General features: G+C 40.9%; 44 protein-coding genes (1 of these 44 running past the window's edge). 26 read left to right on the forward strand and 18 right to left on the reverse strand.

Annotated features, from left to right (window positions below; translation table 11 throughout):
- The 5 genes from AACW45_RS22990 to AACW45_RS23010 form a co-directional block, all read left to right on the forward strand.
- Window positions 1-228 (forward strand): phosphonate C-P lyase system protein PhnG (locus AACW45_RS22990; protein ID WP_190635119.1); only part of this gene is annotated, 228 nt, incomplete at its 5' end.
- Between the two features lie 18 nt (window positions 229-246).
- Window positions 247-1,020: a phosphonate C-P lyase system protein PhnK gene (gene phnK, locus AACW45_RS22995; RefSeq protein WP_190635121.1), complete on the forward strand. Its 774-nt coding sequence runs from the start codon at window positions 247-249 to the stop codon at window positions 1,018-1,020.
- Window positions 1,021-1,075: 55 nt separating this feature from the next.
- Window positions 1,076-1,828 carry a phosphonate C-P lyase system protein PhnL gene (gene phnL, locus AACW45_RS23000; protein ID WP_190635252.1) on the forward strand — a complete coding sequence of 251 codons (753 nt, stop codon included), beginning with the start codon at window positions 1,076-1,078 and terminating at the stop codon, window positions 1,826-1,828.
- Window positions 1,829-1,838: 10 nt separating this feature from the next.
- Window positions 1,839-3,065 carry a phosphonate metabolism protein PhnM gene (gene phnM / locus AACW45_RS23005; RefSeq protein WP_277880425.1) on the forward strand — a complete coding sequence of 409 codons (1,227 nt, stop codon included), beginning with the start codon at window positions 1,839-1,841 and terminating at the stop codon, window positions 3,063-3,065.
- A gap of 18 nt (window positions 3,066-3,083) precedes the next feature.
- Window positions 3,084-3,386, forward strand: coding sequence for a hypothetical protein (locus tag AACW45_RS23010; protein WP_199331219.1), 303 nt, complete (start codon window positions 3,084-3,086; stop codon window positions 3,384-3,386).
- Window positions 3,387-3,399: 13 nt separating this feature from the next.
- Here AACW45_RS23010 and AACW45_RS23015 read toward each other — a convergent pair whose 3' ends face one another.
- Both AACW45_RS23015 and AACW45_RS23020 read right to left on the reverse strand, forming a co-directional pair.
- Window positions 3,400-3,804 carry a TIGR02588 family protein gene (locus AACW45_RS23015; protein ID WP_190635125.1) on the reverse strand — a complete coding sequence of 135 codons (405 nt, stop codon included), beginning with the start codon at window positions 3,802-3,804 and terminating at the stop codon, window positions 3,400-3,402.
- Entirely contained in the window at window positions 3,801-4,673 is an 873-nt protein-coding gene (locus AACW45_RS23020; protein WP_190635254.1) for a TIGR02587 family membrane protein, read from the reverse strand. Before AACW45_RS23020 ends, AACW45_RS23015 begins: the two co-directional genes overlap by 4 nt.
- A 256-nt stretch (window positions 4,674-4,929) precedes the next feature.
- On the opposite strand from AACW45_RS23020, the gene AACW45_RS23025 reads away from it, so the two are divergent.
- Both AACW45_RS23025 and AACW45_RS23030 read left to right on the forward strand, forming a co-directional pair.
- Complete coding sequence (locus AACW45_RS23025) at window positions 4,930-5,112, forward strand: CsbD family protein (protein WP_190635127.1); 183 nt, start codon at window positions 4,930-4,932, stop codon at window positions 5,110-5,112.
- Between the two features lie 448 nt (window positions 5,113-5,560).
- Entirely contained in the window at window positions 5,561-6,805 is a 1,245-nt protein-coding gene (locus tag AACW45_RS23030; protein ID WP_190635129.1) for an RNA-guided endonuclease InsQ/TnpB family protein, read from the forward strand.
- Between the two features lie 42 nt (window positions 6,806-6,847).
- Here the strand turns inward: AACW45_RS23030 and AACW45_RS23035 are convergent, their stop codons facing one another.
- Together AACW45_RS23035 and AACW45_RS23040 are read right to left on the reverse strand one after the other, a co-directional pair.
- A complete protein-coding gene (locus AACW45_RS23035) occupies window positions 6,848-7,315 on the reverse strand; it encodes a DUF4870 domain-containing protein (protein ID WP_190635131.1) in 468 nt (155 codons plus the stop codon).
- Between the two features lie 73 nt (window positions 7,316-7,388).
- Window positions 7,389-8,552 carry a DUF1822 family protein gene (locus AACW45_RS23040; RefSeq protein ID WP_373462098.1) on the reverse strand — a complete coding sequence of 388 codons (1,164 nt, stop codon included), beginning with the start codon at window positions 8,550-8,552 and terminating at the stop codon, window positions 7,389-7,391.
- A gap of 39 nt (window positions 8,553-8,591) precedes the next feature.
- Between AACW45_RS23040 and AACW45_RS23045 the strand changes: the two genes are divergently transcribed.
- Entirely contained in the window at window positions 8,592-8,717 is a 126-nt protein-coding gene (locus tag AACW45_RS23045) for a hypothetical protein (protein ID WP_277880426.1), read from the forward strand.
- On the opposite strand, the gene AACW45_RS23050 is transcribed toward AACW45_RS23045, so the two are convergent.
- On the reverse strand, window positions 8,696-9,868 hold the full coding sequence (locus tag AACW45_RS23050) for a sigma-70 family RNA polymerase sigma factor (protein WP_190635133.1): 1,173 nt from the start codon (window positions 9,866-9,868) through the stop codon (window positions 8,696-8,698). The two genes, AACW45_RS23045 and AACW45_RS23050, sit on opposite strands and share 22 nt — an antisense overlap.
- A 46-nt stretch (window positions 9,869-9,914) precedes the next feature.
- Between AACW45_RS23050 and AACW45_RS23055 the strand changes: the two genes are divergently transcribed.
- The 3 genes from AACW45_RS23055 to AACW45_RS23065 all read left to right on the forward strand — a co-directional run bounded on the left by AACW45_RS23055 (window position 9,915) and on the right by AACW45_RS23065 (window position 12,721).
- The gene (locus AACW45_RS23055) at window positions 9,915-10,742 is read left to right on the forward strand and encodes a hypothetical protein (protein WP_339385086.1); all 828 of its coding nucleotides are present in this window, start codon (window positions 9,915-9,917) and stop codon (window positions 10,740-10,742) included.
- A 94-nt stretch (window positions 10,743-10,836) separates the two neighbouring features.
- Window positions 10,837-11,313 carry a hypothetical protein gene (locus tag AACW45_RS23060; protein WP_190635137.1) on the forward strand — a complete coding sequence of 159 codons (477 nt, stop codon included), beginning with the start codon at window positions 10,837-10,839 and terminating at the stop codon, window positions 11,311-11,313.
- 721 nt (window positions 11,314-12,034) lie between these two features.
- Window positions 12,035-12,721 carry a hypothetical protein gene (locus tag AACW45_RS23065; RefSeq protein ID WP_190635139.1) on the forward strand — a complete coding sequence of 229 codons (687 nt, stop codon included), beginning with the start codon at window positions 12,035-12,037 and terminating at the stop codon, window positions 12,719-12,721.
- Between the two features lie 281 nt (window positions 12,722-13,002).
- Here AACW45_RS23065 and AACW45_RS23070 read toward each other — a convergent pair whose 3' ends face one another.
- Window positions 13,003-13,524, reverse strand: a complete 522-nt coding sequence (locus AACW45_RS23070) for a beta-lactamase hydrolase domain-containing protein (protein ID WP_199331220.1) — start codon at window positions 13,522-13,524, stop codon at window positions 13,003-13,005.
- Window positions 13,525-14,383: 859 nt separating this feature from the next.
- Here AACW45_RS23070 and AACW45_RS23075 point away from each other — a divergent pair.
- Complete coding sequence (locus tag AACW45_RS23075; RefSeq protein WP_190635141.1) at window positions 14,384-16,393, forward strand: vWA domain-containing protein; 2,010 nt, start codon at window positions 14,384-14,386, stop codon at window positions 16,391-16,393.
- A gap of 660 nt (window positions 16,394-17,053) precedes the next feature.
- Here AACW45_RS23075 and AACW45_RS23080 read toward each other — a convergent pair.
- Together AACW45_RS23080 and modA are read right to left on the reverse strand one after the other, a co-directional pair.
- On the reverse strand, window positions 17,054-18,337 hold the full coding sequence (locus tag AACW45_RS23080; RefSeq protein WP_190635143.1) for an ATP-binding protein: 1,284 nt from the start codon (window positions 18,335-18,337) through the stop codon (window positions 17,054-17,056).
- Window positions 18,338-18,893: 556 nt separating this feature from the next.
- Window positions 18,894-19,688 carry a molybdate ABC transporter substrate-binding protein gene (gene modA, locus AACW45_RS23085; protein WP_190635145.1) on the reverse strand — a complete coding sequence of 265 codons (795 nt, stop codon included), beginning with the start codon at window positions 19,686-19,688 and terminating at the stop codon, window positions 18,894-18,896.
- 308 nt (window positions 19,689-19,996) lie between these two features.
- Here modA and AACW45_RS23090 point away from each other — a divergent pair, with 308 nt between their 5' ends.
- Window positions 19,997-21,769 carry an iron uptake porin gene (locus AACW45_RS23090; RefSeq protein ID WP_190635147.1) on the forward strand — a complete coding sequence of 591 codons (1,773 nt, stop codon included), beginning with the start codon at window positions 19,997-19,999 and terminating at the stop codon, window positions 21,767-21,769.
- A 664-nt stretch (window positions 21,770-22,433) separates the two neighbouring features.
- Here the strand turns inward: AACW45_RS23090 and bioF are convergent.
- From bioF to AACW45_RS23105, 3 genes are read right to left on the reverse strand one after another with little or no spacing between them, the layout of a single operon-like run.
- A complete protein-coding gene (gene bioF, locus AACW45_RS23095) occupies window positions 22,434-23,612 on the reverse strand; it encodes an 8-amino-7-oxononanoate synthase (protein WP_190635149.1) in 1,179 nt (392 codons plus the stop codon).
- 55 nt (window positions 23,613-23,667) lie between these two features.
- Window positions 23,668-24,306 (reverse strand): Holliday junction branch migration protein RuvA, encoded by a 639-nt coding sequence (gene ruvA / locus AACW45_RS23100; protein ID WP_190635151.1) that lies wholly within the window; start codon window positions 24,304-24,306, stop codon window positions 23,668-23,670.
- Window positions 24,303-25,064, reverse strand: coding sequence for a sucrose-phosphate phosphatase (locus AACW45_RS23105; protein ID WP_190635153.1), 762 nt, complete (start codon window positions 25,062-25,064; stop codon window positions 24,303-24,305). Before AACW45_RS23105 ends, ruvA begins: the two co-directional genes overlap by 4 nt.
- Window positions 25,065-25,270: 206 nt before the next feature.
- Here AACW45_RS23105 and AACW45_RS23110 point away from each other — a divergent pair, with 206 nt between their 5' ends.
- Entirely contained in the window at window positions 25,271-25,720 is a 450-nt protein-coding gene (locus AACW45_RS23110; protein WP_190635155.1) for a retroviral-like aspartic protease family protein, read from the forward strand.
- Between the two features lie 280 nt (window positions 25,721-26,000).
- Here AACW45_RS23110 and AACW45_RS23115 read toward each other — a convergent pair whose 3' ends face one another.
- The 3 genes from AACW45_RS23115 to AACW45_RS23125 form a co-directional block, all read right to left on the reverse strand.
- On the reverse strand, window positions 26,001-27,116 hold the full coding sequence (locus AACW45_RS23115) for a sensor histidine kinase (protein WP_190635156.1): 1,116 nt from the start codon (window positions 27,114-27,116) through the stop codon (window positions 26,001-26,003).
- 7 nt (window positions 27,117-27,123) lie between these two features.
- Window positions 27,124-28,281 (reverse strand): FIST N-terminal domain-containing protein, encoded by a 1,158-nt coding sequence (locus AACW45_RS23120; RefSeq protein WP_190635158.1) that lies wholly within the window; start codon window positions 28,279-28,281, stop codon window positions 27,124-27,126.
- 411 nt (window positions 28,282-28,692) lie between these two features.
- Complete coding sequence (locus tag AACW45_RS23125; RefSeq protein WP_190635160.1) at window positions 28,693-29,502, reverse strand: hypothetical protein; 810 nt, start codon at window positions 29,500-29,502, stop codon at window positions 28,693-28,695.
- 1,091 nt (window positions 29,503-30,593) lie between these two features.
- Between AACW45_RS23125 and nifJ the strand changes: the two genes are divergently transcribed.
- The 4 genes from nifJ (at window position 30,594) to AACW45_RS23145 (ending at window position 38,475) form a co-directional block, all read left to right on the forward strand.
- Complete coding sequence (gene nifJ, locus AACW45_RS23130; protein WP_190635162.1) at window positions 30,594-34,235, forward strand: pyruvate:ferredoxin (flavodoxin) oxidoreductase; 3,642 nt, start codon at window positions 30,594-30,596, stop codon at window positions 34,233-34,235.
- 628 nt (window positions 34,236-34,863) lie between these two features.
- Window positions 34,864-36,183, forward strand: a complete 1,320-nt coding sequence (locus tag AACW45_RS23135; protein ID WP_190635164.1) for a serine/threonine-protein kinase — start codon at window positions 34,864-34,866, stop codon at window positions 36,181-36,183.
- Window positions 36,184-36,431: 248 nt separating this feature from the next.
- Complete coding sequence (locus AACW45_RS23140; protein WP_242046848.1) at window positions 36,432-36,698, forward strand: type II toxin-antitoxin system MqsA family antitoxin; 267 nt, start codon at window positions 36,432-36,434, stop codon at window positions 36,696-36,698.
- A gap of 412 nt (window positions 36,699-37,110) precedes the next feature.
- Entirely contained in the window at window positions 37,111-38,475 is a 1,365-nt protein-coding gene (locus tag AACW45_RS23145; RefSeq protein WP_190635168.1) for a protein kinase domain-containing protein, read from the forward strand.
- Between the two features lie 191 nt (window positions 38,476-38,666).
- Here the strand turns inward: AACW45_RS23145 and AACW45_RS23150 are convergent, their stop codons facing one another.
- Window positions 38,667-39,023 carry a DUF6717 family protein gene (locus tag AACW45_RS23150; protein ID WP_339385087.1) on the reverse strand — a complete coding sequence of 119 codons (357 nt, stop codon included), beginning with the start codon at window positions 39,021-39,023 and terminating at the stop codon, window positions 38,667-38,669.
- A 638-nt stretch (window positions 39,024-39,661) separates the two neighbouring features.
- Window positions 39,662-41,086 carry a WGR domain-containing protein gene (locus tag AACW45_RS23155; RefSeq protein WP_190635172.1) on the reverse strand — a complete coding sequence of 475 codons (1,425 nt, stop codon included), beginning with the start codon at window positions 41,084-41,086 and terminating at the stop codon, window positions 39,662-39,664.
- Between the two features lie 625 nt (window positions 41,087-41,711).
- Here AACW45_RS23155 and AACW45_RS23160 point away from each other — a divergent pair.
- Window positions 41,712-43,817 (forward strand): calcium-binding protein, encoded by a 2,106-nt coding sequence (locus AACW45_RS23160; RefSeq protein ID WP_190635175.1) that lies wholly within the window; start codon window positions 41,712-41,714, stop codon window positions 43,815-43,817.
- 120 nt (window positions 43,818-43,937) lie between these two features.
- On the opposite strand, the gene glsA is transcribed toward AACW45_RS23160, so the two are convergent.
- A complete protein-coding gene (glsA, locus tag AACW45_RS23165; RefSeq protein WP_190635177.1) occupies window positions 43,938-44,903 on the reverse strand; it encodes a glutaminase A in 966 nt (321 codons plus the stop codon).
- Window positions 44,904-45,719: 816 nt separating this feature from the next.
- Between glsA and AACW45_RS23170 the strand changes: the two genes are divergently transcribed.
- From AACW45_RS23170 to AACW45_RS23180, 3 genes are all read left to right on the forward strand, one after another.
- A complete protein-coding gene (locus AACW45_RS23170; protein ID WP_190635180.1) occupies window positions 45,720-46,829 on the forward strand; it encodes a septal ring lytic transglycosylase RlpA family protein in 1,110 nt (369 codons plus the stop codon).
- 221 nt (window positions 46,830-47,050) lie between these two features.
- Window positions 47,051-48,664 (forward strand): bifunctional pantoate--beta-alanine ligase/(d)CMP kinase, encoded by a 1,614-nt coding sequence (locus AACW45_RS23175; RefSeq protein WP_190635182.1) that lies wholly within the window; start codon window positions 47,051-47,053, stop codon window positions 48,662-48,664.
- Window positions 48,665-49,552: 888 nt separating this feature from the next.
- Window positions 49,553-50,155 carry a superoxide dismutase gene (locus AACW45_RS23180; RefSeq protein WP_190635184.1) on the forward strand — a complete coding sequence of 201 codons (603 nt, stop codon included), beginning with the start codon at window positions 49,553-49,555 and terminating at the stop codon, window positions 50,153-50,155.
- A gap of 31 nt (window positions 50,156-50,186) precedes the next feature.
- On the opposite strand, the gene AACW45_RS23185 is transcribed toward AACW45_RS23180, so the two are convergent.
- The gene (locus AACW45_RS23185; RefSeq protein WP_277880427.1) at window positions 50,187-50,318 is read right to left on the reverse strand and encodes a hypothetical protein; all 132 of its coding nucleotides are present in this window, start codon (window positions 50,316-50,318) and stop codon (window positions 50,187-50,189) included.
- A 715-nt stretch (window positions 50,319-51,033) separates the two neighbouring features.
- On the opposite strand from AACW45_RS23185, the gene AACW45_RS23190 reads away from it, so the two are divergent.
- The 4 genes from AACW45_RS23190 to AACW45_RS23205 all read left to right on the forward strand — a co-directional run.
- A complete protein-coding gene (locus tag AACW45_RS23190) occupies window positions 51,034-51,933 on the forward strand; it encodes an alpha/beta hydrolase (protein WP_190635186.1) in 900 nt (299 codons plus the stop codon).
- Window positions 51,934-52,414: 481 nt separating this feature from the next.
- Window positions 52,415-54,565 (forward strand): AMP-dependent synthetase/ligase, encoded by a 2,151-nt coding sequence (locus AACW45_RS23195; protein WP_190635189.1) that lies wholly within the window; start codon window positions 52,415-52,417, stop codon window positions 54,563-54,565.
- Window positions 54,566-54,738: 173 nt separating this feature from the next.
- Window positions 54,739-57,108, forward strand: coding sequence for a 3-hydroxyacyl-CoA dehydrogenase/enoyl-CoA hydratase family protein (locus tag AACW45_RS23200; protein ID WP_190635192.1), 2,370 nt, complete (start codon window positions 54,739-54,741; stop codon window positions 57,106-57,108).
- A gap of 158 nt (window positions 57,109-57,266) precedes the next feature.
- Window positions 57,267-57,671 carry the 5' end (the start) of a thiolase family protein gene (locus AACW45_RS23205; RefSeq protein WP_190635195.1) on the forward strand. It continues 777 nt past the right edge of the window, so 405 of the gene's 1,182 nt are visible here — the first part of the coding sequence; its start codon is at window positions 57,267-57,269; its stop codon lies off the right edge, out of view.

A 57,671-nucleotide genomic window follows, 5' to 3' on the forward strand; every position in this document is an offset into this window, starting at 1 on the left:
GCTGAGTTAGAGCTATTAGAAAAACTGGTAAAAAACTTGGGTAATTTGCCCGAATATAGCTTTTTACGCTCTCCAGAGATTGGACTGGCGATGGTGCGGGGACGTGCTGGCGGTACAGGGGAGGCGTTTAATTTAGGCGAAATCACCATGACTCGCTGCGTTGTGCAATTAGAGAACCTAGAAGAAGCGATCGCCGGATTTGGATATGGAAATCAAGCAAACTATTGAAATTATTACAAATGACAAATGACAAAACCTCTTTTACAAGTTCATCATCTGAGTAAATCTTACGGTGCGATTAAGGCTTGCGATCGCATCTCGTTTAATCTTTATCCTGGCCAAGTTCTCGGTATTGTGGGTGAATCAGGTTCGGGTAAATCTACTTTGCTGAGTGCGATCGCCAATCACATCACTGTTGAACAAGGTAATGTTACTTATAACAACCGTAAAGATGAAGACATAGAAGTTTTTCAACTTGCGGAAGCTAAACGACGGTTATTAATGCGAACTGAATGGGGTTTTGTCCAGCAAAATCCTCGTGATGGGTTGCGAATGCGGGTGAGTGCGGGAGCAAATATCGGTGAACGCCTTCTAGATGTAGGAGTGCGACACTACGGTAATATTCGGGATGAAGCCGCACACTGGCTACAACAAGTAGAAATTGACCCAGTAAGGATAGATGATTTACCAGTGCAATTTTCTGGAGGGATGCAACAAAGATTACAACTAGCCCGTGTGTTAGTTACACGTCCTCGGTTGATTTTGATGGATGAACCGACAGGTGGGTTGGATGTTTCAGTACAAGCGAGGTTATTGGATTTATTGCGATCGCTTGTTCGCAATTTTCGCCTCAGCGTCATCATAGTAACTCACGATATCGGCGTAGTTAGGCTACTAGCGCACAGATTGCTAGTCATGCAACAAGGACAAGTAGTGGAATCAGGCTTAACCGATCAAGTACTTGACGATCCACAACATCCTTACACTCAACTATTAGTCAGCGCAGCTTTAATACCATAATTTGTTGACGGTTGACGGTTGACTGATGACTGTCTCTTATTGGCACTTTTTAACCATGCAATCATTAACTCTTAACCATCGATCAGTAGAATTTTCTAGCCAAGCACTTTTGCAAGTAGAAAACTTACGAAAAAGTTTTACTTTGCATCAGCAAGGAGGAATGCAACTTTCTGTTTTAGAAGGAGTTTCTTTGACAGTTAATGCGGGAGAATGTATCGCTCTTTCTGGAGCATCTGGTACTGGGAAATCTACATTTATGCGCTGCTTATATGCAAATTATCGCGTTGATAGTGGTTCAGTTTGGGTGAAACATGAAGAATCTTGGCTTGATTTATGCCAACTCGCACCCCACGAAATTTTAGCAGTTCGCCAGAAAACTATGGGATATGTCAGCCAATTTTTAAGAGTAATTCCTAGAGTACCAGCCCTAGATGTAGCTGCCGAACCACTATTAGAATTAGGCATAAATATAGATATTGCATATAACAAAGTTAAAGACTTATTTCGTCGCCTCAACCTTGCAGAAAGATTATGGCAGCTTTCTCCCACAACTTTTTCTGGTGGTGAAAAACAACGGGTAAATATTGCCAGAGCATTAGTAGTTAATTATCCAATATTACTACTAGATGAACCAACTTCAGCCTTAGATGCTAGTAATCGTCAGGTAGTGATTGAACTATTACAAGAACGCAAAAATCAAGGCTGTTCATTAATTGGAATTTTTCATGATGAAGAAGTGCGATGTCTAGCGACAAGCCGTTCCACGTCTACGCAACTCTGCAACCGCGAATTAATTTTTAATAGTTGATGGTTGACGGTTGACGGTTGATTTCTTAACCATCCCAACAAAGCATTTACAATTCCCAGTCACCAGTCATCAGTCACCAGTCACCAGTCAACAAATTATTATGAACGAGCAGATTTACACTAACTATCGTCTGCAACTACCAAATCAAGAAATACTAGGTACTTTAGTAGTCAGAAATGGATTGATTGCTGATATTCAACCAGGAGTTGTGAGTCAGGGACAAAATGGTGAGGGAGATTATCTTTTACCTGGATTGATTGAGTTACACACCGACAATCTAGAACGCTGTATGTCTCCTCGTCCTGGTATTCGCTGGCCATTAGAAGCCGCAGCAGTGTATCACGATCGCGATTTAGCCAGCGCTGGAGTTACAACAGTATGTGATGCGATCGCAATTGGTGATGTAGCGGCTGGTTCTCCGCGCTTAATTAACTATGCACCGATGATTGATGTTGTTTCCCAAGGACAAATAGCCGGACGCTTTTGTGTAGAACATCGCCTGCATTTACGCTGTGAATTAGCTTATGAACAGGTCTATGAAATTACAGCACAATATATCAATCATCCTCTGTTATCGATGATTTCATTGATGGATCACACCCCTGGACAACGTCAATTTATTCGGTTGGATAAATTTAAAGAATATTACATGGGTAAACATGGTGTGAGTGCCGCTCAAATGGATGAATTTATTTCAACTCGTCAGCAAAAACAAGAAATATATGCACAAAAACACCGGACAGCCTTAGTAGAACTCGCCAAAACTCAAGGTATTTCCTTAGCAAGTCATGATGATGCTACTGTAGAACACGTTAAGGAAGCGGTACAAGATGGTGCAGTATTAGCGGAATTTCCCACTACCTTAGAAGCAGCTAAAGCAGCGCACAATTTAGGATTACAAGTATTAATGGGTGCGCCTAATTTAGTGTTGGGTGGTTCTCATTCTGGTAATGTTTCTGCAATGGAATTGGTATTGCAAAATTTAGTGGATGTAATTTCTTCTGATTACGTTCCCCAAAGCTTATTACAATCCATTTTTATGATTGCACAGAAGACAGAAAAGCCGATTTACGAAGCGATGCAATTATTTACCAGTAATCCAGCAAAAGCCATTAATGTATTTAGCGATCGCGGTAGTCTAGAAATCGGCAAAAGAGCAGATTTTATCGCTGTACATGATGATGGGATCGTACCTCGTTTAACTGCAACTATCTGCCGAGGCGATCGCGTTGCTTAATTTGACATTTCTGGAGGTATGGCGCGGCGCGTGCTGGTTGCTACAGCAGCAATAGAGTGTGCTGAATTGTTAATTGCTGATGAACCTACTCCTGGGCTACATCCAGAGATTGTAGTAGAGACGCTGAATCATCTGCGGGAACTGGCTCATGAGGGAAAAGGTGTAATTTTAATTACTCATGACTTAGAAGCGGCGTTACAACTGTACGTTCGCGTGGCTGTGTTTTATGCAGGAACAACCCTAGTAGTGGCGAAGGCTGGTGATTTCACATCTGGAAATCTACGTCATCCTTATACTAAAGCTTTGTGGCGATCGCTATGATTACAAACCTTAACTAAGGTAGCTTGTAGCTAGCAACGCGAATAATTAATTTACCTTGGTTAGGATTTTGGCTAAAAATAAATGCGCCTTCTTCGGTTTCTCCACGCGATAAAAAGTCAATTTGTTGTTCTCCAGTTTCCTTAACTTCACCATCAACTTCTAATTCAGCGATTATTTGCACTGACTCAGCCGTGTCTCCACCTGTATTGATGACTTCAAAAGGAACATAAAATTTTCCATCACTCTCGCGGATTGTTTGTTTATTGGAAACAGAGACAATTGGTGGTTGATTTTTATCTGTTAACCAGGTATATCCTACTAAACCAACTATTACTGCCAAGATAAAGGAAGCTATACTAAATGTTACCCATTCAGCCAGAGAACGTTCTTGCTGGTAATTTTCTTCTGTATTATTCATATTGCTAACCTCCCTGCTGCACCGCCAATAGTTGCAGGTAAACCCAGCATTAATGTATGATCTAACCACATTGTCCAAGGGTCGCTTAATGTTAGCTTTTGAAAGAACCATAGCATCATTGCAGCCGCTAAAAGTGAAACTAAGTAAGACATAATAGTTTCACCAGATGGTCTTTGAAAAATGCCTTTTTGTTGCCTTCGTTTTTGCTGATCGGCAAAGCCAGCTTGAAAGACGATGCCATAGGAAACTATTAAGGATGTGGCGATAATTGCTAATTGCCAAGATGGTGAAACTGTGGCGGCTAGCATGGGAATTTCATCTGTAGGGGCGATATTAAATGCTATGACAGTAGCACCAATTACTGTTGCACCTAAATCAGCAAGAGTGGCAGATATTTCACTCTTGGGTTTTTTCTTTTCAGTTTCTCCTGCATTACTACCTTCAGCATCTCCTAAAAAGTGATTGGCTAATGCTACACCAAGGGTAAAAGGTACGCTTTCAAAAATAATTTTCCCTAAGCTTTCTTTTAGAGGTGTTTCAATGGTTAATTCTTGTAAGAGAAATAATATAAAGCTAGAACATGCTAACCCGATCGCGATCGCCTCTACAGTATCTACAACTGCTTCGTAAGGGCGCTTTCTGCGTTGGCGTTTGCGGAAGCCTTCGCTTTTATTGAGTAAAAAGACACCAATAAACATCAATGCGATCGCTGTCATCATTAGTTGAGGTTTTGCTAGCGATCCAATCCACCATACTTCCATTGTATACAGCAAGGGAATCCCAAATAAAAACCCGCCACAGGTACCGCGAATGATGTCATTAATCTCACTTCTCCAAACATTTTTCCGGCGTTTTGCGTTCACTCCTATACTTTCCTTAGATGAAAAATCATTTTTTTTATTCCCAAAAATCTTTTATGTGTAAAATTTGATTAATGTATCTGCTAGCTGAAATTATCAAAATCTACATATATTATTCTTTAATATAGAGTTTTTAATTTTGCATCTATCTTAAGTAGAGATAATCATAAATCGATAAGCTATCTGATGATAGATACATGACGTTAGTGGATAATGTAGATTATTTTTTGTCAATAAATACAGCTAATGGCTGAACAGAGAAACTATGAGTATTGAAAAAAGAGTAGAAGCTACTGCTAAAAATATTGAAGGTAAACTTCAAGAAATCGTCGGTGAAGTGACTGGTAATCCCGCAGATAAGGCTGAAGGTAAAGCCAAGCAAGCTGATGCCAAAATCACTCACACTGCAGAAAATATCAAAGATGAAATCAAAAAAACTATAAACTAGTTATTTCATCTATATATAGATATTTTTAGGGCACAACAATGTTGTGCCCCTAGTGCATTTAGTTAAAAAACACTGTAATTTTGGGAGCATCCCAAATGTGTAAAAACGCCCTCACCCTATAAGGGTGGGGCTAGAAATACGAAGCCTGCCTTTGCAGGCTATCAAACTTTTAGCCTACCTTTGCAGGCTTTGTTGCTATAGCAATACCCTTCTAGGGTATTGCGTCAAAATTGGGATGCTCCCGTAATTTTATCTCCTTTGCCGGGAAGACCCCATACGCAGTGAAACGGAGTGTGGGGATGAAAGGCAGTAGTTGTTGAGACACCCCTTGATTGATTTCTTGCGGAGCAAGAACAGAAAAAGGGGTAGTTGAGTATTTAACAATTTTAGGGATTGTATTACTCCCTAAAATACCCTAAAATACTTTCAGGTCGATAAGGTAGAAACAATGATTGTTTTTGAGTTCAAAGCTAAAGGCACTTTGCGACAATATCAACAGATAGATGAAGCTTTACGGATTACTAAATTTGTCCGTAACAAGTGCTTGCGGTTTTGGATGGACAATCGTGGTGTTAAGCCTTACGACTTGAATAAATATACTGCTGTTATAGCCAACGAGTTTGACTTTGCTGATAAATTAAATTCCTCAGCAAGACAAGCAGCAGCAGAAAGAACAGCATTTGCAATCAAGAGATTTTTTGATAATTGCAAAGCTAAAATTCCGGGTAAAAAAGGGTATCCAAGATTCCAAAGAAATAATCGCTCAGTTGAATATAAACTAAGCGGATGGAAGCTTTCAGATGACCGCAAGTACATTAAATTCACAGATAAATGTAATATTGGTCAACTGAAGTTAATTGGAACTTGGGACTTACACTTTTACCAAGTTAAACAAATCAAGCGAGTCAGAATAGTTAAGCGTTCAGATGGCTACTACGTCCAATTTTGCGTAGATGCAGAACGTAATATAGATACTCAACCAACAGGTAAAACGATAGGCTTAGATGTTGGTTTGAATCATTTCTATACTGACTCGCAGGGTAATACAGTAGAGAACTCTAGATATTTACGCAGGTCAGAGAAGGCGTTAAAGCGTCTTCAAAAACAGGTTAGTCGTAAAAAGAAAGGGTCTAATAATCGCAGGAAAGCTATTAACCGTCTTGGCAGAAAACACTTGAAAGTTTCGCGCCAGCGTAAAGATAACGCAGTTAAGCAAGCGTTATGCGTGGTAAGGTCTAACGACCTTGTGGCGTATGAAAAACTGCAAGTGAAAAATATGGTTAAAAATAGCAAGCTTGCGAAGTCTATTAGTGATGTTTCATGGTCGTTGTTCACCCAATGGATAGAATATTTTGGGAAAATATACGGTCGAGTTGTTGTACCTGTTGACCCGAAATTTACCAGTCAAAAATGCTCATCCTGTGGTGAAACTGTGAAGAAATCCCTATCTGTACGCACTCATATCTGTAAGTGTGGGTGCGTACTCGACAGGGATTTAAATGCCAGTATTAACATACTGAACAAAGCCTTGAAACAAACTAACTTAGACATAAGTACGGTGGGGCGCACCGAAACTTTTAAAGCCTCGACTTCGCTCGGCTTTAACACTGAGCGAAGCCGAAGTGTTAACGCTTGTGGAGAGATGACCCTCTACCCAGATTTGGTAACAAGTCTAGGCAAGGTTGCTCAGTGAAACAAGAATCCCCGTATGTAGCGAAGCGAAATGCGGGGAGCGTCAACTGAGAAATCTCACTGTCCAAGGATAGCGATAATGTTCGCCGTGATAAGCTTTTACAGCAGCAAAAGTTACTAAAAATATTTGTAGTAATATCATTAATGATGTAATTGCGAACCAGAGCAATAATAAAATATCTAAAAGTGCTTTGATTTCTTGTCCTGTACTATTAGTTGTTACTGCTATACCACAAATAGTGAGCAGCATCAGCAAAGACAAGAGAATTATAATCAAAATATAAACTGTGAGAGAAATTTGGAAATTTAATGATTCTTTACCCTGAAAATCTACCCAAGGGGATTTAGATTTATTTAAGCGCCAGATTATGAGGGGAAAGAAAATATTTAACGGGAGATATAAGGGAATACCGAGAAATACCAAAAAAAATAATAACATCCATGCGCATAAAGCCGAGAGATGGCAACACATCGCCCAGATACGCATTTGTTGTTTTGGTTTTTCTCTCATGGATTTTTAATTTGCAGTGAATTGAAGAAATAATCCTCCATCTTAGTATCTATAAAAAAAGCCCAGCCAAAATTTAAAATTTGAGTATTTCGCGGTCATAATTATCTGGAAGTGGTTCTATTTCCCAGACTATACCTTCACCTGGTTCTAGGGCAACTTCTACAAAAAGTTGTTCTACAGCAGTTGCGGCGATATCTTCATTATTAGGGAATGGTTGTAAATCTTCGGTGAGTAGTCGCAATTTAAAGCCACCAGGGATAGCTGCGCCTACTGTGGCGTTACGCAATTGAAAGCGCCAAATGGGTTCATCTGGTTCGCCTTGGAGAATAACTAAGAGTTCGTAGGTTTGCCCCGCGATCGCTAATTGGCGAGACAGGATAGAATCAGGTTGTGTTTCTTCTACACCTCTACTACCCAAAAAATTCAATTGCAGATTTAATCGTTCCCAGCCGATAGTTTCCGCCACTTGAGAAACGCCGCTTTGCAACCATTGTAAAATAGACCATTGTTCGGTAATCCCCAAACGCTGCTGATATAAGCTTTTTCGCCAACCCCCATGTTCAATTAACCCACCCCAAAGTGAAAAAGGAATGTCTAAACGCGGTGTCAAGATTTCGGACTTTCCCAGGCGGGCAATGAGGTTTTGAGCTTGTGCTTGTGGTAGGCTGGGCAAGGTTGCAATTTCACTGCGGGTGGCTATTTGCGGGCAAAGTTCTTGGGTAACAGCTAATACACTCATGTCATTAATCAGTTCAGTACTATCTAGAGAATAAGTGCGATCGCTTGGATCGTAATTTCCTTGTTCCTTCAGTTGTGCGTGAGTACAATAACCCCAAACCCTGACATAGCCTTCATCTGCTTCCACTTGCACAGCTAAATAATAATCACCAGCCCAGCTAAGTAAATCCACCCATTCTTGGGGTACGCGGATTTCACTTAAATCTATGGTTTCACTGGGAACTAAAATAAAGCGTTTGTCGTCTATTAAGACTGCGGTTCCATTTACCAGTTCCCAAAAACTAGGTAAAGCAGTGGTAGTTGGCCAGACCTTTGCCTGTGGTGCAAAATCTTCTTGCAACCAAGGCAAGACTGCACCTAGGCAAAGTTCATTAATATAGCCTTGATAGCGAGAAAGGGGGTTAGAGAAAGATGGACTCTGAATATCCGCCCGATTTTGCACGTTAACGGGAATTTCTAACAATAAATCTGTGGGATTAGCAAAAATCATTGCATTCATGGCGGTTCCTCCGGGAAATTGTTAATAGTCAGTTGTCAGTTGTCAGTTGTCAGTAGTAAGAAGGAACAGCCAACAGTCAACGGTCAACGGTCAACAGTCAACGGTCAACGGTCAACAGTCAACGGTCAACAGTCAACAGTTTCCTATGCCCCATGCCCTAAATAGCTTTGTAACCATTCTTCCATTACTGTACTCATACTTTTGAGTAGGTCGGGAGTGAGGGAAATATGCAGGGTGTCTCGACTCCAAGTCCCTAAAGATTTGAGTAAATTTTCCCTGGCTTTGGTCAATCGCCGTGATACAGTATACTGCTTGATTTCTAAGTGTTTGGCGATTTTATCCTGGTTGAGTCCTTGAGCGTAGTACAGTTGAAGAATCTGTTGCGCCTCTGGTTCTAATTGAGCGATCGCATCAGCTAAAATTTGGTTAATTTCCGTTTGCTGCGAAGTTCTGGTTGTTTCTTCTTCTTGGGTAATAAATTCCTCAATTAAGGATGGTTGTTGATTTCCGGGCAAATTATCGAGTAATTCCCAAGAATTATCGCCACCTTGAGTGATATTGAGAGATTCGGCGCTGGGATAAAGATATTTGCGGGTGATTTTAGCTGCATGAAGTAACCACTTTTCTATAGTAGAAATATTTTGCTGTTGGCTACTTTGGCTATTGTAAGCTTTGGCGATCGCATCCCAAAGGCGATCGTCTGGTCGAGAAAGTTGGCGCGAGGTTCCGGTACTGGTGGGAAGATACAAGGTTTTAAAACAGTTCCACGCTAGGATGTAGCTATGAACATCATCTTTAGTTAAACCCGCAGTTTGCAACGCTTCCTGTAAACGCTTTTGGGAAATTTTGCGTAACAAAGCCCAATCTGTACAGATATCGACTTCATGACGTTGGCGTAAAGTTTCGCGAATGGCGCTAGCAAAAATGGGGCTGGCGTAGTTTTTAAGAGTATAACCGTGATTGGGGTTAAAACCTTTGAGGACGCGATCGATTTGCGCGATCGCTATTTGAAAACAATCTGATAATTGATACTGGGTACTAGCAAAACTATTGACGGTTTTTTGCGATACCCAATAGCAAGACTCTTGCAAATAAGCCGCCAGATGTTGCTTTGCTAAAGATTGAGTTTCCGGAACTTGCCAAAACTTATACCAGTAAAGCGCCCAAAAATACTCCGAAGTTTCCTGCGGTGTGCGTTTGAGACAACTTTGCATACTGCTACGCAATTTTGATTCTGTCGCCCAATGACTAAAGCGATCGGCAACAAATTGCACAAAAGTTGAAAAATTTTCAATGATGCTTTGCCGAGGGTGCATAAAAAACGTAAAGCCTACCTAGAGAAGTAGTGAAGGCATTAATAAAGTGCCTCCACAAACTTTACTACACCGGATGAGAATCATGTTGCGACTTTCAATGAAATCTTTAGCACTTGCTAGTATGGTAGCCCTAACTACAGTAACTAGTGCTGTAGCCCAAATTCCTGTAATCAAAAATATACATTTGACTCAAGTACCCAGCTTTAATTGCGGCCCCCATCTGCGGACTTACATTGTTAAGCCTTTAGATAACCGTCAAGGTCAAGGTATCCGTTGCGTCAAACTCAGTGAAGGTAGACCAGGAACGAAAATCCCCAGACTAGCCTGGTACGGCGAAGGTAATTGGGGTGGCGCTACTTACCGTCACGTAGGACAGGCAATTTACCGAGGTGCTAACCTTATCGGCTTTGCATCGGATATTCACGGAAATGGCGAAGATATCAACAATAACTTTCCCGGAAATCTCAACGTCCAATTCATCAATTCTTCAACTATTCGTGTCACTGGTGCATGGAATGAAGAATGGCAATTAGTCTCAGCTACTAACTATCAACCTTTACCCAGACCAAAAACTTGTGGTGGCTATTTTGATGAATACAAAGTTTCTGATTTAAATGGAACTCGCAACGGTGAAGGATTGCGTTGTGTTCTCCGTGTCGGACTCAAGAATACCACTTGGTTTGGTAACGGTAATTGGGGCGGTTCTACTTATTCCCACATCGGTACTCGTTCATTTAATGGTTACGGTGCTGGCGATATTTGCGGTAATGGTTTCGGCCCTATTTGTAACACCTTTAATTGGGGTTCATTGCAGTTAACTCCTGTCGGTGGCGGTTTTAAAGTTACAGGTGCTTGGAGTGAAAAATGGCAGTAATAAATTAGGAAATTTATATTACTAATTTCTGCCAATATCTATCTCATATTTCTAGACAAATCCCAAAATAAATTACTAATAATGGAGTAATAAAATGTTGAAACGTTATTTGATGATTGCTGCTTCTAGTGTAAGTTTAGCTGCTTCTCTAATTAGTCCTACATTAGCAGCACCTGCTGATTTCATTGGTACTTGGGTGAATAAAGATAGCAATACTCGTGGTGTAACTCGCTTAGTTGTTACCTCAGCAGGTAGCAATAAATTAAATATTCAAGTGTTTGGTAAATGTCATCCCACAGATTGTGATTGGGGAACAACATCAGTTGTTACCTATGGTTTGAATGTGCAAGATACTAACCATACCTATGGAACAGCTAACTATAATCAAGGTTTTTCCAATACATTATTAACCTTAAATCATGCTGGTTCTCAAATCATGTTGCAAAGCTTCACCCAGTTTTTAGATAATAGCGGTCGGCAAAATTATTATAGCCGCGACTACTTCCAAAAATCTCTTAAGGTGAGAGTTCCTCTAGATGTACAAATATCTCCAATCAAGCCTAGCAGATGATTTAGATTTACAAATTGACAAATAGATAGTTATTTACCACAGATATCCGCATTCTTTGCTGTTTATCTGTGGTTTTTTAATACTTAATTAAAGCGATGTAATGAAAATACTGGTAAGCATTTCTAGTCTATTTATGTTGAATTATTTAATTATCTTCTGGAAAAGCAGTAGGGAAGATTGATAATTGCTTTATTTAGTTAATTACATTGATGTTTTCAACAGCCTCAAGCTAATATTTTTTGGTTGGTTTTAAGTTGTCTCTAGAGTCAATTTCTTCACTTAATTCTATCGACTCAACATAAATCTATCTGTTGATAGATGTTCTAAGTAATTATTCTGATATGGCAGTCATGCTTCATCAAAACTTTAAAAAAATCAAACACAATAATCTTGATATTTTCTTATACATGTGCAACTATACATAGTGATTAATTAACCTTAAATTAATTTTTAGATAAGCTTAAATTAAACTGACGCTTTATCGGAGTCCATTTTAAGATAGGTGCATAAGCCAGCATTTAGGGTTGCAAAAATCAAATAATATTTGCACTCAAAAAATAATTTTTGGGTTAATTATTTATGCTTGATGAAGCAGCGAATATTAACATTTTATCGGAAAAGTCTTAATCAATTTTTTCATAATTAAATTTCTGAGAGTAGCAATTATATTGATGTGTTGATATGTAGAAATACGAGTTTACAATAAGGATTGGTAAGATTTATGAAAGATTTAATTGATAAAAATTTAATCCATCCTAGTCAAACAAAGCCTAGTTATCAAATAAAAATTGTATTTTTCACATTTTTAGCAACAATCACACCAGTCACTTTAATTTTTCTCCTCTTGAATATAGGGCAGAAAACTGGGCTAGGTTATTTAACAAGAGATCCAGCAGCACTTACTAATACACCTTTTTACATTGGATTGTTCTCAAATATTGGTATATTGCTATGGTGTTCTTGTGCAACAATTTGTCTGTTTAGTTATGCAATTCTCAACCAAAATAATCGTTCTCAGGAATTAGCTGGGTTTTTATTATTTTCTGGACTGTTAACATCTTTCTTAACGCTTGACGATTTATTGATGTTGCACGAGGAAGTTTTTCCTCTATATTTAAAGTTTCCAGAAAAGTTATTTTATGTTCTATATTTAATGACAATATTATTTGGTTTTGGTAAAAACTTTAAAGCAATCAAGAAAACGGAGTTTATCATTCTATCTGCATCTGTAGTTTTTTTTATTTTATCAATATTGTCTGATAAAATTCATAATCACCATATTGTTGCTGTAATGGAAGATATATTCAAAATAATTGGTATTAGTACTTGGTTGACTTATTTAACAAGGTTATGTGGGCGAGAAATCAACAGTCTATTGCGGTTGTCTAAGATAAATAAAGATTTTTAAGCTAATTTAAATTAGTAAACAAACGATTATAACTCAACCTGCCAAAACAGAACTTTTTACACTCTATGCATTGGCAGGTGAGAATAATGCAGGTATGCTTAATAGGTCAAGTGTAAGAGGTTGTTTGAAAAGTGATTGGCTGTATCTTCATACTAATCGATCCCCCCTAACCCCCCTTGAACAAGGGGGGAAAAGAATCAAAGTCTCCCTTAACAAGGAGGATTTAGGGGGATTTAAAAGATTTTTCTACCAATGACTAACAGGCGATCGCAATTTTCATGTTATACAGTCAATGCATAAGGTACACTTACCTTTTGATGTTTATGCAAATAGTTGATGAATAATTGCTTCAGGCGTGGACTGACGCCAGCATGTTCAAAGAAGCCAAAGCCGAGATTCTTGGCTTTATTTAAGGTTTGTTCTGGTGTTAATCCTTCGTTAATTGCTACGCTTAACAATGCAATTGCTGTGGAACGCATCGCAGCAGCACAATGGATAACAGTTGGTTTGGGAAGTTGATCTAAGGTTGTGAGGATTTGCGTAATCAGCTCTTCACTTAAATTTTCTAGCTTGAGGGGCACATTTGCATAATCTAGTCCCAAAGCTTCCACTATCTGTTGCTCATTCTTCACAAATCCTAACTCATCTGGCGATCGCAAATTTAAAACTGAATTAAAACCTTCTTGTTTAGCTTGTTGTAGCTGTTGTTGTATAACTTGTCCTGTTGTTGTCAAATTTTCATTGATCCGAATAGTGTTGTTCACCAAAGTCCTCGCGCCGTGGAAGCCCCTGGCTTTAGACATGGGGGTAAGGCGCAGGCGATTTTAATCGCTGTCAAAAACCTTGTGTTTTATGAGATGATACATATATGTCGAAATGGGCAAAGGCACTGTGTAACCCCACAGAAACGGCTTCGCCAGTAGACGTAAAGGCTGTCGCGTAGCCTTGTTAGGGTAGAAACACACTGCTTGCTGAATGGCAAAACAATGTGTTTTTGGGGCGTGGGGATGAGTACATCCTCTGTTTAATCGTAACCGCGCCTAGAGGTTCGGGCAATAGTGTTTCGGAACCTGTACAGGAACCAAACCGCTATATCTCAGGGCTACTAAAAGCCCCCGCATTTATGCGTGGGGAATGCGTTACGTTCACTCCTTTGAACTGTAAATAGTACCTATGCAAGACAAAGAGTCAGGATTTAACAGAAAATCCCGATTCTCAATATTTCTCAGCAGCTGCGCAACTGCTGGTAAGTCGGTTTTGCAAAGCTATGCAAACAAGCACAACCAAATTTCGCAAACATCAAACACTCTCAATGGATGGTTTTGATATTTACTTTGTTTGATGATTGCGATCGCGACCGTTAACTACGGTTACTCGCTCGACTTTTAGTAGTTTATTTATTATACAGTTCTCCGATAGATTTAAGAGTGTTTAAAAAAATTTTTCTTTTGAGAAATGCTTTTTCCAGATATTTCGGTATAATCACTGATTAGTACTTGTTACAGTTACTAAAACTGTAACAGCCATGAAATCCCTGGTAGCTGAAGATTATTCTAGGTAATGAGAAACTTCAAATGTCAACAACCCTGTCTCAATAAATAGGGCTACCACACATCCTCTGAGGTTTTGAGCCGATTTAAGAATTAGTGTGAGAATTCAGCCATGTCTTACCCGATTCCATCCAAACTCTGGCAGCGAATCAGTATTGCAGCAATGTTGTTATTAATACCGTCAGTCGGAATGGCAATTTTACGTCAATCTGCAACGGTGGCGATTCCAGTCAATCAAAATCCTCAAAGTTCTACCGCAGCTAACCCCATTCCAGTCAATCACCCTGACTATCAGTCACTTCAAGCATTAGTACAAAAGTATAGTTGTGTTGTCTCAATCGCCAACTTTGGCACTTTGCCTATAACTAGAGCTGAGTTTGCCACCATCTTAAATGCCTGTGTGAATCGTAGCAATCAACTAATAGCGACAGATCCGAAAATTGTTACCCCAGCAGATATACAAACCTTGCAACGTTTGCAGTCTGAATTTGCGCCAGAGTTAGCAATCCTCAAAAAACAGACAGAAGAATTGGATGCTAGTACTGGTGTAACGGCTACTGAGAGTAATAGTAAAACTCAACCCCTACCATCAATTGCGCAAGAGCAAGCTGTTAACCGCCCAGCAAGCCCTAAACTACCAGCTATGAGGATCAGAGGAATCGTTAGCCCTGAACCTCAGCCAGATAGATTCAACACAGAAAACTATAACCGAATTGATGATAATGCCTTTCATCTTGTCAATAATGACCCACTTTCTACCTTTTCCATTGATGTAGATACAGCATCCTACAGCAACGTGCGACGGTTTATTACTCAAGGAGAATTACCGCCCAAGGATGCAGTGCGAATTGAAGAATTGATCAACTATTTTACATACAATTATCCCCAACCAACAGGCGATCGCCCTTTTTCTGTGACGACGGAAGTAACTGCTGCTCCTTGGAATCCCCAACATAAGCTGGTACAGATAGGTTTGCAAGGTAAACGTAGCGAGAGCGAAACTTTACCACCTAGTAACTTAGTATTTCTGATTGATGTCTCTGGTTCTATGGATGAACCCAATAAATTACCCTTGGTGCAACAGTCCCTGAAATTGCTAGTAAATAAACTGCGTCCTGAAGACCGAGTCAGTTTGGTAGTCTATGCGGGGAATGCGGGATTGGTATTACCTGCTACTCCTGGTAGTCAGAAAGCAAAAATTTTGGCAGCAATTGACCGCTTGCGGGCTGGAGGTTCTACTGCTGGCGGCGAAGGTATTGAACTCGCCTACAAGATAGCTAAACAAAACCTGATGAAATCTGGTAATAATAGAGTAATTTTAGCTACCGATGGAGATTTTAACGTCGGGGTTTCTAGCGATGGGGAACTGACGCGATTAATTGAGCAGAAGCGAGACCAAGGAATTTTTCTCACAGTATTAGGATTTGGTACTGGCAATTACAAAGACTCAAAAATGGAACAACTTGCCGATAAAGGTAACGGCAATTACGCTTATATTGATACCCTATTAGAAGCCAAAAAAGTTTTAGTCAACGATCTCCGGGGAACTTTATTTACCATTGCCAAGGATGTGAAAATTCAAGTGGAATTTAATCCGGCGAAAGTTCAGGCTTATCGCTTGATTGGCTACGAAAACCGTTTGTTGCAAAACCAAGATTTTAATGATGACAAGAAAGATGCAGGCGATATTGGATCTGGTCATTCTGTGACAGCGCTTTATGAAATCGTTCCTACTGGTATCAAGAGCGATGTGAAACTACCAACAGTAGACCCTTTGCGCTATCAGCGTTCTGGTGTAACTCAAGTGGATAATACCAGCAATGAGTTAATGCAAGTCAAATTGCGTTATAAATTGCCTCAAGACAGTAACAGTCAACTAATTAGCCAAACTATCCAAGATGATGATTCCCGCAACGAACGGATACCCTCAACCAACCTCAGATTTGCTGCGGCGGTGGCTACTTTTGGCATGGTACTACGTGATTCTGAGTATAAGGGGAATGCTAATTATGATTTAGCAATCAAATTGGCAACTCAAGCTAAAGGTGAGGATACAGAGGGCTATCGAGGTGAGTTTATTCGTCTGGTAGAGCAATCTCAAGCATTGAGCGGGAAGAAATAATATCTTCGTGAAGGTAGCAGGGGGGAAAATAAATGTTGGTTGGGCTTACCTTGTGTAAACCCAACAATACCGAAGTTTTCGGGTGTTGGGTTACCCTTCTCCTGCGGAGACACTACGCGAACGGGAAGCTGCTTGGCGTTTACCGAACTTATACCAATTCAAATAATCTAGAGGGCATGGCAGTGCCAGTGCCCCTACAATCTGTCGTATTCTTTTTTTCAAGGGACTTATACCAATTCAAATAATCTTTGCAACACATCAAAATAATCTAGAGGGCATGGCAGTGCCAGTGCCCCTACAATCTGTCGCATTCTTTTTTCCAATTGGTATTACAAAAAATAAATTACCCATATTCCGTAGTGCGAGCAGCGTTCGACTGAGCGCTCACGCCGAAGTCTTGCTCGCTGATCTTCCAAAGCGAGCGAGACGTTTGTCCTTCGGACACGCTACGCGTTAAGCGAAGCTATGCCGAAGGCTTTACGCACTACAAATTTATTCGGTATTTAAAAAATTGGATGTCCCCAATTGGTATTACACTACGAAATCGCAATTGATTAGGCGGATATGATATAATATTCAGACAATTTTGCATACTTTGGGAACTTGCTGGAAAAAATTAAACGCAAGGATCAGCAGTCCTAAAATATCTGTCTGCGTAAGCTAGCTATCTGGTAAAGATATATCGGGTAATATTTTATACGGTTTTAGCACATTCTCAATATCATTACTGAGATTGTCTAAATCATTAGGGACTTCCAAATAAAAAAATATACAACTATTTATTGTGCGGTGGGCGTCTCGCCCGCCCATAGTCAAAGGCGGGCAAGATGCCCACCCCACAAGATTGGATAATTTATTTCTTGGAAGTCCCTTAGTATCAATAATGCCTTTTTCCTTCAGCGCAGATATCAGTGTTTCCCAACTTTCCTCACCCGAATCTGGTAAAAACGGATGATGCACAATCCAACGAATTGTTTGCAGCAACCTTTGAAGCGATGCTAAATCAGAATATGGGTGAGGTGGTGATGGAGATATAGAGGGATGAACGACTGACAACTCTACTGGCGGGTTAACAGATATCTTCACTGATTCATGACTATCTTGTATAACTCCGCCCTGATTGACAACTAACAAATCACCAATGAAATCATTTTTTTGTAACCAATGTAAATCAGATGCGATCGCTTGAGCATCGGCGTAGATATTACCACACAATTTCCCCATACAGGCGGTGATTTCTTCTAGAGAACTGGCAAACTCTGGAAGCGTACCAAATATAGTTTCTAGCTGACTGGGTTGGGTGGCTTGCAGATTTCCTATTCCCGGATAGCGAATCGTCAGCGAAATCAGATGCATTAACCGTTCAAAATCTAGTAACTCGCTGTAGGGGTGTAAGGTAATTTGGCGATTTTGGTTAGCATAGTTGATGATGCTATTGGGAAGTTCTGCGATATGGGTGAATATTTCTTGAAAGTTGAAATTTGCTGAAGTGACATTAATTTGCTTGACTGCTGCAAAACCTTCTGCGGCTATGGGTGGAAAGTCTTGCAAAGATTTGTACATACTCTCAATTATGACCTGTGGCACTTGGCGATTGCGCTGTTGGTTGCGTAACTGACAAACGGCGATGGGGGTTTGCAAATACCAAGCCATCCACACAGCCGGAGTTAGCGCCTTAAGTTTCATTAAGAAAACCATCCGCCACATCCGCTTGGCATTAGTAGCATCATAAATTACCTCATAACCCTGAGCGATCGCATCTACAATTTCAGCGATAACTTTCTCCTCAATCGCCAACCAATCACCTTGAATACTTGCATCTCCATAGAGTTGTTGACGAATTACATCAGTAGAAACAATGCGATAATTCCCCAGCTTGGCAAATTCAGCTGCAAAAGTAGACTTCCCGCTACCAGGTACACCAATGAGAAAATGACAAATCATAACCAACTATCAGCTATCACTTTTTTTAAAAGCCACTATCAACTGCGCATATCAGGACGTTTCAAAACAGACTCAGAACTGATATAAGTATTTTTGATGAGTCTTTGATTGATGAGTTGATAGACAATGCTGGGGCAGAGGGTGATGATTTTACCACAAAAGCTTGACTATAACTACGGTGTTTTAAACCCAATCTTTATTTCGTTGTTTCAATCCCGCGAACGGGGTTGGGGGGAGTGCGTAAGTTCTGAATTTGTCAGTTTAACATCACCAAGAATTGAACAGACGCGAGTAAATTAAATTTCGCGTCTGTTCGTCAAGATACTTAGCCGAAAATTAGACAAGCCTTAAAAATAGGGGCTACTTTCGGGGTTTGAAAACACGCCCTGGGACAGAAATAAACACTGCTAGTTTGAACCTTAAGTTTTTCTGGAAAAAAGCCTAATACCAATTTAAATAATCTTTGCCACACATCAAAATATTCTTGAGGGCATGGCAGTGCCAATGCCCCTACAATCTGTCGCATTCTTGTTTCCCATTGCTATAATTAGGTAAATTAAGGCAAAATAAAGCCATATTTTTTGAGTACAGCTTTAGCTTGACTGCTAGTTAAAAATTTAGCAAATTCCTTGGCAGTTTCAGCGTTTTTACTGCTTTTGAGGACTGCAAATGGATAAATAATCGGAGAATGGTATTTTTCGTCAGCTGCTACGACAATTTTGACTTTATCTGAGATTTTGGCATCGGTGATGTACACTAAACCGGCATCAGCGTTACCACTTTCTACAGATGCAAGTACTTGGCGTACATTGTTAGCGTAAACCAACTTAGATTTAACTTGCGGCAAAATCTTTAATTTATCAAGGACTTGCTCTGCATATTGTCCTGCAGGTACACTTCTCGGTTCACCAATGGCGATTTTTTTGATTTTGCTATCTTTAAGCTTGTAAAAGCTGGTGATGCCTGTAATATTTTTAGGCACAATCAACACCAAACGGTTTTTTGCTAAAACAGAACGAGTTCCTTTGAGCAAAAGTCCTTTTTCTTCTAAAGCATCCACTTGTCTTTTAGCGGCGGAAATAAAGATATCTGCAGGCGCACCTTGTTCTATCTGTTGCTGCAAAGCACCAGAAGCGCCAAAATTAAAATTAATGTTGGTATTTGGCTGACTTTGTTGGTAAATAGGCTTGATCTCTTCCAACGCTTCTTTTAAACTAGCAGCCGCAGATACCAGCAGGGTGACCTGTGACTGTGCGAGTACAGGCGACGGTATAAGAGTCGGTAATCCAGTGGCTACAAGGAAGTTAGCAACTGCTGTAGCAATTAAAGTAAGAATTTGTCTTCTGTTCATAAAAAAACTATTTATAAAATTGACACTTGGTAGAATCGTACAATATCACCAACATTTTACCAAGCAAATTGGTAACTCTATGTCAAGAAAAGAACATGACAGGAAGAGTGGAAGATTTTATGATTGTAAATTTTTAGTATTTGGAAAATTTGTAACTAATGCTACATTTTAACCAACTTAATTGGTATAAATTTTACTTTTAATAGGGTAATTAGTTTTCAAAAGCCATAATTTTTGTGGGTTTACACCAACTATCTTGGTTGCTATACCAGTTATGTTGGTTTAATGATATTTGAGGTGTGAGGGTAATGTCCACTTTTGTCAAGTCTTCATTGTTACTACTATTAGCTAGTATGATGACAGCGAAAGCTGCATCAGCAAATCCAGTGGGAGGAAATAGTCAGCCACTTGCAGATGACAACATAGAACAGTCGAACTCTGCAATGGAGCAGGTGACATCAGTATCGCAACTGTCTGATGTGCAACCAACAGATTGGGCATTTCAAGCTTTACAGTCTTTGGTTGAGCGCTATGGCTGTATTGCTGGATATCCAGATAGCAGCTTTCGCGGAAATCGAGCGCTGACTCGCTATGAATTTGCAGCAGGTTTGAATGCTTGTTTGAATCGAGTCAAAGAACTGATTGCAACTGGTACCGCCGATTTAGTCACTAAGCAAGACTTGGAAACCTTACAAAAATTGCAACAAGAATTTGCTGATGGATTAACAGAACTTAGGGGAAGATTAGATGGTTTAGAAGGTCGTACAACTACCTTAGAAAGTCAACAATTTTCTACGACTACCAAGTTAAATGCAGAAGTGATTGTTAGTCTTGGTAGCGTGTTTGGTGGCGATCGCGCTTTAAACTCAGATGTATGGAATGAAATTAATGCTCGTCCCGCAGGCGCAACTAGAGAAGCTTTTGCCAATAGTCAGTATACAGCATCAGGTGGAAGGAGGCTGCAAGATAGAGCCACATTGAGCGATCGCATCCGCATCAACTTTGTGACAAGCTTTACTGGACAAGACCAATTATTTACCCGTTTAGAAGCTAATAATACCATTGCTTATAGTGGTGCTGTCACCGGCACAAACATGACTCGCAATTCTTGGGACACTACCAATAATCCTGATAATAGCGTTCAGATGGGTAAGTTATATTATCGCTTTCCTGTAGGCGATCGCCTGAATGTGATTGTTGACGCCATTGGTGGCGAATTTTACGACAATTTCAATACCTTTAACCCGTTTTTGTCTTCTACTCCCGTGGGTTCCTTATCTCGTTTTGGTCGTTTCTCGCCCATTTATCGCGCTAGTAACACCGGCTCTGGTAGCAATGTGGGTTCAGGTATCAGTGCAAATTTTAAGTTGAGTGACAGCATTACTCTATCAGGTGGTTATCTCGCTCGCAGAGCTAACGATCCGAGTAACGGTAAAGGTTTATTTGATGGGAGTTATGGCGCAATCGCACAATTGGCTTTTCAACCAAACAAAGACTTTACTCTAGGTTTGACTTATGCACATTCCTACCTCAGAGGCGCTAACAATGATGGTGATGTGGTAGTTTCGGGTTCCTATGGTAGTGCATTTGCGAATAATCCCTTTAACTCAAATGCTACTACTCCAGTCAACACAACCAGCAATCACTATGGGCTACAAGCCAACTATCGTTTCAGCCCGCAATTTACCCTCGCTGGCTGGGTAGGATATACACAAGCGATCGCGGAAAATAGTTCTGGTGCTAATGTGAATCGTGGCGATAAAGCAGACATTTGGAACTGGGCGGTGACTTTAGCCTTCCCTGACTTGGGTAAAAAGGGTAATCTTGGTGGTTTGATATTTGGACAACCACCCAAGGTAACTGGTAACGACTTTGGCAATAATAGCGTGAGCGCGACTAATCTTGTACCAGACAGACGGATAGACACTGATACATCTTTCCATTTAGAGGCTTTATATCGTTATCAAGTTAATAGCAATCTCTCGATTACACCAGGTTTGATTGTGATATTTAACCCCGAACATAACAGCAATAACGACACTATCTATACAGGACTGATTCGGACTACATTCCGCTTTTAAAGACTCAGTTTCGCTCGGTTTAAACCTGGGCGAAGTTTGAATCTTTGCAGCCATAATTCTAAGTCAATTCCTTCTGTAGATGAAGGGGTCTTAAATCCTTGAATTTACGATAAAACTTGAGCGAAGATAATACTTCTATCTTCAGAATTATTAATTAGGACTTACGCAAAAATTGCCAAAAAGCTTATTTTATGAACCGCCCTTCGGGTTCAGCAGTTCGCAATCGACGCAAAGCGCCAAGACTGCGACTGCTTCACCAAGACGCCAAGAACGCCAAGAGTTCGTAGAGTGTGCATAAGTCCTAATTAATTACGAATTATGAATTACGAATTACCTTTTTCAACAATATATAATATATAAATGGTCGATGACCCACCCGACTGTATGGACATCAGACAGGCTAACTTCAAAGTAGTAAGACTTGCCGCAGCAACATCAGAGATCGGGGAAAACGCGAGTCCTGCTGGTCAGCTTTGCTGTAAATCCAAGACAAACGTACCGTAAAACAAATTAAACTGCCTATGGAAGATGGGCGGCTGCCTGGGTTCTCCCTTGAGGAGATAAAGCTGAGAAATCAGCAGAGACGCTGTGTGAGACCGGATTAAACACGGGTTTAACGAGGCAACGGCGAATGAGACGGGAAGCCTACTGTGTACGCGAAGCGTCACTGTAGGTACTTCACGAATTCTCTTAATGCATCTACTAACTTTTCAATCTGCGTTGGTTGATGCGTCGCCATTGCAGATATGCGAATGCGGCTTGTAGGTACGGTTGGCGGGCGTATGGCTGGGGCGAAAATTCCCGCAGCCTTTAAATATTTACCTGCTTTTAAGGCGTCTGCGGCGGTTGGTAATTGAAAACATAATATAGGTGATTCTGAAGGTAGTAATTTTAATTCAGATACCTGTTGTTGCATTAATTTTTTTAGGTAAGCGACATTCTCCCACAATTGGCTGCGGCGTTGGGTTTCTTGTTGTACTATTTCAATGGCGGCTAAGGCTGCGGCTGTGTCTGCGGGGGAAAGTCCTGTAGTATAAATCCAAGTGGGGGCGCGATTACGTAAGAAATCTATTAAGGTGGCACTGCCGGCGACATATCCGCCTAAACTACCTAAAGCTTTACTTAATGTGCCGATTTGAATGAGTTGTTTTCCTGTACAATTAAAATGTTCCACGCAACCTGCGCCAGTTTTACCCATAACTCCGGTTGCATGGGCTTCATCGACTAGGAGCATACAGCTAAATTCTGCTGCTATATCTATTAATGCGGGTAAAGGACATAAATCGCCATCCATGCTAAAGACGCTATCGGTGAGGATTAAGCAGCGACGGTAATTTTGTCTTTGCTCAATTAACTGGTTTTTTAAAACTGTAACATCACAGTGGGGATATTCGAGAATTGCTGCACCACTGAGAATTGCACCATTTTTCAGGCTGGAATGATTATACTGATCCGAGAGGATTAAATCGCGCTTACCTACCAATGCAGCGATCGCACCTAAATTTGCTAAATACCCTGAACTAAATACTAATGCATCTTCGGTTTGTTTCAAAGATGCGATCGCTCTTTCTAATTCTCTATGTAATTCCCGATGTCCGCTAAGTAATCGCGAACCAGTAGTTCCTGTGCCAAATTTTTCGGTAGCTGCAACCCCGGCTATAATTAAACGCCGATCCCCCGCTAATCCTAAATAGTCATTGCTGGCAAAATTTATTACTTCTCGCCCTTCTAACAACACAGTAGCACCACACAGCCCATCAATCGTTTGGACTGAGCGATACCAATCCGCCCGATGAATAGTTTCCAAAGACTGCTCTAGCCAAGCATAAGGATCTATGGGCATTGTAAGTTAAGAGAATGGGAGAGACAACTGACAACTGACAACTGACCATTGACTATTAACTAATTTGCTCGCTACTGCTAAGATGAGCGATCGCTTGTTTAATCCAATCTTCTACATAAGCATCTTTAGGAAGTCCAATATCTTCGCTGACTACGTGTAAGGCGTGGCTGACTTCATGGGCAGTGTAGCCTAAAGCAAACAGTGTCATTTGCACTTCTTCTAAAATACCTGGTGCTGGCCCCCCTGTAGCCACGAAGAACCCTGCGGATTTGCGCCACTCGATTAATTTGCTTTTGAGTTCTAAACAAATCCGTTCGGCGGTTTTCTTACCCACACCTGGCGCTTGAATGAGAATTTGGATATTCGCCGCAATAATTGCTTGGACTAAATCTGGGAGTTCTAAGGTGTCTAACAGAGTAATCGCTAAAGCCGCACCAATTCCGCTCACACTCAGCAAATGACGAAATAAGTCTCTTTCGGCTGGGGAAGAAAAGCCATACAATAAGGGCACTTCTTCGCGGACTTGGTAATGGGTAAAGATTTGCACCACTCCCCCTGAATCAGGTAAAGACTTTGACAGCCGTTGGGGAATGTGCAAATCATAGCCGATGTTATTGACCTCAAGGGTCAGTATCACCCGATTACTACTAATTGTTTGAACACCAGCAACGATACCTTTGAGATAGCTAATCATTCTAAAAATCCAAAATATTTTAAGCCTTCGAGAATGCCACCCGCACAAAAGTTTTGTGCTAGGTAACGGTAGTCAGCTGGATGCTCATTATGCCACTGAATTAGCTCAGGGCGAGCATTACCAACAATGATTCCCCTTTCGTTGCCTACAGCAAATAAAGCAATATCATTACCCGAATCGCCACAGACAACTGTTTGTTCAGCTGCAAATTTCCACTTTTGGCGTAAAAATTGCATTGCCTGACCTTTATCGCTGGAAAGGGGAACAATGTCAAGATCAATTCCGCTACTATAGATTAACTTTTTGTTTAATTTATGTTTTTGTAACTCTAACTCAAGTTGCGATAAAATTCCAGGTGCTACAGATTTTTCTAAAAAAAAGCTCACTTTAAAGGGGCGCTGTTCGGATTCTGGTTGCAAAATTAACTCAGGGTATTTGGCTGTTATTGATAGTAACAATTCCCGATCCCAGCCTGGAGACAGAATTTCTGACCAAGCTGGATCTGGGGTATCGCTACCATCGAAGTAAATTTCAGTACCAACAGATAATACTAGTGCATCTGGTTGTAAAAGATTTTTTTCGATTTGTAACTCTCGGTAAAGGTGAGGCGATCGCCCGGTAGCATAGACAATTTTAGTACCATATAATTCACGATGTTGCTGGAGGCGATCGCTTAACTCTCCACGAGCATCATCATTACCAGCATCATGATCTACAAAGGTATGATCTAAATCAGATACGAATAAAAAATTGGTCATAGCAACTCCTGGTTTGAACACAGCTATGTTACGAAACGTAAATATACCTGAAAGCCTTACCAATGACAATTAACTTAAGAAAGGTAAAAGGCTCAAACTAGGAAAAAATTTATTTTCCCTGTTGCCAAGTTCAGCGCAACTATCTTAAGTATGAAAGATAAAAAAGATGTATTTCTACAAGTAGGCGCAAGAAATAGGAAAATTATATGACACTGAGCAAAAGTGAAAAAATGGGCAAAGTAACTACCACAATCACTATTACTAATCAAATTGACCAGACTCTTGCAGAACGAGGATTTATTCCCACAGAACAAATACGCTCAATTACTTTATATGATGTTTTAGTTGACACAGGTGCAACCAGACTATGCTTACCTAAAAATATTATTCTTGATTTAGGATTACCTCTTCAAGGGGAAGTAGATATAAAAATAGCGACAGGAGTACAAAAAGCGCGGATTTTTAAAATGTTAAATCTTTCAGTTGAGGGACGAGAGGGGACATTTAATTGTATTGAATTACCAGAAGGTTCTGATGCGTTATTAGGATTAATACCTTTAGAAGATTTAGGATTAGAACCAGATTTACAAAATCAGAAATTGCGAGTTTTGCCAGTTGAAGGAAAAGATACTTATTTGATGGTTTTATCAATATAAGATTCCTACGCAAATAATTTCAGAGAATCAAAATGATCATTTGTCATTTTCCTACCCCTTAGTACATCACAAAATAATTGTAGTGCGGGCATCTTGACCGCGTTTTAGAGGTTGTTTGAAAAGTGGTTAGCTGTGATTTTAAGCACTATCTATCCCTCCTAATCCCCCTTTTTTAGGGGTATTTAGGGGGATATAAAAGTATTTGATACATCATTTGGGACTTTTCAAACATCCTCTTATATACAAATTAGATGCGTCGCAGCTTATCACCCTAAAATTCTTAGTTGCTGGTGAGACTTTCCGTAATCATATCCCCATTATGAACGGGTCTAATTAGCTGCTTGAGAGGAATTTGAATCACAAACTCTGTTCCTTGTTCAGGTGTCGAAAAAAATTCTAACTTGCCGCCATGTTTTTCGGTAATAATTTGATAACTAATAGCCATTCCCATTCCCGTTCCCTTCCCGATAGGTTTTGTGGTGAAGAACGGATTGAAAATCTTTTTTTGAATTCCTTCGGGAATTCCAATCCCATTATCAGCGATCGCAATTTTTACCCAATGTGAATCTACGACAGAAGTACGAATTGTGATGCGACTGGGATGATCCTGGATTTGGCGATAAGTTCGTTTAGCATTGAATTGTGCGATCGCATCAAGAGCATTTGCCAGGATATTCATAAATACCTGATTGATCTGTCCGGCATAACATTCTACATGGGGTAAGTTGCCATAGTCTTTAGTGACCAAAATTTCTGGGCTTTTGTCATTAGCTTTCAGGCGATGCTGCAAAATTAACAACGTATTATCAATTCCTTCATGAATATCTACCGCCTTGAACTCACTTTCATCCAAACGAGAGAAATTACGCAGTGACAGCACAATTTCTCGGATGCGTTCTGTGCCGATATTGATTGAATGCAATATTTTAGTTGCATCTTTTTCGAGAAACTCTAAATCAATGGCTTGACGTTCGTTTTGAATTTCGGCTGGTGGATTGGGGAAATAACTGTGATAAAGCTCAACCAGCCGCAGTAAGTCATGGGTGTATTGCTTGATATGGCTGATGTTGCCGTAAATAAAACTCACAGGATTGTTAATTTCGTGAGCAATGCCTGCTACCATTTGACCTAGAGCAGACATTTTTTCGTTTTGAATCATCTGAGTTTGCATTTTATGCAAACTATTTAACGTATCTTCTAACTCTTGGCTTCTTTGCTGTAATTTAGCTTGTGAGTCTTCTAACTCGCAAATAACTTTCTTTAGTAAAAACTCCTTGGTGGAAATGTCAGATTCTAACTGGCGGCGTTCATTTTCGCAGCGTTCTAGCTTTTTTCGCAAAATGCGGTTTGCCTTTTCCAATTCTTGAAATTGTATGGAATTGTCCTGGTTATCCATGCACGACTTATTTTGTTCCTATTAACAATGTGACAAAAGTTTTATTATGAAATTGTGTTTGACCTTTGCCAACCAAAGGAGCAATTTCACCGTAAGCATAGAAACCACAACAAACTAATGCCTCTGGTAAATGAGTTTTGACAAGCTGATACTCTTGTGTTGCAAGAGTTCCCAAAATTCGCCGCCTAGCAGCACAGGAAATCAGTAACGCTGCGGTAGGCTCTAAACCAGGGTAATGGGTGAGAGCATTCTTTAAAGATGTCTCGGAAGCTGACAGAATATCATCACGAGTTGCATCAGTAATTTGAACAACTGCCTGTTCAGGAATATCTGAAAAGAAAGTAACACTACCAGTTTGTTGATCGTATCCATTGGGAGCGCGCATATAAAAATGGTCTTGATCTTGAAAAACTGCCAGAGCATGAATTGCATAGTTGGCAGCAAATTTTTCTTTTCCCAGATAGTGCTGATAAAAATCTAAGGCGCGTTCTCCATCGATTTCATAGACTACATTGCCATCCACTTTCGTGACACGGCTACGTTGGCTAATAGGAGTCCAGCCACTAGCTACTCCGTGGGAAAATAGGAGTTTGCCAAAGAACAGCAACACTGGTACTGAATCGCTTAACACTTCACCCTGAAAAAATTGGTAGGTCTTGTCAAAGGTATAATCATCGGCAGCCATTCCCCCAATGATGGGAATATGCTCTCCCAGGCTTTGTTTTAAACCGTCTAAAATCAATACGCCATTGCTCGTTAAACTATCGGGAAAAGTCAAGCATAATTGTGGTGTAGATGTACTCTTTGCCATTGCTTGAGCGATCGCAATTTGGGCTGCAAGCGCCGGATTTTTCGATGCTCCCCTTCCAATACCTGCGCGAATTTCCACTTCGTCTGTAGCAAACAGCATTAAAGTTAGAGAATCTTGTTGAAACTCCAGAGTTGAGGATATTTCTCCATTTGTCGTACCACCGATTAACTCAATTCCCGGAAAAGCGTCTTGGATACGTTGCAAAATTAACACATGATCAAAGTCAATAGCAGTGAATAAAATTCCAGCTTGAGGAATTAAACCGCCAAAGGAAGAACTACATTGTTGAATAACTTCAGCGATCGCGTTTTGAGAATCAGGATCGTTACTATGACCTACAACAACTCTAAACACAGTTACCTCATTTTTAGCGTGAATATTTAGCGTGCTAATTTAATTTGGATGTCCGCACCTTACACCCTACAATTAGATTTCCCACTTAGATCAGCTAAATCTCAATTCACTTTTTTTTCTTAGTAATAAAAAATTTATAGGTTAACTGGTATTTTGAGAATTGCAAAAAACATTGATGGCTAGAATGCTGACCTAGCATGATTTTTAGGAGATTTTGTAACCTTCTATACGATTGCCATTTACCCCTAAAAACTAAAACACCCAACAATAAAAATTAAGTGTTGGGTGTTTTGCTGATTTGTTTTAGTGCGCGGTTGCTATAAAAATTAAATAGCATTATTTAATTTCTATCTCGCAATGAGGCACTATTTTTTTGATTAGCTTGTCCTACAAATTTACAGCAATTAGGGACTATTTCATACTAATCTTATTAGGCTCAGAGAGATTCTTTACTGCATTGGCAACATAGATGTAAGTTCCTACTCTGGGAAAAAAGTCAAATGGTTGTTGTTTTGCTTCCATCTGTAAAGCAGGAGGTAGTAAATAGAAGATTTGTCTGAAATCGGCTCTAAGGTTTTCAGTAGTACCTGAAACTAGCAAACAAGATGAATTAGCTTGTTTCTTACCATTAGTTTGGTCATAGAAAATTTGTGAAAATGCCTTGACTGTCAAATCATCTTTAGGGGAAACATAGACCAAGTATCCTTTTCTATCTAATTCATCAGCGCTCCTTTCCGCATCTCTTACATTATCAAAGAAAGCAATTTCAGTTTGTTTAATTTTCTGAGGGCATTGATTTGCTACAGGTAATCCAGCTACTACACTGTATATTCTGCCGTTAAGAGGAGCATTAACAGTGAACAATGTGTTAGTTCGAGGACTCACAGGCGTTGATGCTTGCAAATCAAACCAAGCTTCAGTAAATGAGCCATTAATTCCGTTGTTCTGCTGATTTTGTGCGAGTACTTGTTTATAAGCAGCTGGAAAATCGCTGAGATTTTCAGGAAGAATAGCACTTGTATCGGGATTAGGAAGCGCTAAGTCATATTTCAATTGTTTATATATATTTAATCCTAGTGCGTGTTGTTCTGGAGTGATGTAAAAAGTGACTATCCCACGAGATGGAGGCTGAGGCGATTGTTGAGCTAAAGCAGGGCTAGCACCACTTAGATACACAACAAGGCTAAGTATAACGGCAAGAAACGAAGTGAATTTTTTCATGAATTATCCGTAAGATTCTCTGTTACTCAGGTTTACTTGGTTAAGTAGTTTTTCTCAACCACGCATATCTTTTAGACATTGATCGCAGTATCTATTTATTTAATACTGATTAACTACAGTAATAATACTGAAAATAGTAAAATTTGAGCTAATAATCATTCAAACTGTTGGGTTTCGCAGAGCCTCAACCCAACCTACAATTTTCCTTACAGCATCTTCCTGTAAATAGACCACACTGTAGGGGCACGGCACCAGTAAAATATTGTATATATAAGAAGATTGTGGATGCCGTGCCCCTACGACAGATGTGGTTCAAATAGGTGAAAACTGCTGTAACCGAGCAGTATTACATCCCCACGCATTTCTGAGGCTAAAGATTAGCTGATTAGGGACTTCGAGAAAATAAATTATCCCATTTTCATAGTGGCAAATTATTTCTCCTCTACTTCCTCTGCCTTCTCTGCATACACAACGATGGAGTATTTTTTAGTTAGAAGTCCCTTAGCTTGTGATTATTGCTATGTCTTCAACAGTAGACAGCCATCAAGAAAGTTATTTAATTCTCGAACCTCTACCCCCAAATCATCAATCATTTGTCTGAAATATATAGCCCAAAGTTTTTCAGCCTCTTGAGTACAAGATTAATATATATAAATTCAGACAAAATAACTTGTGAGATAATAATACAAGAATTAGAGATAAAAGTGTGTCAATGTGTCATTGGGCATGGGGCATTGGGCATTGGTTATTTGTTCTTGCTAAGGTGTCAAATATGTTTATGTAAAGCACATAGCTTGGTGCAATTGCCGACTTACTTACAAACTAATTTAACTAGCTTGTCTCACAAAAAATCTCAAAACAAAATATGAAAATCTCTCTTCCATAGCCCTTATTTTTAAGCTAGTTCCTCATGGGAAAACCCACAAGCAACCATGAAAATCTGTCTTTCCCATGCCCAATGCCCCATGCCCTATGCCCATTTCCCAAGTATAAGTAAAGAGTCCATCATTTGGACTCTTAAAGTGTGTTTATGCCCTTCTACAGAGCAATGAGAATATCTTCGCATCTGGCTGACAAAGCAGGAGTCAATGATGAACAAAACCTTTGCGACTATTGACGGGAATGAGGCAGTTTCCCGGATTGCTTATAAATTAAATGAAGTAATCGCCATTTATCCTATCACCCCCTCTTCAACAATGGGTGAATGGGCTGATGCTTGGGCGGCGGAAAATCGTCCTAACCTTTGGGGTACGGTTCCCAGTGTGGTGCAAATGCAAAGTGAAGGTGGTGCTGCTGGTGCTGTACATGGGGCGTTACAAACGGGTTCCTTGAGTACGACTTTCACCGCTTCTCAAGGGTTATTGTTAATGATTCCCAATCTCTACAAAATCGCTGGGGAATTAACAAGTACGACAATTCACGTTGCTGCACGTTCTTTAGCTACCCATGCTTTATCTATCTTTGGCGATCATAGCGATGTAATGGCAGCTAGGGCAACAGGTTATGCGATGCTGTGTTCGGCTTCGGTGCAAGAAAATCTCGATTTTGCGCTGATTTCCTATGCTGCGACGCTAGAAACGCGAGTTCCGTTTATGCACTTTTTTGATGGGTTTCGTACCTCTCACGAAGTGCAGAAAGTAAAATTACTCTCCGATGATGATTTGCGATCGCTCATCAACGACGATCTCATTTTAGCTCACCGCAGCCGCGCCCTTACCCCAGACCGCCCAGTACTGCGAGGTACAGCCCAAAACCCCGATATTTTCTTCCAATCTCGTGAAGGCGCTAACCCTTATTACAGCGCTACCCCGGAAATTGTCCAACGCTTAATGGATAAATTTGGCGATCGCACTGGCAGGTATTATCAAATATATGAATATCATGGCGCACCCGATGCCGAGCGCGTCATTGTTATCATGGGTTCCGGTTGTGAAACAGTCCATGAAACTGTAGATTACCTCAACAACCAAGGGGAAAAAGTCGGCGTTGTCAAAGTCAGACTATATCGCCCCTTCGATGTGGAAAGATTTATCGCAGTCTTACCTAATAGTGTAAAAGCGATCGCAGTCCTCGACCGCACCAAAGAACCAGGAAGCGCCGGCGAACCCTTATATTTAGATGTAGTCACCGCTATTCATGAAGCATGGGAAACCAAAAACACCTCCTTGTCCCCCTTGTCTTCCTTGTCCCCCTTGTCCCCCAAAATCATCGGCGGGCGCTACGGTTTATCATCAAAAGAATTCACCCCCGCAATGGTGAAGGGAATTTTTGACAATCTCGCCTTACCTACACCAAAAAATCACTTTACTATCGGTATTAATGACGATGTTAGCCATACATCCCTAAACTTTGACCCCAACTTCTCTACGGAACCTGATACTGTTGTCCGGGCGATGTTTTACGGCTTAGGTTCTGATGGCACAGTCGGCGCTAACAAAAATTCCATTAAAATTATTGGTGAGGAAACAGACAATTACGCCCAAGGCTACTTTGTCTACGATTCCAAAAAATCTGGTTCGATGACAGTTTCTCACCTACGCTTCGGACTCCAGCCAATTCGCTCAACCTACCTCATCGATAAAGCTAACTTTATTGGTTGTCATCATTGGGGATTTTTAGAAAATATTGACATTCTCAAAGCGGCGATTCCCGGAGCGACGATTTTAGTTAATAGTCCCTACGATGCGGATGCTGTTTGGCAACATTTACCTGTGAAGGTACAGCAGCAAATTATCGACAAACACCTGAAATTATATGTAATTAATGCTAACCAAGTCGCCCGCAGTAGCGGCATGGGTGGTAGAATTAATACCATTATGCAGGTATGCTTCTTTGCCTTAGCGAATGTTTTACCCCAAGAAGAAGCGATCGCGAAAATTAAACAAGCAATTGAAAAAACCTACGGTAAAAAAGGCGCGGAAGTTGTGCGCATGAATTTGCAAGCCGTAGATAATACCCTCGCTAACCTACATAAAGTAGATATCCCCCAAACAATTTACCAGCCCCAATCCCCAACCGAAAATACACAGCTTGATAACGCCCCAGAATTTATCCGCGAAGTTCTGGGTAAAATCATGATTTGGGAAGGCGATGATTTACCTGTAAGTAGCCTACCCGCAGACGGTACATTCCCCACAGGTACAACTAAATGGGAAAAGCGCAACGTCGCTCAAGAAATTCCTGTATGGGATGAAAATCTTTGCGTACAATGTAGTAAATGCGTAATGGTATGTCCTCACAGCGCCATCCGCGCCAAAGCCTATCAGCCGAGTGAGTTAGTCAATGCACCACCCAGCTTTAAGTCAGTGGATGCGAAAGATAGGGACTTCGCCAATCAGAAATTTACCATCCAGGTAGCCCCAGAAGATTGTACAGGCTGCGCGATTTGCGTGAACGTCTGCCCAGCGAAAAATAAAACTGAGCCGTTGAAAAAAGCCATTAACATGGCGCAGCAACTACCATTAAGAGAACAAGAGCGGAAAAACTGGGATTTCTTCTTAAGTTTACCCAATCCCGACCGCAGAGAACTCAAACTCAACCAAATTCGCCAACAACAACTGCAAGAACCATTATTTGAATTTTCCGGTGCTTGTGCTGGTTGTGGAGAGACACCCTATTTAAAATTATTGACACAATTATTTGGCGATCGCTCAGTCATCGCCAATGCTACCGGCTGTTCTTCCATCTACGGCGGAAACTTACCCACAACCCCTTGGACAACCAACGCCCAAGGACGAGGCCCCGCATGGTCTAATAGTTTATTTGAAGATAACGCCGAATTTGGTTTTGGCTTCCGCCTTTCCTTAGATAAACAAGCCGAATTTGCTGCCGAATTGTTGCAACAATTAGGGCATGGGGAATTGGGAATATCTAGTGATTTAGTAGACTCGATTCTCAATGCTAAACAAAACACCGAAGCTGACATTTGGGAACAACGGGAACGAGTAGAAATCCTTAAGCAAAAGCTAGATGAATTGTTGCAAACAGAAAATCTTTCAATGCCCAATGCCCTGGTGGCTGAGCGAAGCCGAAGCCCAATGCCCAAATCCAAAATCCAAAATCTAAAATCGATTGCAGATTACTTAGTCAAAAAAAGCGTTTGGATTGTCGGCGGTGACGGCTGGGCGTATGATATTGACTTTGGCGGTATCGACCATGTTTTAGCCAGTGGTCGTAACGTCAATATCTTAGTCATGGATACAGAAGTATATTCAAACACAGGCGGACAATCATCCAAAGCCACCCCCAAAGCAGCCGTCGCCAAATTTGCCGCCAGTGGTAAGCCCGCGCCCAAAAAAGACCTGGGTTTAATCGCCATGACTTACGGAAATGTCTACGTAGCCAGTGTAGCTTTAGGCGCAAGAGACGAACATACCCTGAGAGCATTTTTAGAAGCCGAAGCTTTCAACGGCCCGTCCTTGATTATTGCTTACAGCCATTGCATCGCCCACGGCATCAACATGACCACAGGCATGAATCACCAAAAATCTTTGATAGAATCAGGAAGGTGGTTGCTGTATCGCTATAATCCTGAATTGCAGAAAGATGGTAAGAACCCCTTGCAATTGGATATGCGATCGCCTAAGCAATCAGTAGAGCAATCAATGTATCAAGAAAATCGCTTCAAAATGCTCACCAAGAGTAAGCCAGAAGTCGCCAAACAACTGCTAGAACAAGCCCAAGCTGAAGTTGATGCACGTTGGCAGATGTATCAATATCTAGCAAATCGGTAATGGGTAACATCATCAGATGGTGATGTTTGAAACAAGAATGCGATAGTAGGGGTATGGCACTGCCATTGGTGTCAACTTAGCTTCAAACGCTTACCCCACAAGCTTTTTACCCCACCCCTTAATCCCCTCCCCGTTTACGGGGAGGGGACGTTTTGGCTTTAGACAAAACTGGGGTGGGGTAACGCGGATCTTGATGGTAGACGATTAGAGGCAAAACCCTTTGAGTTGACAAGGTTTTGTCCTCATAGCCAACCCCTCGCTTACCCAATAAACCGCCGTCACCCTATAAGGGTGCGGCTAATTGAACAAAGTCCACCTACGTGGACTAAGAAAATTTAGCCCACCTACGTGGGCTTTGTAGCGTTAGCCCCAGGCTTACAGCCTGTGGGCGGTCTGTTGGGTAAGCCAGAGAACAGCTAGCAAAAAATAAGCTTTTCCCCATCTCTACATCTCTGCATCTGGTGCGTCTCTGCATGAGACAAATCATTATTTATATCTGCAAAGCTAAAAATATCTCTCAAAACTATCAGTAGTATATCGATCTACCCAAAAACAGAAATTCCACGCATAATAAAATAACGCCACGATACCATGCAAAAAACACCCCTAAACCGTACCAAATCCACCTATGCAAATTTGGACACCCAATCAATCACTGCAAAACGGACGCTTTATTGTGCAAAAAGTCCTTGGTGGCGGTGGTTACGGTATTACCTACAGCGCCATTGAACAACCCACAGGTAAATTATTTGTCATTAAAACCCTGAATCACATCCAACAATCAAAAGCAGACTTTGACTCACAACAGGTAAAATTTGTCAACGAAGCTCTACGTTTAGCCCAGTGTAGTCATCCCCATATTGTGAAAGTCAACGAAGTCATCAAAGAAGGTGAACTTTGGGGAATGGTAATGGAATATATTGATGGGCAAGATTTAGCTAAATATATAGATGAACGCGGACAATTATCAGAATCAGAAGCGCTACAGTATATTAACCAAATTGGAAAAGCTTTAGAATATGTCCACGCCAAAGGATTTTTACATCGAGATATCAAGCCCAATAATATTTTATTGCGACGCGATACACAAGAAGCCGTATTAATTGACTTTGGACTAACCCGTGAGTTTCAAGGCGGGAAAACTGGTAGCATGACTAATGCCAGAACTGAAGGTTATGCACCCATTGAACAGTATGAAAGACGGGGAACTTTTGGTGCTTACACAGATGTTTATGCTTTAGCAGGAACTTTGTATAGTTTGCTCACTGCGGAAGTTCCTTTACCAGCTAATTTTCGCAAAACTGGTATACCTTTGCACCCGCCACAGCAATTTAATTCGGGGATTAGCGATAGAGTTAATGAAGCGATTCTCAAGGGGATGGGGTTGTTAGTGGAAGAACGTCCTCAGACTGTGGGGGAATGGTTAGAATTAGTCAATCCCAAATTGGAAGTTGACAGCCTCAAGTCTGCTGTAAGGATGGACTATACAAGACTGCGTGACTTACTCGCAGCAGGTGAATTGCGTAAAGCGGATAATGAAACAGCGCGAGTTATGCTAGCTGTAGCGGGGAAAAAAAAGCAAGGCTGGCTTGGAGTTGAAGACATTGATAACTTTCCCTGCGAAGACCTGCGAACGATAGACCAGTTATGGGTAAAATACAGCAACGGGCGCTTTGGCTTTTCTGTGCAAAAGCGCATTTATCAAAGTCTGGGTGGAACCAGAGAATATAACGATAAAATTTGGTATGCCTTTTGCGACGCAGTAGGCTGGAGAAAAGACGGAGAATGGATGTACTACAAAGACCTGACTTTTGACCTCACAGCACCAGTAGCCCACCTCCCTGGTGGGATGTTTGATGGTTTTTTGGGGGTGGTGGGAGGGGTTGTGAGGGGTGGGGGGTTGGTTTTGGTGGTGTGTGGGTCTCTTCTCTCGCGTCGAGACTTGTAAATTTTAACATATAAAGCTTACAGAGAATTTTAAAGATTTATAAACCCATCATTTTCCACGAAGCATTGCGGGTTGTAGCTTGACCATACCTGGCACTGGGTATCCTCCCTATGGTTGCTAGAATTTTGTAGTACGCCACGCTATAGGGGCAGTAGGGGCACGGCATCCACAATCTTCTGGTATATACAATAATCTACTGGTGCCGTGCCCCTACGACATATTTCTCCACGCAGAGGAAGAAATTAACGATGAGAATTTATTATATGAAATGTGACTTTTGTGGCAACGAAGGAGTAAATATTCGTAAAGTATCCAGGACTTATGGCAAAGGTAAAGATTTACTAGTAATTGAAAATATTCCTGTTATCAGTTGTCCTGAATGTGGCGAGAGTTACCTCACAGCAGCAACCTTGCATGAAATTGAAAGGATTAAAAATGATAGAAAAAGTTTGGCGGTTGCACGTTTTGTAGAAGTGGCTAATTTTGGTGAAGACAATCCACCTTTAGCTGTGTAAAATTTATACTGTGTTTTTGGTGATTGTGTCTGACTCAAAAGCGATCGCACTTACAAAAAATAAATTACCCATATTCCGTAGTGCGAGCAGCGTTCGACTGAGCGCTCACGCCGAAGTCTTGCTCGCTTTTTAACACCAGCGAGCGAGACGTTTGTCCTTCGGACACGCTACGCGAACGCACTACAAATTTATTGGGTATTTAAAAAATTGGATGTCCCAAATACGGTATTGACGCCGATCAAAACGACTTTGACGCCGATCAAAACGATGTTGAAGAAATTAAAAATTCAAGGTGCGTTGCGCTGCGCGACAACACACCCTACATCAATAGATATTTAGAATTTTGTGTTGGGTTTCGTTGCTCAAACCAACCTACAATATACTTGTATAAATATTCAACAATATAATGTAAATGCCTGCTAAAGTTACCCTGACCATTACTAAAGGCAAACTTCCCGGTAGACAATATACTTTTGATTCCCGCACTATTTGTATTATCGGTAGAAGCGATGAATGTAATATTAAATTACCAGATGATGCAGAACATCGGACAATCTCCCGCTTTCATTGTCTGTTAGATATTAACCCGCCAGCCATTAGAATTAGAGATTTCGGCAGTAAAAACGGTACTTACGTTAACAGTGAAAAAATCGGTCAGCGTCAACCCAATCAAACGCCAGAAGAAGCGGCAAAATTAAAGTTTCCCGAATATGATTTACGCTCAGGCGATGATATTAAACTTGGTAATACTATTTTTACACTTAAGATTGATAATCCTGAAGAAATTATTATTCCTAACTTTATTCCGCAAACAGTTAACGCGAATCAAGATTTAACCCAACCACCAAATTTTTTAGAAATCATTAAACGCTGGCTAGGTTTGGCGGCGAATGGTAATAGTAATTTGCAAATGATTCGCGGTTATAATCTCATCAAAATATTAGGAAGGGGTGGTTTTGGTGAGGTTTATTTAGCACAGCATCAGGCTTCAGGTAAATTTATCGCTTTAAAAGTCATGTTACCTGCGATCGCAGCTGATGAAAATGCTGTCCAAAGATTTTTGCGCGAAACCGAGAATACAAAAGCCTTACAGCATCCCAATGTGGTGCAAGTCATCGATTATGGCTTTTTTGAAGGTATATTCTTTTTTACAATGGAATATTGCGCAGGCGGTACTGTATGGGATTTAATGCAGCAACAAGGTGGAAAATTAGCTGTTGATGTTGCTATCCCAATTATTCTACAAGTTCTCAAGGGGTTGGAATATAGCCACAATGCAGAGATTCCCTATGTAAAATTAAGCGATGGTGGCTTTGGTAAGGGTAGGGGTTTAGTTCACCGCGATTTGAAACCGGGTAATATCTTTCTCACCTACAATGAGGGGAAAGTGACAGCAAAAATCGGTGATTACGGTTTAGCGAAAGCCTTTGATTTAGCAGGTTTGAGCGGGCAAACTATGTCAGGAACTAAAGCCGGAACTCCTGTATTTATGCCGAGACAGCAATTGCTAAATTTTAAATATGCGCAACCAGATGTGGATATTTGGGCAACTGCGGCTTGTCTTTATAATATGCTGACGGGGGATTATCCGCGTAATTTTACAGGTAACGATCCGTTTTTAGCTGTGTTGCAAAATGATCCTGTACCCATTCGTCAACGTGACGCAAGTATTCCGCCTCAGTTAGCGGAGGTGATTGATTTGGGGTTGGTAGAGAAGCCGGAGATTTATTTTAAAAGTGCAGCAGATTTGCAACAGGCGTTATTAGCTGCTTATTGATTTGGCATTGCATCAATGGGGGATGATTTATCTCACGCAGAGGCGCAGAGAGAATCAGGGGTTGAAGCAATCCTAAATGATTCACAAATGCATATCTCCCTTGTCTCCCTTGTCTATTTTGTGCGCTGATTGAATTTGCGATCGCAGTAGCATAAAATTTAGGGTGTGTTATTGCTGAGGGTACAGCACCGTTAATAGCTGATGCTGCCTTGCGCAAAAGCGATCGCTTTACATTGAGCGTAAAATTCTTGTGGTGCTTCTGGAAAATATTTTAATAAAGCTGGACACAACCATCCTTCCATGTCCAAAGTTGCACTATAGTACCAGTTACCGCCATATTCCTCCCGTCGCCAATCAAATTTCACTTGGTAACCGGGAAATGGGCGAGCAGAAAACAGTAAACTAAACCCAGCTTCTGCATTAGGGATATGAGCTACTAAGCGATCGATAATTTTATCTGCACCTGCTACAAAAGGTTCGCGTACTAAACCAACTTGATCGTCATCGAATACCCAAGTATCATCATATTTGTAGGGGCGGATAACCATAATTGAGTTCATATCGCTACTTGTAACCCTAAAATTAGACTATAGCGAAAATTTTCAAGAGAGCGATCGCTATTGTTTGTGCCTAAAGAATTGCTACTGATTTATGGGTAGCGGAACAACCCTTAAAATATTTTGGCTTAGAAGTAGGAACAAAGATGAGTGGTTTTTAGAAGTATCTTTGTAAGGGACTTACAAAAAATAAATTACCCATATTCCCTAGTGCGAGCATCTTGCTCGCTTTTAAACATCAGCGAGCGAGACGCTCGCACTACAAATTTATTGGGTATTTAAAAAATTGGATGTCCCTAATCATCTCATACCAATTTGAAAATTGTAGGGGCATAGCAATGCCCATACGTGTCAACTTAAGCTAAAAGCTATATAGGGCAGGCGTTGTGCAAAACCAACTCGCCCTCATCCCCTAACCCCTTCTCCCAAGGGAGAAGGGGAATTTAATAAAAGGCTCCCCTCTCCCAGAGGGAGAGGGGCTGGGGGTGAGGGCATAACCTTTTCATCAAGCGGGTTTCACGTTAAGTTGACACCAATGGGCAATGCCATGCCCTGTAGAATATATTGATATGCCGCCAACAATATTTAAATTATGGGCATTAATTTCGTCCTCAGGACTTCAGCCCTCACTACAAACTTATTTTTTTAATATCACCGTAAGCACGATAAAATCCACCGCTAGCTGACTCGCGAATTTCTTGCACGAGATAACGCTGTCCTTCTTGACGAATATCTTTAGGAAACTGTACTTTCCAATTGGGGTTATATCCTGGGGAAACAACCCGCACCCGCAGTTTACTTCCCTCCCGATAACATTCCACAATTACACCTTGGCTTGTATCTGTTGTGGTTTCCACCACAGATGACGGTGCTGCACCTTCTGTAGTTGGTGCTTTAATAATCGCAGCTTGGGGAATTGTCCCTCCTTGTGCGGCTTGAATCGCTGCTTGACTCGTATCGATACAAGCTAAAGCACCATCGGTAGTCACTATATATATACGATTATCAAAAAACTGCATCGATAAAGCAGAACCGCAATCAGTCGCTAGTTTCCACAAACGTTCCCCTGATTGGTTAAAGCAGTAAATCGAAGAACTGCTATCACCCGCGAATACATACTTCCCATCCTGCGCGGTAGCACAAGAGTAAACAGACGCATCGCATTTATAAACTGCGCCAGCTTCACCTTTTTTACTAAAGCTGTAAATTTTCTGGTCGCTTGCACCTGCATAAACGGTTGATACTTCTTGCCAACCAAATAATATGCTACCGCCGGTTTTTTGCTGCCAAAGCATTCGCCCTTCTTGAGTATCATACATAGTCACGCCTTGACTATGACCGTGATAAACACCAACTTCGTCACAGCGTACCATCCAACCAGATTGGCCTTGACTTAAACGAGTCCATTGTGACTCATCATCATGATCGATAATGGTGACACCACCGTTAGCATCGGAAACGCCTAACAAGCCGTTTTTGATATCTAGCCAGAAAATATCGACATTTTCGTCAATTTCGTAGGCGACTCGCGGTAATTTACCTGTAAGGTCGTAAACATTGCCGTTATCGCAGCCAGCGTAAATCCAGATATCATCAGCGACTAAACACTTTACACCATCGGGTAGCTTGAACTGATTGATTACTTTACCTTGGTGATTGAGTGCAAAGACTTGACCTGCTTGATTACCTAACCAACAGCGATCGCTATCTATAAAAATACCAAAAGCTGCGGAATTGGAGTTAAATTTCCAAAGAATTGGTGCTTGTTTGGCTGTAGACGCGGTACTAGTAACAGCGCGACGGGTAACGGAACGCTTTTGGCGTACACCCATCACAGCATGTTCGTAACCCTTAGCTAATTTCTCTTTGATTTTCTTGTTCGCGTCAGCTTTTGCTTTATCTGGGGTAGGATAAGTTTTCGTTTGCGTTTGTCCTTTGTCGCCTATACGACCATAGCGAATGCTAACTTGCGTATCTTTAACTATCACTTCATAAAATTTGTGAGCGCCGCCATCAGCCTCAGAAAGCTCTAGATAAGTCTTTTCTTCAGTCATTATTTTTCTCTTCAAAACGAATTTAAATATTCAGACTATCAAGATATTTTGATTTAAAAATACAAAATTATAACAGAGATTTGTATCCTATTCTTCTGAAGAATATTTAATATAGCAGTCCTAAATGAGTTACAAACATTTCTCCTCCTTGTCCTCTTTGTCCCCCCGAAGTTTGCTCAACGGGGGGAACCCCCGCACGCAACTTCTCTCCTTGTCACCCTTGCCCCTTTTGTTTGGATATCAAATAGGATTGCTATAGGTGTATATCTTGATGATCCTTAGTTAGTTCTAACTATTACCAGGACAATGTGTCGAGTAGTTTTTGCAAAGTATAACGGCTGGTTAGTAATCGACCACGGGGCGATCGCATAGCTTCAGATGGGAACCAAGCCAGTCATCCAGGAAGCCATTGCATATTTATGTTTAGAAAACAAGAGATTTATGAGGAGACTAATTTACTTAATTTGAATAGAAATAAATTAAATTTCATACCATTTATTCATCAAATAAATACGTCTTTATAATATCTTTATAAATACATTTAAAGTCTTTTTAAGCTCTTATTAATTTCTTTGCTAAACAGATAAGTATAATACCCACTAAATCCAATAATGGGTAATAGAAAATGGTAGAAAAACTTGACCAATATCAAGCCAATATTCCGGCTGCTGTATCTGCACAAGAGTTATCACTGATTGATAATTTAATTGTCGGAACTCCCGTAGATGACATCCTCTCTACCACTGCTTTAAACGATCTTGTAATTGCCCTAGCCGGAAACGATCGCATTATTGGTAGCACCGGCAATGATATCCTTTTGGGAGATACTGGCACGGATACAGTTGACTATAGTCAGTTGGGTCAAGTCGTAACCTTAGAAGCTGCTGGTTTTGTCAAAAAAGGCAAAGCTGGGACAGATAGACTTTTTGGAATAGAAACTATTATTGGGGCGAAAGGAAAAGCCAATATTATTGATGGTTCCACCAGTACCAGCACAACCACATCATTAGATGTCAATTTGTCAACTAACAGTCTGGTTGTGAACGGAGTTCCGGGGATTGGGACTTTGAAGTTTAAAGTTCAGAATTTTGCTAATGTCACTGGTACTTCACAAGCCGACCAAATTATCGGTAGTCAAGGCAATAACTTGCTGACTGGAAAAGAGGGCAACGACCAAATCTTTGGACTTAACGGCAATGATACCATCAACGGCGATGGTGGTAATGATGTGATTGGTGGCGGTAGCAAAAGTACCATCGTTGGTTCTGCTAGTGACGGGAACGATAGCTTAAACGGTGGGAGTGGCAATGATACCTTAATTGGTGGCACTGGCAATGACATCCTAGATGGAAGTACTGATTTCGATACCGCTGACTATAGTAATTTGGGTAATGCGATCGCCTTACAAGCTGTCGGTGTTGTCAATAAAGGCGCATCTGGTATCGATCAGATCCTGAACATAGAATCAATCATTGGGGCGACAGGAAAAGCCAATACTATTGATGGTTCTACTGGTACGAGTACAACCACATCATTAGATGTTAATTTGTCAGCCAACAGTCTAGTAGTCAATGGAATTCCCGGACTAGGTGCAGTCAAATTCCAAGTTCAAAACTTTGTCAATGTCACTGGGACTTCACAAGCTGACCAGATTCTCGGCGATGGTGGCAGTAACTTACTCATCGGCAAAGATGGCAACGACCAAATCTTTGGACTAAATGGTGATGATACCATCAACGGCGACGGTGGTAATGATGTAATTGCTGGCGGTAGCAAAAGTGGTATCAACTTATTTGCTCGCAGTGACGGGAACGATAGCCTAAACGGTGGCACTGGCAATGATACCTTAATTGGTGACACTGGCAATGACATCTTAGATGGGGGTACTGATTTCGATATCGCTGACTACAGTAATTCGCGTAATGCTATCACCCTAGAAGCTGTAGGTGTTGTGAATAAAAACGGAGCTGGTATCGATCAGATCCGGAACATAGAATCAATCATTGGGACGACAAATCAAGCTAATGCTATTGATGGTTCTACTGGTACGAGTACAACCACATCATTAGATGTTAATTTGTCAGCCAACCGTCTCGTAGTCAATGGAATTCCCGGAGTAGGCGCAGTTAAATTCCAAGTACAGAACTTTGTCAATGTCACTGGTACTAACCAAAATGACACCATTGTTGGTAACAGCAAAGCTAACGTGCTTACAGGTAACAAGGGAAATGACACAATTTCTGGTCTTGGTGGTCAAGATACCTTAATCGGTGTTGCTCCTGGAAGTGTTAACCCAGGTATTAAGGAGATAGATATCCTCACCGGCGGTGCTGATGCTGATAAGTTTGTCATTGGCGATGCAAAAAATTCTTACTATGTAGGAGGTGGCGGATTTTTTGGTCTTAATGACTTCGCCTTCGCTCAAGATTTCCAGACTGGTCAGGATAAAATCCAATTGAAAAAACTGGAAAACTATATCTTTGGACGAAACTACATAGCTATCCGTCCCCTATTCGACTCAGCTACTGGAGAGATAGCCATTGGTAGCGACTTTAAAGATTCTCAGGTGACAGCAACTGTAGATCAGATCGTCAAAAACAATGGTGTCTACGATGCTTCCAAAACCAATATTGCTCAAGACAGTCTCAGCTCGTCTCTAATTTTCCCTGGTTTTGATATAGTCGCGATCGTGGGTAATAGCTATAGCGTTAATGATATTCAGTTTGTTTAAGTAGTTGGGTGCAAGGAAAATACTGGATAGGGTAGTCATTTGTCATTGGGTATTGATGGGGAAGAAAACTCCCCATACTCAGACTTCTCTCCCTGTCCCCTTCCAATCCTCAATCCCCTACTAGCCCCTACCCCCTGAACACTCAAATAGATGTAACCCTAGCCTCTGGGAAAGTTCTTCACATACCTTAACCCCCCGGACGCTGTTACCTCTTCTATCTAATGGGGGTGAAAATACAGCAATTCCCATTTTTTGAGGAACAACTGCCATAATTCCGCCGCAAACTCCGCTTTTTGCGGGAATGCCAACCTTATAAGCCCATTCTCCCGCAAAATTATACATACCGCAGGTGTACATCACACTCAGAATATCTTTAATATAAGTTTTCTTAACTGCTTGTTCCTGAGTAATGGGGTTAATACCTTTATTCGCCAAAGTCGCCGCCATTACAGCTAAATCGCGACAATTTACCATCACCGCACATTGCTGGAAGTAAAGATCCAAGGATTCTTCTATATTTTGGTCAATCATGCCAAAATTCAGCATGAGATGAGCCATAGCGCGGTTACGATGTCCGGTGCTGCGTTCTGAGGTGAACACAGAAATATCTACGAACACATCATGACCGATATAGCGTTTAAACATATCTAACATCCGGTTGAGGCGTTCGGTGGCACCAGCACCTTTAATTAAACTAGTAGTCGCGATCGCCCCAGCATTTACCATTGGATTTAATGGCCGATTTGACTGTTCATCTAGGATAATGGCATTGAATGCATCTCCTGTTGGTTCCACCCCAACCCTAGTCAACACATAATCTCTTCCATGATCCTCAAGGGCCAGTCCGTATGCAAACACTTTGGAAATCGACTGAATTGTAAATAAGTGTTCTAAATCGCCAATTTCGTAAATCTGACCATCTACAGTCACAATACAGATGCTAAACAAGTCGGGATTTACCTTTGCTAATTCGGGAATGTAGTTTGCTACTGCACCTTCCTTGAGTGACTGGTACTGGGAATGCAAGTCCTTGATAACTTCTAATAACGGTAACAGGACTGTTTCTAAATCTCCTTGAGTTGCCATGAAACCTACAGTTGGTTCTAAAAAATCATACTCAATCAACTATAGGGCTTATGTGTAAATTGTTGACGGTTGACGGTTGACGGTTGACAGTTGACAGTTGACCAATAAGTTTTGTGTTATTTCCGTTGATACAGCCGCTTAATTGGTAGCAAATGACACATCAGCTTTTTTTAGTTGCAATTACTTAAAGTACAAATACTTAAAGTAGCTTATTTTACTAATGTCTAAAAATATCCATATTGCTACTAAATGAATATTTGTAACAAAAGCAACTATTAGAATATCTAATGAGAGACAGCTATTTTTTGAATGAAAAGCTGTAACTCTTGTTACAGAATGCTTAAAAGGCTATGTAAAGATTTAATAAAATACTAATATTAAGTAATTATTCCCAATAAGTAAACTTTAAAGTTATTTTTTCTTTAAAGTTTATTTAGTTGATTATAGGAGCACAGAAAAATACATACAGAATCAATATTTGGGTAAAATTTGCAGTCCAAAAATTCAATTTGAGACGCCAAAAATGTTAATTTTCCATAAAAAAAGTATGACTTATCAAAAAAAACGTTACATAGTTGAAATCCGCACTTGAGAAAGGTTTGAGCCTTGAAAACGACACAAAAATTTGCTAAAGTTACCAAGACTTACGCTAATTCCCTGATCCCCAGGCTCAAAAGTTCGTGTTAGTCTGTTGCAGTTATGAACAAAAAAGTGAAAGCGGAACGAGTTCGAGTTGTAGGGTTACTCACATTCAGTGGTGCAAAATCCGACGAACCGTAAAACTTCTGTTCTAGAGTCGCTTTAAAAATCGGACGCATGAATCAAAGACATTTGTGGACTATTGTCGCCCTGTTTCTGACTGTTTTTGGGATGCCCTCAGTCGGTCGCACGCAAACTACCAAGGGAAATGCGCTAGCTTCCCCACAATCGGCAGCAGGTGATGTTGTCAAGGTAGGAGAGTATCAATCCCTCGCAGGGAAACAGACTGCTGATGCTGCGATCGCAGAAATTCACGCTCACAGCATTACAGGTCGCCAGGCGGCAACCCTTTTCATCCGAAATATACCTGTTATTACCTTTTTGAGTTCGTTACCTTCAGCTAGTGCTGATAGTAAAGTCGGCGTTATGGGAAATTCTGGGGGCGTGCAAATGTACGCCCCTATTGCTAGCAACGCCACCAAGGTAGCCAGCATGGGCAATATTTCGGATGTAGGTAACCAAATCACTGCGACATCAGATGACCCGGTACAACGAGCTGGTGTAATAGCAGCAAAAATTAACCAGATGTATCGGGAAAACTTAGACGCTAGCCAGATTAGCGTGAGTTGGACAGGAAGCAGCGAAGCAAAACTTGCCGATCAACCCCAAAATAAAGCTGCTAACACCCAACAAAAAGGCGATCGCTATACCATCAATGTCAATGGTCAAGAATTGGTGGAACTCAATGATAATACTCGCCTAGCCGATTCTACAAACAACCTCGCTCAAGATGCATTGCAAGCAGCTAACCGGATGCGCAGACTCATCGGTAATGCTTCCCCCATCAGCGAGATTAACAATTTACCCAATTCCCCCTTATCAATAGCGAAGCAGCCACAACAAATTGCCCAAGCCGCCATTCGTGTTGGAAGAATCACCCTGCGTGGCATAGCTTCCTGGTATGGATATGATGGTTCTGGTAGCCGCACTGCCAGTGGTAAGAGATTTAATCCCGAAGGAATGACAGCTGCTCACCGTAGCCTACCCTTTGGTACCAGAGTTCGCGTAACTAACACCCGCAATGGTCGTTCTGTCGTGGTGTCTATTACCGACCGGGGCCCGTACATTCGGGGTCGAGTTATTGATGTTTCCGCAGGCGCGGCGAGAGTTTTAGGGATGATGGGTAGTGGCATTGCACCAGTGAAGATTGAGGTTTTGGGAAGATAACAACCAGCTTCATGAGTGGTAACTCAAGGGTGAAGTATGAAATTACGTTATACTTCATCCCTTGCCCGTCACAATTATTCAACCCAATTGCCTCACCGCCTTTCACTACCTACACTCGAGTTTTGATCAAATCTCACGGAAATTCCCCTAGTTAAACATCTTTGCCCCCTATTTCAGATATAAACTAACGGGGGAGAGACAAGAAAAACTAGGGGTATTTTGTGCGCCTGCTGACAACAGTTGCGGCTTTAAGCTGCTATTTAACTCAACGCCGCTCAGAAAAAAATTGTGCGGTTTTAGATGATGTAGTGCTAGATGAAATGACTAGTTGGGAGCGGACTGCTGTTGGTTTAGTACCGACAATGGGAGGTTTACACACTGGTCATTTAAGCTTGATTCAACGAGCTAGGCAAGAAAATTCTACAGTAATTGTCAGCATATTCGTTAATCCACTGCAATTTTCCCCAAATGAGGATTTTAATCGCTATCCCCGGACTTTAGAGCTAGATATGCAACTGTGCGAACAAGCTGGGGTAGACGTAATTTTTGCGCCCACTCCGGAAGCAATGGGTGTTCCACAGAAGAGTATACAAGAAGCTAAGGTTACACAAGTAATCCCTCCATCTGCTATGATAACAGGCTTGTGTGGTGGGTTTCGGCAAGGGCACTTCCAAGGTGTGGCCACGATTGTGACCAAGCTTTTCAACTTGGTGCAGCCTGACCGAGCCTACTTTGGGCAAAAGGATGGTCAGCAACTAGCGATTATTAAACGCTTAGTGGCAGATCTGAATTTTCCCATAGAGATTGTTGCTTGTCCAACGGTGCGAGAAGCCTCTGGTTTGGCCTTAAGTTCTCGCAATCAATATTTGACTGCAACTCAAAAACAGCAAGCTGCGGTGTTATATCGCGGCTTACAAAAGGCTGAGGCTATTTTCAAGTCAGGGGTGCGCGATCGCAGTCAGCTGATCGCCGCAGTACAGCAAGAAGTAGCAATGGTCAGTAATGTCTTAGTGGAATATATTGAATTGGTTGAGCCAACTACATTGATGTCTTTAGTAAAAGTTCAGGAGGAAGGAATGCTCGCGATCGCAGCTCGGATGGGTTCTACAAGGTTGATTGACAACATTTTGTTGTGCGATCGCCTGCCGATTATCGCCATAGATGGCCCTGCTGGTGCCGGAAAATCTACAGTTGCTCGGCAAGTTGCTAATAAATTAGGTCTGGTGTATTTAGACACTGGCTCAATGTATCGTGCTGTTACATGGCTTGTACTGCAAAATGATATTCCCCTAGACGATGAATGCGCGATCGCGGAATTAGTTAGTGCTTGCGAAATTAAATTAACTCCCAGCCAAAATTTACAATCCCCCGTTCAGGTTTGGATTAACGGTAGCGATGTCACCCAAGAAATTCGCACCATTGAAGTCACATCTAAAGTTTCGGCGATCGCAGCTCAAGGTGCTGTACGCAAAGCCTTAGTTAAACAACAGCAAAGCTGGGGTAAAAGAGGTGGTTTAGTCGCTGAAGGTAGAGACATTGGTACCCATGTCTTCCCCGACGCAGAAGTTAAAATCTTCTTAACCGCTTCTGTCAGCGAACGCGCCCGTCGCAGACAGCAAGACTTTAAAAAACAAAATCAGCCGGAAGTCAGTCTAGAGCAATTGGAGCGAGATATTGCTGAACGTGACTGGAAAGATAGCACGCGCAAAGTTTCACCCTTACAAAAAGCCGCAGATGCGATGGAAATTCAAACCGATGGCCTCAGCATCTCTGAAGTCACAGATAAAATCGTTAGCTACTGTCAACAACTGTTCTCTCAAACCTCATCCCTGTAATTTTCTGTTAATTGCTGAGGTGGATGTACAGAGGTGAGTGATTTAGCACCCACTCACCACTCTGAAAATTTGCGCTTTCAGTAGAGCGGCGCAATTAAAGATAGCTGGTAAAGGTTGTCATTTGTCATTGGTCATTTGTCATTTGTCATTGGTAAGGGTTTCCAACCTATTTGCGTTGATTAACATATTTAGGTACAGTTAACAACTTATTGTTAATTATTTTAAATAAAGCTTTGTGTATTTGAATATTAAATAATTTGGCAATTCATACATCTAACTAAAGACTGATTTTGAAATTACTGCCTATTTCTTACTTGAGTTAGAAGTTTTTCGACTAGAAAAATTAGCTAAATGTAGTATTAATGCCCACCAAAACTCAGATATGGTGGGCATTGCTCATTACAGATAAGGAGATTTTGGCAGAAGTCACATCGGATTCTCATAGATAAATTATTATCATTTCAGTCAATGAATCTTCATACAAAAAAATACCCGTATTTTCAGGCACACCCAGCAAATAGCTGTTTTAGCGAAAGTTTGTGGCTGCTCCCTACTTATGGAATCTGGGCTTTTTTTATCTACACCCAGCAAAATCGTCCATCAATCCCTGACTCATAAAAGGTTGGACAATTGTACAAAATTTAACCACGATGGTTTTTTATCATAACAAACTTTTTGCGAGCAATTTGGGAATTCCCCACAGCCCTACTGGGGATTTAACTAATTTGAGAAACCTGGTGTTTTAATTTTCACTTTGGTAGTAGAATGACGATGTTAAGTTTTATGTTCCAATATGAAGGGCATGAAACTAATCAAAACAAAACCTGCAATTTCCTAAGCTTCTAAATAGCTGTAAACTGGAAACCGGTACAGAGAGGATTTTACACAATGGCATTTCAACAGCCCCCCCTACCCTACGACTTTAATGCACTAGAGCCGTATGGCATGAAAGCTGAGACTTTCGAGTATCACTATGGCAAACACCACAAAGCTTATGTAGATAACCTCAATAAGCTTACCGACGGTACAGAACTTGCGGATAAATCCCTAGAAGAAGTAATCAAAGCCACTTTTAGAGATGCTTCTAAAGTAGGAGTTTTTAACAACGCAGCGCAAGTTTGGAACCACACCTTCTTTTGGAACTCACTTAAACCAGCAGGTGGCGGTCAACCTTCCGGCGCACTAGCCGATAAAATCGATAAAGATTTTGGTAGCTTCGAGAAATTTGCAGAAGAGTTCTCCAACGCTGCTACAACTCAGTTTGGTAGTGGATGGGCTTGGTTGATTGATGATGGTGGTACTTTGAAAGTAATCAAAACACCAAACGCAGAGAATCCCCTAGCTTATGGACAAAAAGCACTTCTCACCTTAGATGTTTGGGAACATGCCTACTACATCGACTACAGAAATGCTCGTCCTGCATTTATCAAAAACTTCCTTGAGCAATTAGTCAACTGGGACTTTGCTGCAGAAAATTTAGCTAAAGCTTAAGTTTAGAGCCAAGCTAAATTATCCCATATTTTTAGGTAAATATACCAAGCAGTAGGGGTTTCAGCATTGCTAAACCCCTACTGCTTTTATAGAAAGCGGCGGGAAACTCTATCCCCTTGTGGGTGCGTAGGGTGCGCGCCCCGCCGCTTGGGGCATTGGGCATTGGGCATTGGGCATTGGTATGTTCTTTCCCATACCCAATACCCTATGCCCAAAAACTCCATTCCCTTGTGGGTGGAGTTTTTCATTAATGAGGCTTTTTATCCCAATTTAGGGGTATGACAATGCCATGCCCTCTAGAATATATTGATGTGTCGCTAATGTAAGCACTAATAATTGTTGAGACTTCCAACTGACTGGAATAGAATTAATACAATATAAAAAGATGCACAAAGACTTTTGAAACTTAGCTCTTGAGGCCTGACAAATTGCTGGCTCAATTTGGATTCAAGGTCTCAAAACGTAGATTGTTTATATCAGCATTTGTACTTAGTTGAATCGTAAGCCTTATAGTATTATCAAGTCCCTAAAAGTACAGATTTAGGAGCGAAATAATATCTAGTGATGGGCAAAGTTCTGACTAAGTATAGAGGGATGATTATTTCCTAATTGGTAGTCAGCAGTTGATTGCTAACTACATAATTAAAATTACTAATCGCAGAAACTATAGGATTCATAGTTAATTTTGGAAATATCCGTAGTAGGATGGGCAATGCCTATCTAAAAACAGATATTTTGGGCATTGTCTACAGTAAAAATCTTACAAATAGGGATATTTTCAGAAATTAAATTGGATTCCTATAGAGCTAACAATCTCCAATTGCGTCTTGAGACATAGATTTTCAAAAAATAGAAAAACGCATTTGGTAGGTAGAGCAATGACACATATCGAAGGTACCTTCACGGGAGCAGGAGGGCTTAACCTTTATTACCAAAGTTGGCAGCCAGAAGGGGAATTACGGGCGATTGTCGCCATAGTCCACGGATTTGGGGCACATAGCGGCTTATTTGTGGATGCAGTGCAGCATTTACTCCCGCGAGGTTATGCTACCTACGCTTTTGACTTGCGGGGACATGGGCGATCGCCCGGACAACGAGGACATATTAATTCCTGGGCTGAGTTACGAGAAGATTTACATACATTTTTAACCAGAATTCAGGAACGAGGGCCGAGTTGTGCGTGTTTTTTGTGGGGTCATAGTTTAGGAGCTGCGATCGCAGTAGACTATGCTTTACGCTTTCCCCAAAGTTTGCAAGGGCTAGTCTTAACAGCACCAGCTTTGGGAAAAGTTAACCTCCCGGTGTTGAAAGTTGCATTAGGGCGGATGCTTTCCCAAGTCTGGCCTAACTTTAGCCTGAAAGTAAGCCTGGATAAAAACTCTAAGTTACACAGCGCCAATATGATTCATACTCAAGATCCATTACGCCATGAGTATGGCACTGCTAGACTGGCAGCAGAGTTTTTTGCTACGGAAAAATGGGTAGAAAGCCATGCTAACGACTTACAAGTTCCTTTGTTAATTATGTATAGCAGCGCCGATTCCATTACACCCCCAGAAGGTAGCGTGGCTTTTTTCCAAAAAGTCAGCTTACCAGATAAAGAATGCTATGAATATCCTGGAGACTATCACGACTTCCACCTAGAGGTTAATTACCAAAAAGTTCTAGGAGATTTGGTGAATTGGCTAGAAAAGCATTTACAAGCAGAAATAGACAATCCATCTGCCAGATGTATGATAAAAATACCTACTTTGCAGTCGGAAAATTTCACCAGGTAAAGTGTTTCTTTGCGAAAAAGATACAAAGGTTGTCGTTGATCCCCAGCATGTTCTACATTATTATTAGTACAGAAAAGTAGAGTTTAAGGCAATGGCTCTGTAATAGACTGATGTCTTAAAAACCTATATTTCTGTCTTTAATAAAATCAAATTGAAAAGGTAAATTGAGCAGTCTTCAGGCGGTAGGTATCAAAAGTCAGCATCTGAGACATTACCTCGTCTGGCATTTATTTGGCTGAAGTAGACAAAGATAATTGATTATTGAATCAGACTGATATCCTGTGAGGATGAACGCTGATAATTCAGAAAAAAGCGGAGCCTCAGCGACAGAGTAACGCTGGCATTTTTGAATTATGAGTTATTCACCAAACTTGAGATTAAAGCCTGTTGATTGATAAAAGTATAGTTATCAGAAAATAGCCAATAAAAATATCTGATAACTGATAACGAGGAGAAGAGTGATAAATTCTTCTGTAATCAAATGTTATCTACAAATAAGACTTATAGAGCGCCTCCTAATACTGGAGAGGTAATTTTAGGGCAAACTTTACTTTCCTTATTAGATGAAGCGTGCGATCGCTTTCCTAACCCCCGCGCTTTCAACCATTTTACAGATACAGGCTGGCAACCTTTATCTAATCACGAATTGCGCACAGCTGCGGCGGAATTGGCTTTAGGTTTGCTGGATTTGGAACTAGAAAAAGGCGATTGTATTGCTTTACTCATGCACAGCGATGTCGAATTTTGCATTGCTGATATGGGTTCTTTACTCGCAGGTTTGGTAAATGTGCCAATTGATTTAACCCAAACAATTGAACACATTATTTTCATTTTGCAGCACACAGAAGCAAAGGCGCTGATTATTTCTAATTTAGAATTATTGTCTCAAATTCTGCCTTACCTGGAAAATACAACTCATCTTAAAACAGTAATAGTTGCTGATGTGCCTGATGATTGGCATCAACAACATAAAATAGGGATGAAAGTATTTTCATTAGATGAAATTCTTTCTCAAGGAAGAGACAGAAACTCTGAAGTTAGGATAAAAGAACTCAAAGCCAAAATCATCGCTGATGACTTAGCAACTATTATTTATATTCCGGGAATTACAGGAGAACCGCAAGGGGTAATGCTTACCCATGAAAATCTCTCTGCAAATGCACTCGCAATGTTTACCGGAATTCCTGATTTAAAATTTGGTTCTCAGGAGGTAATTCTTTCTTTTTTACCATTAACTCATGTTTTAGCTCGTGTTTTTGTTTATGGTCATATTAACTATGGGCACAGTATTTACTTTAGTAATGCCAATAAGGTATTAAAACACCTGAAAGAAGTTAAGCCAACAATCTTTGCTACCGTTCCTTTGCTGTTAGAAAAGGTTTATGCAAAGTTGATAGAAGCAGGAGAGAAAAACCCAAAACAGAGTAAAAAAGTCAAAGAAAATTTACCACATCAGCGCGTTACCATCTTACCCTTTAGGTTTCCGACTGCAAGCGAGGCGAAAACAGCACTTTCTAACCTGCGAGAAGCTACCTTAAAATTATCTACGACGGGGAGAAACTTAAAAACGCATTTACTGTCTTCTCGTAATGCAATTTCTGCCAGACAACTTTATCTTCCCATATCCCAATCGATGATGAAATGGGCAGTAAAATTAGCTCAAAAATATGAATTGGGTAAAAAATTACAACATCACGATGCTTTGATGTTGAAAGTGGCAGATAGTTTTGTATTTTCCCAATGGCGTGCTGTTTTTGGTGGCAATATTAAATATCTACTTAGCGGAGGTGCAGCTTTAAAACCAGAGATTGTCAATTTATTTGCGGCTGCGGGAATTAAAATTTTACAGGGATATGGTTTAACAGAAACTAGTTCAGCAGTCAGTTGTAATCGCAGTCAATTTAATCGTGCTGGAACAGTAGGTGTACCTATTGCGGGTGTAGAAGTTGCGATTGCTGAAGACGGGGAAATTCTTACGAAAAGTCCCTATAATAGCCAAGGTTATTACAAAAATTCAACAGCAACTCAGCAATTAATTGATGCTCAAGGTTGGTTACATACAGGCGATTTAGGAGAATTTACCCCTGATGGTTTTCTTAAGATTACTGGTTTAAAGAAAAGCCGGTTTAAACTTTCTACAGGTAAGTATGTCACACCCCTACCGATAGAAAGCAAGCTAGAAAAATCTCCTTTAATAGCCCATGCTGTGACTGTAGGCGCTGATTGTAAGTTTTGTTCGATGCTGATTTTTCCAGATTTAGAAAATTTACATCAACAGGCTATAGCTAGTGGAATTGATGCATCAACTGAAGAGTTGCTGCAACATCCTTGTATTATCGCTTTATATCAAGCGTTGGTTGATGAAGCTAATTGTCATTTACCACATTGGTCGAATGTAAAACGATTCCATTTGATTAATTTTAACCTGACTGTTGAGAATGGTATGTTGACATTAACTCAGGAGGTAAATAGGGTCAAAATTTTAGAGGTGTTTGCTCAAGAAATTAATGCAATGTATGAAGAAAAGAGGGCAGCAAGGGCGGGAAATGTCACAATAGAACAAATAAATGATTTATGTCCAGCTAATCAGACTTTTTCTTGTCCTACGTTTGCGCAGTCTCTTAATTCGTAATGCTTAGTGGGGAAGGGTATTAAGAAACGAACCGCGAAGTACACGAAGGGCGCGAAGTTAAGAGAGTTATAGAGAGTTTTTGGCTGAGTACTATGATTTTTTGAGAGTTAGGTAGTTAATTCAATCCAAAATCTAAAATCTAAAATCTAAAATCGAAGAAGGAAGGGTGATGTATGTTTAAGCCGTTCCGAACAGCCGCAGTATTAGGTGCGGGGGTGATGGGAACTCAAATCGCCGCCCATTTAGCAAATGCTGGTTTAACAGTTCAATTATTAGATATTGCGGCTAAAGGCGACAATAAGAATGAGATTGTAGAAACAGCTTTTAAAAAAGCACTCAAGCAATCTCCACCAATTTTATTTACAGAAAAAACAGCCAGACGCATTATTTTAGGCAATTTTGACGAACATTTTCACCGTATTGCTAATGTTGATTGGGTAATTGAAGTTGTTGTAGAAAATCTCGCTATTAAACAAGATTTGATGGCGCGAATCGAAAGTACAATTCGAGATGACGCGGTGGTGTCTACTAATACTAGTGGCTTACCCATCAATCAAATTGCTCAAGGGCGTTCGGAAGCTTTTCGTCAGAGGTTTTTAGGTACTCACTTTTTTAACCCTCCTCGTTATCTCAAATTATTAGAGTTAATTCCTACACCTGATACTGATACGCAAATCCTTGAAAGAATGCAATGGTTCGGGAGGATACACCTGGGTAAAGGCGTAGTAGTAGCTAAAGATACACCAAACTTTATTGCCAACCGCATCGGGATGTATGCAACTATGCTGGGAATTAAGGGTGTGACTGAGCAAGGTTATACAATTGAAGAAATTGATACTTTAACAGGAGTCATCGCCGGACGACCAAAATCAGCGACATTCCGCACAGCTGACTTAGTAGGATTAGATACTTTGATGTATGTAGCTAGGAACCTTTACCCAGCTATTCCCCAAGATGAAAGCCGGGAGGTTTTGCGAGTTCCAGTGTTAATGAAAAAACTCGTAGAAACTGGGACATTAGGTGCAAAAACAGGTCAAGGATTTTACAAAAAGCAAGGTAAGGAAATTCTTTCGATTAATCCGACGACTTTAGCTTATGAAGCTGCGAAACCGTTAGATTTGGGGGATATTGAGACGATTGGGAAAATTAGTGATTTAGGCGATCGCCTGCGCAAACTCTATCACGATCCTGGCCGTGCTGGTAAATTCTTCCGCCAATCCACCTTAGAAATCTTAGGTTACAGCGCCCGTCGCATTCCCGAAATAGCCGATAAACCCGCAGATATAGACAGGGCGATTCGTTGGGGTTTCGGTTGGGAACTCGGCCCCTTTGAAATTTGGGATATCCTGGGCTTTGAAACTGTATTAGCAGACATGAAAGCTGCTGATATATCTGTGCCAGATTGGGTTGAAAAGATGCATGATAATAGAGTGCATAGTTTCTATCGCCAAGACAGACTATCTTGGGCTGAACAAAAAGTAGTTGAAGCCTGTGCTGTTTGTATTAGCGAACAACCAAAAGCGCCAACAGACGAAATTCTGATATCAGCTATCAAAGAAGATACCAAAAATATCTTGTGGGAAAACTCGGAAGCTTCTTTGTTAGATATGGGCGATGGAGTCGTTTTGTACGAATTTCATTCCAAAGGACATACGCTAACTTTAAAAGTTGTAGAAGGATTAGCTCAAGTCTTAGATATTATCGAGAACAGCGATTACCGGGGTTTAGTCATTGGAAATGAAAGTGCAAACTTCTCTGGTGGCGCGAATTTGGCAGAAATGGCCATGTTGGCGCAGACAGATAACGGTAAAGGGATTGCTGATTTAATCGTTAAATTCCAAGCATTACTGCAACGCATTAAATATTTCCCCAAACCAATTGTTGCAGCGATTGTGGGGCGGGTGTTAGGTGGAGGTTGTGAATTAGTTTTAGCTTGTCCCCATGTGGTAGCAGCAGCAGAAACTTATATCGGATTAGTAGAACTCAGTGTAGGTTTAATTCCTGGCGCTGGCGGGATTATGCGCATGGTTACCTGGGCTAATGACAAAGCTGCTAGCGAATCACCGCAAGATATTCAACCATTCCTCAGGAAAGTGTTTGAAACGATTGGGATGGCGAAGGTTTCTAGTAGCGCTTATGAAGGACAAGAATTAGGCTACCTTTCACCCACAACAAAGATTGTGATGAATTCCGACAGGCTTTTATCTGTGGCGAAAGAAGAAGTGCTGTGTTTGGATCGGATAGGTTATACACCACCAACAGAACGTAACGCCATTATGGTGTTAGGGCGTCAAGCGCGGGCGATGTTGGAACATACGGCGTATGTGATGCAGCAGGGTGGTTATATTTCTGAATATGACCATTATTTAGCAAGTCGTTTGGCGTATGTGATGACTGGAGGAGAATTAACTGCGCCTGCGTTGGTTGATGAGGATTATTTATCGAAATTGGAAAGAGAATCCTTTTTACCATTGTTGCAACAAGCGAAAACGCAAGAAAGGTTTGCTTATACGTTGAAAACGAAGAAACCTCTCAGAAACTAGCGCAAAAACCCTTTCAAACCCTCTTCTCTTTGTGCCCTTCGTGTCTTCGCGGTTCGTTAAAAAATTCGGAACAAACCGCGAAGGCGCAAAGAACACGAAGGAAGAGGAGGAAGAGAATTATCTCTTTTGCCTTATTTATCAATAGGTGGGAGTTATTTATGAAAGATGCCTATATAGTGAGTAGCGTTCGCACGCCTGTAGGAAAAGCGCCACGAGGAACTTTACATAATATGCGCCCGGATGATATGGGTGCAGTTGTAGTTAAAGCCGCAATTGAACGAGTTAAAGATTTAGAACCTGTATATATTGATGATGTAATAATGGGTTGTGCTTTTCCGGAAGCAGAACAGGGGTTTAATATTGGGCGGTTAATCGCCCAACGTGCAGGGTTACCTGATTCCGTCGCAGGGATGACTGTAAATCGCTTCTGTGCTTCGGGATTGCAAAGTATTGCGATCGCATCTCAAGCAATTATGGCAGGAAACGCGGAAGTAATTGTTGCTGGTGGAACAGAATCGATGAGTTTGATTCCGATGGGCGGGCATTATTTAGCCCCTAACCCC

This window comes from Calothrix sp. FACHB-168 (genome assembly GCF_963889195.1).
In the GTDB taxonomy this organism is placed as follows: domain Bacteria; phylum Cyanobacteriota; class Cyanobacteriia; order Cyanobacteriales; family Nostocaceae; genus Aulosira; species Aulosira anomala_A.

Bases quoted from the DNA above. Each gene is read 5' to 3' on its own strand.
- AACW45_RS23160 (WP_190635175.1), top strand. From the start codon at position 41,712: ATGGTAGAAAAACTTGACCAATATCAAGCCAATATTCCGGCTGCTGTA.
- AACW45_RS23025 (WP_190635127.1), top strand. From the start codon at position 4,930: ATGAGTATTGAAAAAAGAGTAGAAGCTACTGCTAAAAATATTGAAGGT.
- AACW45_RS23015 (WP_190635125.1), bottom strand. From the start codon at position 3,804: ATGAATAATACAGAAGAAAATTACCAGCAAGAACGTTCTCTGGCTGAA.
- AACW45_RS23115 (WP_190635156.1), bottom strand. From the start codon at position 27,116: ATGGATAACCAGGACAATTCCATACAATTTCAAGAATTGGAAAAGGCA.
- AACW45_RS23035 (WP_190635131.1), bottom strand. From the start codon at position 7,315: ATGAGAGAAAAACCAAAACAACAAATGCGTATCTGGGCGATGTGTTGC.
- phnL (WP_190635252.1), top strand. From the start codon at position 1,076: ATGCAATCATTAACTCTTAACCATCGATCAGTAGAATTTTCTAGCCAA.
- ruvA (WP_190635151.1), bottom strand. From the start codon at position 24,306: ATGATTAGCTATCTCAAAGGTATCGTTGCTGGTGTTCAAACAATTAGT.
- nifJ (WP_190635162.1), top strand. From the start codon at position 30,594: ATGAACAAAACCTTTGCGACTATTGACGGGAATGAGGCAGTTTCCCGG.
- AACW45_RS23125 (WP_190635160.1), bottom strand. From the start codon at position 29,502: ATGAAAAAATTCACTTCGTTTCTTGCCGTTATACTTAGCCTTGTTGTG.
- AACW45_RS23040 (WP_373462098.1), bottom strand. From the start codon at position 8,552: ATGAATGCAATGATTTTTGCTAATCCCACAGATTTATTGTTAGAAATT.
- AACW45_RS23145 (WP_190635168.1), top strand. From the start codon at position 37,111: ATGCCTGCTAAAGTTACCCTGACCATTACTAAAGGCAAACTTCCCGGT.
- bioF (WP_190635149.1), bottom strand. From the start codon at position 23,612: ATGCCCATAGATCCTTATGCTTGGCTAGAGCAGTCTTTGGAAACTATT.
- AACW45_RS23060 (WP_190635137.1), top strand. From the start codon at position 10,837: ATGTTGAAACGTTATTTGATGATTGCTGCTTCTAGTGTAAGTTTAGCT.
- AACW45_RS23150 (WP_339385087.1), bottom strand. From the start codon at position 39,023: ATGGTTATCCGCCCCTACAAATATGATGATACTTGGGTATTCGATGAC.
- AACW45_RS23105 (WP_190635153.1), bottom strand. From the start codon at position 25,064: ATGACCAATTTTTTATTCGTATCTGATTTAGATCATACCTTTGTAGAT.
- AACW45_RS23170 (WP_190635180.1), top strand. From the start codon at position 45,720: ATGAATCAAAGACATTTGTGGACTATTGTCGCCCTGTTTCTGACTGTT.
- AACW45_RS23195 (WP_190635189.1), top strand. From the start codon at position 52,415: ATGTTATCTACAAATAAGACTTATAGAGCGCCTCCTAATACTGGAGAG.
- AACW45_RS23155 (WP_190635172.1), bottom strand. From the start codon at position 41,086: ATGACTGAAGAAAAGACTTATCTAGAGCTTTCTGAGGCTGATGGCGGC.
- AACW45_RS23140 (WP_242046848.1), top strand. From the start codon at position 36,432: ATGAGAATTTATTATATGAAATGTGACTTTTGTGGCAACGAAGGAGTA.
- AACW45_RS23200 (WP_190635192.1), top strand. From the start codon at position 54,739: ATGTTTAAGCCGTTCCGAACAGCCGCAGTATTAGGTGCGGGGGTGATG.
- glsA (WP_190635177.1), bottom strand. From the start codon at position 44,903: ATGGCAACTCAAGGAGATTTAGAAACAGTCCTGTTACCGTTATTAGAA.
- AACW45_RS23070 (WP_199331220.1), bottom strand. From the start codon at position 13,524: ATGTCTAAAGCCAGGGGCTTCCACGGCGCGAGGACTTTGGTGAACAAC.
- AACW45_RS23180 (WP_190635184.1), top strand. From the start codon at position 49,553: ATGGCATTTCAACAGCCCCCCCTACCCTACGACTTTAATGCACTAGAG.
- AACW45_RS23010 (WP_199331219.1), top strand. From the start codon at position 3,084: ATGGCGCGGCGCGTGCTGGTTGCTACAGCAGCAATAGAGTGTGCTGAA.
- AACW45_RS23110 (WP_190635155.1), top strand. From the start codon at position 25,271: ATGACACTGAGCAAAAGTGAAAAAATGGGCAAAGTAACTACCACAATC.
- AACW45_RS23185 (WP_277880427.1), bottom strand. From the start codon at position 50,318: ATGCCCAATGCCCCAAGCGGCGGGGCGCGCACCCTACGCACCCACAAG.
- AACW45_RS23065 (WP_190635139.1), top strand. From the start codon at position 12,035: ATGAAAGATTTAATTGATAAAAATTTAATCCATCCTAGTCAAACAAAG.
- phnK (WP_190635121.1), top strand. From the start codon at position 247: ATGACAAAACCTCTTTTACAAGTTCATCATCTGAGTAAATCTTACGGT.
- AACW45_RS23090 (WP_190635147.1), top strand. From the start codon at position 19,997: ATGTCCACTTTTGTCAAGTCTTCATTGTTACTACTATTAGCTAGTATG.
- AACW45_RS23190 (WP_190635186.1), top strand. From the start codon at position 51,034: ATGACACATATCGAAGGTACCTTCACGGGAGCAGGAGGGCTTAACCTT.
- modA (WP_190635145.1), bottom strand. From the start codon at position 19,688: ATGAACAGAAGACAAATTCTTACTTTAATTGCTACAGCAGTTGCTAAC.
- AACW45_RS23075 (WP_190635141.1), top strand. From the start codon at position 14,384: ATGTCTTACCCGATTCCATCCAAACTCTGGCAGCGAATCAGTATTGCA.
- AACW45_RS23030 (WP_190635129.1), top strand. From the start codon at position 5,561: ATGATTGTTTTTGAGTTCAAAGCTAAAGGCACTTTGCGACAATATCAA.
- AACW45_RS23135 (WP_190635164.1), top strand. From the start codon at position 34,864: ATGCAAATTTGGACACCCAATCAATCACTGCAAAACGGACGCTTTATT.
- AACW45_RS23080 (WP_190635143.1), bottom strand. From the start codon at position 18,337: ATGATTTGTCATTTTCTCATTGGTGTACCTGGTAGCGGGAAGTCTACT.
- AACW45_RS23050 (WP_190635133.1), bottom strand. From the start codon at position 9,868: ATGCACCCTCGGCAAAGCATCATTGAAAATTTTTCAACTTTTGTGCAA.